Annotated in this window: 46 protein-coding genes, 1 tRNA gene, 1 other RNA gene and 2 pseudogenes (1 of these 50 running past the window's edge); 7 read left to right on the plus strand and 43 right to left on the minus strand. The window is 44.1% G+C overall.

The window, feature by feature from the left end:
- Positions 1-75: 75 nt before the first annotated feature.
- From P5Y91_RS05745 to P5Y91_RS05855, 23 genes and pseudogenes are all read right to left on the minus strand, one after another.
- Positions 76-753, minus strand: coding sequence for a rhomboid family intramembrane serine protease (locus P5Y91_RS05745; RefSeq protein ID WP_049486372.1), 678 nt, complete (start codon positions 751-753; stop codon positions 76-78).
- A complete protein-coding gene (locus P5Y91_RS05750; protein WP_049486373.1) occupies positions 737-1,276 on the minus strand; it encodes a 5-formyltetrahydrofolate cyclo-ligase in 540 nt (179 codons plus the stop codon). The genes P5Y91_RS05745 and P5Y91_RS05750 overlap by 17 nt, the downstream gene beginning before the upstream one ends.
- Positions 1,277-1,385: 109 nt before the next feature.
- Entirely contained in the window at positions 1,386-2,519 is a 1,134-nt protein-coding gene (locus P5Y91_RS05755; protein WP_277839149.1) for an N-acetyldiaminopimelate deacetylase, read from the minus strand.
- A gap of 206 nt (positions 2,520-2,725) precedes the next feature.
- A complete protein-coding gene (dapD, locus tag P5Y91_RS05760) occupies positions 2,726-3,424 on the minus strand; it encodes a 2,3,4,5-tetrahydropyridine-2,6-dicarboxylate N-acetyltransferase (RefSeq protein WP_003016885.1) in 699 nt (232 codons plus the stop codon).
- Between the two features lie 65 nt (positions 3,425-3,489).
- The gene (locus tag P5Y91_RS05765; RefSeq protein WP_277839150.1) at positions 3,490-4,737 is read right to left on the minus strand and encodes a hypothetical protein; all 1,248 of its coding nucleotides are present in this window, start codon (positions 4,735-4,737) and stop codon (positions 3,490-3,492) included.
- Between the two features lie 39 nt (positions 4,738-4,776).
- Complete coding sequence (locus tag P5Y91_RS05770; protein WP_118396328.1) at positions 4,777-5,682, minus strand: hypothetical protein; 906 nt, start codon at positions 5,680-5,682, stop codon at positions 4,777-4,779.
- Between the two features lie 14 nt (positions 5,683-5,696).
- Positions 5,697-6,386: a hypothetical protein gene (locus P5Y91_RS05775; RefSeq protein WP_118396326.1), complete on the minus strand. Its 690-nt coding sequence runs from the start codon at positions 6,384-6,386 to the stop codon at positions 5,697-5,699.
- A 5-nt stretch (positions 6,387-6,391) separates the two neighbouring features.
- Positions 6,392-7,099: a hypothetical protein gene (locus tag P5Y91_RS05780; protein ID WP_118396324.1), complete on the minus strand. Its 708-nt coding sequence runs from the start codon at positions 7,097-7,099 to the stop codon at positions 6,392-6,394.
- A 107-nt stretch (positions 7,100-7,206) separates the two neighbouring features.
- Entirely contained in the window at positions 7,207-8,295 is a 1,089-nt protein-coding gene (locus P5Y91_RS05785; RefSeq protein WP_118396322.1) for a hypothetical protein, read from the minus strand.
- Between the two features lie 276 nt (positions 8,296-8,571).
- Positions 8,572-9,048, minus strand: a pseudogene (locus tag P5Y91_RS05790) (phosphoglucose isomerase-related protein); the annotation flags it as partial.
- Between the two features lie 440 nt (positions 9,049-9,488).
- Positions 9,489-9,860, minus strand: coding sequence for a PTS glucitol/sorbitol transporter subunit IIA (locus P5Y91_RS05795; protein WP_008808177.1), 372 nt, complete (start codon positions 9,858-9,860; stop codon positions 9,489-9,491).
- 98 nt (positions 9,861-9,958) lie between these two features.
- Positions 9,959-10,939, minus strand: coding sequence for a PTS glucitol/sorbitol transporter subunit IIB (gene srlE, locus P5Y91_RS05800; RefSeq protein WP_020992831.1), 981 nt, complete (start codon positions 10,937-10,939; stop codon positions 9,959-9,961).
- 13 nt (positions 10,940-10,952) lie between these two features.
- Positions 10,953-11,498 carry a PTS glucitol/sorbitol transporter subunit IIC gene (gene srlA / locus P5Y91_RS05805; protein WP_001015684.1) on the minus strand — a complete coding sequence of 182 codons (546 nt, stop codon included), beginning with the start codon at positions 11,496-11,498 and terminating at the stop codon, positions 10,953-10,955.
- Positions 11,495-11,992 carry a transcriptional regulator GutM gene (locus P5Y91_RS05810; RefSeq protein WP_001086645.1) on the minus strand — a complete coding sequence of 166 codons (498 nt, stop codon included), beginning with the start codon at positions 11,990-11,992 and terminating at the stop codon, positions 11,495-11,497. The genes srlA and P5Y91_RS05810 overlap by 4 nt, the downstream gene beginning before the upstream one ends.
- The gene (locus P5Y91_RS05815) at positions 11,992-13,818 is read right to left on the minus strand and encodes a BglG family transcription antiterminator (RefSeq protein WP_080981318.1); all 1,827 of its coding nucleotides are present in this window, start codon (positions 13,816-13,818) and stop codon (positions 11,992-11,994) included. Before P5Y91_RS05815 ends, P5Y91_RS05810 begins: the two co-directional genes overlap by 1 nt.
- Positions 13,819-13,880: 62 nt before the next feature.
- Positions 13,881-14,681, minus strand: coding sequence for an SDR family oxidoreductase (locus tag P5Y91_RS05820; RefSeq protein ID WP_001000837.1), 801 nt, complete (start codon positions 14,679-14,681; stop codon positions 13,881-13,883).
- Positions 14,682-14,867: 186 nt separating this feature from the next.
- Positions 14,868-16,217, minus strand: coding sequence for a glucose-6-phosphate isomerase (locus P5Y91_RS05825; RefSeq protein WP_008808173.1), 1,350 nt, complete (start codon positions 16,215-16,217; stop codon positions 14,868-14,870).
- 485 nt (positions 16,218-16,702) lie between these two features.
- Positions 16,703-16,798: signal recognition particle sRNA small type (gene ffs / locus P5Y91_RS05830), an RNA gene on the minus strand.
- A gap of 38 nt (positions 16,799-16,836) precedes the next feature.
- Positions 16,837-17,346, minus strand: coding sequence for a tRNA adenosine(34) deaminase TadA (gene tadA / locus P5Y91_RS05835; protein ID WP_003016809.1), 510 nt, complete (start codon positions 17,344-17,346; stop codon positions 16,837-16,839).
- A 302-nt stretch (positions 17,347-17,648) separates the two neighbouring features.
- Positions 17,649-19,226, minus strand: a complete 1,578-nt coding sequence (locus tag P5Y91_RS05840) for an ATP-binding cassette domain-containing protein (protein ID WP_003012890.1) — start codon at positions 19,224-19,226, stop codon at positions 17,649-17,651.
- 144 nt (positions 19,227-19,370) lie between these two features.
- Entirely contained in the window at positions 19,371-19,649 is a 279-nt protein-coding gene (locus tag P5Y91_RS05845; protein WP_257738351.1) for a hypothetical protein, read from the minus strand.
- A gap of 118 nt (positions 19,650-19,767) precedes the next feature.
- Positions 19,768-20,412, minus strand: coding sequence for an HAD family hydrolase (locus P5Y91_RS05850; RefSeq protein WP_118227768.1), 645 nt, complete (start codon positions 20,410-20,412; stop codon positions 19,768-19,770).
- A gap of 214 nt (positions 20,413-20,626) precedes the next feature.
- On the minus strand, positions 20,627-21,919 hold the full coding sequence (locus P5Y91_RS05855; RefSeq protein WP_118227767.1) for an adenylosuccinate synthase: 1,293 nt from the start codon (positions 21,917-21,919) through the stop codon (positions 20,627-20,629).
- 319 nt (positions 21,920-22,238) lie between these two features.
- Here P5Y91_RS05855 and hslO point away from each other — a divergent pair, with 319 nt between their 5' ends.
- Together hslO and dusB are read left to right on the plus strand one after the other, a co-directional pair.
- Entirely contained in the window at positions 22,239-23,111 is an 873-nt protein-coding gene (gene hslO, locus P5Y91_RS05860; protein WP_014714025.1) for an Hsp33 family molecular chaperone HslO, read from the plus strand.
- Positions 23,098-24,075: a tRNA dihydrouridine synthase DusB gene (dusB, locus tag P5Y91_RS05865; RefSeq protein ID WP_182280156.1), complete on the plus strand. Its 978-nt coding sequence runs from the start codon at positions 23,098-23,100 to the stop codon at positions 24,073-24,075. Before hslO ends, dusB begins: the two co-directional genes overlap by 14 nt.
- 304 nt (positions 24,076-24,379) lie before the next feature.
- Here the strand turns inward: dusB and P5Y91_RS05870 are convergent, their stop codons facing one another.
- The 12 genes and pseudogenes from P5Y91_RS05870 to P5Y91_RS05925 form a co-directional block, all read right to left on the minus strand.
- Positions 24,380-25,066 carry a YoaK family protein gene (locus tag P5Y91_RS05870; RefSeq protein ID WP_118227765.1) on the minus strand — a complete coding sequence of 229 codons (687 nt, stop codon included), beginning with the start codon at positions 25,064-25,066 and terminating at the stop codon, positions 24,380-24,382.
- A 125-nt stretch (positions 25,067-25,191) separates the two neighbouring features.
- Positions 25,192-25,968 carry an NUDIX domain-containing protein gene (locus P5Y91_RS05875; RefSeq protein WP_118227764.1) on the minus strand — a complete coding sequence of 259 codons (777 nt, stop codon included), beginning with the start codon at positions 25,966-25,968 and terminating at the stop codon, positions 25,192-25,194.
- A 24-nt stretch (positions 25,969-25,992) separates the two neighbouring features.
- Positions 25,993-26,184, minus strand: a pseudogene (locus tag P5Y91_RS05880) (hypothetical protein); the annotation flags it as partial.
- Between the two features lie 10 nt (positions 26,185-26,194).
- On the minus strand, positions 26,195-27,256 hold the full coding sequence (locus P5Y91_RS05885) for an AAA family ATPase (protein WP_023919820.1): 1,062 nt from the start codon (positions 27,254-27,256) through the stop codon (positions 26,195-26,197).
- Positions 27,257-27,419: 163 nt separating this feature from the next.
- A complete protein-coding gene (locus P5Y91_RS05890; protein ID WP_049492536.1) occupies positions 27,420-28,145 on the minus strand; it encodes a hypothetical protein in 726 nt (241 codons plus the stop codon).
- Positions 28,146-28,465: 320 nt separating this feature from the next.
- Positions 28,466-28,873, minus strand: coding sequence for a DUF4430 domain-containing protein (locus tag P5Y91_RS05895; protein ID WP_070506050.1), 408 nt, complete (start codon positions 28,871-28,873; stop codon positions 28,466-28,468).
- Entirely contained in the window at positions 28,851-29,339 is a 489-nt protein-coding gene (locus P5Y91_RS05900) for an ECF transporter S component (protein WP_118227762.1), read from the minus strand. The genes P5Y91_RS05895 and P5Y91_RS05900 overlap by 23 nt, the downstream gene beginning before the upstream one ends.
- Before the next feature lie 9 nt (positions 29,340-29,348).
- A complete protein-coding gene (locus P5Y91_RS05905; protein ID WP_031576752.1) occupies positions 29,349-31,778 on the minus strand; it encodes an ATP-dependent Clp protease ATP-binding subunit in 2,430 nt (809 codons plus the stop codon).
- A complete protein-coding gene (locus P5Y91_RS05910; protein WP_118396787.1) occupies positions 31,779-32,243 on the minus strand; it encodes a CtsR family transcriptional regulator in 465 nt (154 codons plus the stop codon).
- A gap of 216 nt (positions 32,244-32,459) precedes the next feature.
- A complete protein-coding gene (locus P5Y91_RS05915) occupies positions 32,460-36,170 on the minus strand; it encodes an alpha-L-fucosidase (RefSeq protein ID WP_277839151.1) in 3,711 nt (1,236 codons plus the stop codon).
- A gap of 103 nt (positions 36,171-36,273) precedes the next feature.
- Complete coding sequence (locus P5Y91_RS05920; RefSeq protein WP_277839152.1) at positions 36,274-43,098, minus strand: Ig-like domain-containing protein; 6,825 nt, start codon at positions 43,096-43,098, stop codon at positions 36,274-36,276.
- 214 nt (positions 43,099-43,312) lie between these two features.
- Positions 43,313-43,834, minus strand: coding sequence for a Dps family protein (locus P5Y91_RS05925; protein WP_118396305.1), 522 nt, complete (start codon positions 43,832-43,834; stop codon positions 43,313-43,315).
- Between the two features lie 154 nt (positions 43,835-43,988).
- Between P5Y91_RS05925 and P5Y91_RS05930 the strand changes: the two genes are divergently transcribed.
- A complete protein-coding gene (locus P5Y91_RS05930) occupies positions 43,989-44,459 on the plus strand; it encodes a COG2426 family protein (protein ID WP_118396303.1) in 471 nt (156 codons plus the stop codon).
- A gap of 329 nt (positions 44,460-44,788) precedes the next feature.
- Here P5Y91_RS05930 and tsf read toward each other — a convergent pair whose 3' ends face one another.
- Together tsf and rpsB are read right to left on the minus strand one after the other, a co-directional pair.
- Positions 44,789-45,829: a translation elongation factor Ts gene (gene tsf, locus P5Y91_RS05935; protein ID WP_003001949.1), complete on the minus strand. Its 1,041-nt coding sequence runs from the start codon at positions 45,827-45,829 to the stop codon at positions 44,789-44,791.
- 83 nt (positions 45,830-45,912) lie between these two features.
- A complete protein-coding gene (gene rpsB / locus P5Y91_RS05940) occupies positions 45,913-46,695 on the minus strand; it encodes a 30S ribosomal protein S2 (RefSeq protein ID WP_003002189.1) in 783 nt (260 codons plus the stop codon).
- A gap of 253 nt (positions 46,696-46,948) precedes the next feature.
- On the opposite strand from rpsB, the gene P5Y91_RS05945 reads away from it, so the two are divergent.
- Together P5Y91_RS05945 and P5Y91_RS05950 are read left to right on the plus strand one after the other, a co-directional pair.
- Positions 46,949-47,019, plus strand: a tRNA-Cys gene (locus P5Y91_RS05945).
- A 145-nt stretch (positions 47,020-47,164) separates the two neighbouring features.
- Complete coding sequence (locus tag P5Y91_RS05950; RefSeq protein WP_277839153.1) at positions 47,165-47,923, plus strand: hypothetical protein; 759 nt, start codon at positions 47,165-47,167, stop codon at positions 47,921-47,923.
- Positions 47,924-48,117: 194 nt separating this feature from the next.
- Here the strand turns inward: P5Y91_RS05950 and nusG are convergent, their stop codons facing one another.
- The 3 genes from nusG to rpmG form a co-directional block, all read right to left on the minus strand.
- The gene (gene nusG / locus P5Y91_RS05955; RefSeq protein WP_003002077.1) at positions 48,118-48,654 is read right to left on the minus strand and encodes a transcription termination/antitermination protein NusG; all 537 of its coding nucleotides are present in this window, start codon (positions 48,652-48,654) and stop codon (positions 48,118-48,120) included.
- A 187-nt stretch (positions 48,655-48,841) separates the two neighbouring features.
- Positions 48,842-49,018 carry a preprotein translocase subunit SecE gene (gene secE / locus P5Y91_RS05960; RefSeq protein ID WP_003002261.1) on the minus strand — a complete coding sequence of 59 codons (177 nt, stop codon included), beginning with the start codon at positions 49,016-49,018 and terminating at the stop codon, positions 48,842-48,844.
- A gap of 9 nt (positions 49,019-49,027) precedes the next feature.
- Entirely contained in the window at positions 49,028-49,180 is a 153-nt protein-coding gene (gene rpmG, locus P5Y91_RS05965; RefSeq protein ID WP_003009043.1) for a 50S ribosomal protein L33, read from the minus strand.
- A 144-nt stretch (positions 49,181-49,324) separates the two neighbouring features.
- Here rpmG and ypfJ point away from each other — a divergent pair, with 144 nt between their 5' ends.
- The gene (gene ypfJ / locus P5Y91_RS05970; protein WP_277839154.1) at positions 49,325-50,239 is read left to right on the plus strand and encodes a KPN_02809 family neutral zinc metallopeptidase; all 915 of its coding nucleotides are present in this window, start codon (positions 49,325-49,327) and stop codon (positions 50,237-50,239) included.
- Positions 50,240-50,732: 493 nt separating this feature from the next.
- Here the strand turns inward: ypfJ and pbp2a are convergent, their stop codons facing one another.
- Positions 50,733-52,967, minus strand: coding sequence for a penicillin-binding protein PBP2A (gene pbp2a, locus P5Y91_RS05975; RefSeq protein WP_277839155.1), 2,235 nt, complete (start codon positions 52,965-52,967; stop codon positions 50,733-50,735).
- A gap of 103 nt (positions 52,968-53,070) precedes the next feature.
- Between pbp2a and P5Y91_RS05980 the strand changes: the two genes are divergently transcribed.
- Positions 53,071-53,934, plus strand: a complete 864-nt coding sequence (locus P5Y91_RS05980; protein WP_214259990.1) for an RluA family pseudouridine synthase — start codon at positions 53,071-53,073, stop codon at positions 53,932-53,934.
- Between the two features lie 193 nt (positions 53,935-54,127).
- Here P5Y91_RS05980 and P5Y91_RS05985 read toward each other — a convergent pair whose 3' ends face one another.
- Complete coding sequence (locus tag P5Y91_RS05985; protein ID WP_277839156.1) at positions 54,128-56,581, minus strand: GBS Bsp-like repeat-containing protein; 2,454 nt, start codon at positions 56,579-56,581, stop codon at positions 54,128-54,130.
- A gap of 138 nt (positions 56,582-56,719) precedes the next feature.
- On the minus strand, positions 56,720-57,671 hold the 3' portion of the coding sequence (locus P5Y91_RS05990) for a GBS Bsp-like repeat-containing protein (RefSeq protein ID WP_277839157.1). It continues 2,522 nt past the right edge of the window; the window shows 952 of its 3,474 coding nt (coding positions 2,523-3,474); the start codon falls outside the window, past its right edge; it ends in the stop codon at positions 56,720-56,722.

Consider the following 57,671-nt stretch of genomic DNA (forward strand, 5'->3'; position numbering starts at 1 on the left):
GCCCTACTCAACTGTGCGGAGGTGGGACGACGAAATCGAATTCTAACGAATTACCGATTTCTGTCCCACTCTCTCTTAAAATAGATTCAAGATTTTACCTAAGAAATAAAGCAAAAGCAAGAGATAAGAGAGGGCTGCACTCATCTGATAGGTTCGGTTCATAAAACGAGCTTCCCCTCTTACTGGAAAGACATAAGCCAACATGACCCCAGCTACTAAGCCACCGATGTGCCCCGCCATACTGATTCCTGGCATGAAGCTAAAGATCAAATTGACCACAATCAAGCTGGTATAGGACTGACTCAAGTGGCGAATATAGGGACTTTGGACAATAAAGCGCAGCGCACCAATGGTCCCAAACAGTCCAAAGAGGGCTGTAGAAGCTCCTGCTGCAATCACATCTGGCGTAAAAATAGCAACAAAGACATTACCCATCATGCCTGATAAGAGATAAAGAGCTAAGAAAGCCTTCGATCCAAAGAGATCTTCTGCCAAACGTCCTAAGTAATAGAGGGTGATCATATTGAGCACAAAATGTTCTAGGCCGATATGAACAAATGTAGCTGTCACTATTCGCCATAACTGGCTAGGATCGACTTTCACAACCTCTCCAATAATACCACCGCTATAGTAAATAGCAGCACCTGTTTGGTAGTCGCCTCCAAATCGGATAAACATGGAAAGAAAGACTGCCGTTGTGACGAGCAACAAGAGGCTGGTCACAGGATAACGACGATCAAAGAGTAACTTCATAGACTAGCACCTCCTGAACTGCCTGATCAAACGTATCTGGCTGGAAATCCTTCTGCTGGATGGAATAAATCGTACTAACCGTTTTTCCAGTAAAATCTGCTAAATAACGATCATAATAGCCACCACCATAGCCAATTCGGTAGCCTTTTGACTGGAAGACCACGCCTGGTACATGGATCAGATCAATCTCTGACTGTTCCACAAGCTTTCCTTTTTCATTGGGCTCCAGCAAACCAAAGCGTGTCTTTTCCAAAATATTAGGATCGTATTCCACAAATTCCATTCGCCCTTGTGGATAGGTACGGGGAACACAGACGCGTTTTCCAAGTTGAAGAGCTGCTTGGATCAAGCTAGCTGTGGAAACTTCATGGTCAAAAGACAGATAGGTCGCAAGGGTCTTTGCCTCCTGAAAAGCTGGCAGCTCCAAGAGGCGCTGAGTCAGCTCTTCATCTGCTTGAGTTTTCACGGATTCTGGCAACTGTTTCATGGCTGCAATGGTTTCTTTTCGTAGTGTTTTCTTCATTCCCTACTCCTTTTGTCTAGCTTTAATTGTATCATTTTTTAGGAAAGATCCGAACAGTTTTTATACAACAAAATAAAAATCCAACTCCAGACGGAGTTGAATCATTCCTTTATTGGTTAGCTTTCATTTTCAAAAATTTACCAATGTTTTCCACAGCAAAGGGAAGGGCTGCTTCATTTGGGCTCATCTTTGGATGGTGCAAGGCATAAGGGGTATCAATTCCCAGCCAGAACATGACACCAGGGACCTTGCTCAAGAGAAAGCCGAAGTCTTCTCCTGTCATCGCAGGCAGAATATCAATCAGGTTCACGTCTTCCTCAGCTGTGAAAAAGTCCATGAGTTCTTTGGCCAATTCTGGTTGGTTTTCCACAGGCAGGTAGCCCCCTTGCTTAAGTTCCAGGTCCAATTTCACATCAAAGGCTGCTGCAACTCCTTCTGCAATGGTTTTGACCCGTTTTTGAGTCAAAAGGTTCATCTCCATGGTCAAGGTCCGAATGGTCCCATGAAGGAAGGCGGTCTCAGCAATCACATTATTGGTGGTTCCTGCATGCATGGAACCAAAGGTCACCACAGCACCTTCAATTGGATCGACATTTCGACTCACGACCGATTGGACTTGGGTAATGAAGTAAGAGGCTGCTACAAGAGCGTCATTGGCCTCATGTGGAAAGGCGGCATGCCCTCCCTTTCCTGTAAAGGTGATCTTGACTTCACAGGTCCCTGCAAAAAGAGTACCCGTATTGGTCGCAATGTCCCCCACCTTCAAATCAGGGCGTACATGCAGACCATAAAATTCATCAGGGAGCCAGTCGCCAAAAGCATTGTCCTTATACATGAGCATTCCACCAGCTTCGTTTTCTTCAGCCGGTTGGAAGAGAAAGAGCAGGTTATTTTTTGGTTGTACTTGGACCAGTTGATCCAAAAGTCCAAGGGCTGTCGTCATGTGCATATCGTGACCACAAGCATGCATCCGTCCTTCATGCTTGGAGGCAAAATCAAGGCCCGTTTGTTCCACAATCGGTAAGCCATCGATATCCGTCCGCCAACCAATAGTTTTTTCAGGAGCAGACCCATGGAGATACACCAGGATCCCGGTCCGCCAAGTCCGTTGCTCTACAAAGTCTTTGCCTTCTGTGATCTCTGCGATTCGCTCTAAGAGGTAGGCTTGGGTTTCAAATTCTTCTAATCCAATTTCAGGGATTTGGTGCAAATCCCGTCTGATTTTGATTAAGTCCAATGTCATCGTTATCTTCTTTCTATTAGAAGAGGCTGGGACAAAAGTCCTAGCCTCTCAATTGTCTTTGAATTGTCGAGCAAGACGCAGTGGTTGAGTGGGCTCTACTACGCTGATTTCATCAGCTTTTACAGCCCTACTCAACTGTGCGGAGGTAGGACGACGAAATCGAATTCTAACGAATTACCGATTTCTGTCCCACTCTCATTTCTATCTTACAAATTGCGCAAAGCGTCTTCCAAGGCTGTTTTTTGTTGTGTTTTTTCGTCAATTTCCTTGATGATGCGAGCTGGGACACCAGCTACAACCACATTTTCAGGGACATCTTGAGTAACGATCGCTCCAGCGGCAACGACTGAACCGTTTCCAACTTGAACTCCTTCAATCACAACAGCATTGGCACCGACCAAGACATTGTCCCCAATCCGAACAGGCTCCGCAGAAGCTGGCTCAATGACTCCCGCAAGAACGGCACCCGCACCGATATGGCTGTTTTTACCAACAGTGGCACGACCACCAAGGATTGCCCCCATATCAATCATGGTTCCTGCACCGATTTCAGCACCGATATTGATGACAGCCCCCATCATGACTACCGCATTGTCTTCAATCGTTACTTGGTCACGGATAATAGCGCCTGGTTCAATACGCGCATTTAGGTAGCGTTTATCCAGTAATGGGACAGCTGAGTTACGGCCATCTTGTTCTACCACATAATCCTTGTTTTCAGTTAAGTTAGCCAGAAGGGGCTCGATATCTTTCCAGTCACCGAACAAAACATTGCCAAGCTTGGTAACAGAAGCAGGAACAGCTGTTGCCAATTCCCCTTCAAAGGTTACTTTCACATTTGTTTTCTTTTCTGCATTTCCAATAAAAGCGATAATTTCTTGTGCAGACATTTTTTGTGCAGTCATGAGATTCTCCATTCATTTCAATTAAAGGTATCCATATTATACCACAATCCTAGTGAGATGGACACCTAAGGCGACGTGGAAGTTGATGTCGCTGAATCTTCTAGACCCTTGATTTCACTGATGGTACGATTGCTTCCAAAGTGAATAATGACTGAGTGCGAATCAGAAAGTTTATAGTAAAAGATTAAGAAGGACTCTGAACTCATCATACTCGACCAAGAAACACGGCTAGGAATTCCGACTGTATTCACAAGATCTGCATAGCTGGTTCCTATTTTAATATTGGCAAAATCCTCTCTATTCAAACTGCCATTTTTATTGGCTAATCGCTCACTGTTTAAGTTCTCAAAATTAAGAGAAGATAGACGGCTACTAATCATATTTGAAAGCAAAACAGATACAGAAGAAGGGGATCCTTCAACCTCATAATCCAAGCTTGTCATGAAAGGACCGACACTACCCTCTTGGTAGGTTTCTTCCCCACTACTAGCCTTGCCCAGTACAGCTACCACATCCTGCGGAGACAGATAAGTTGAAGAGGTACGACCTTGATCCCCCTCACTTAAACCAGGAATCAGGGAAATCGCCTTCTCATAGGTCACTTGAAACTGAAATTCACCTTCCGGTGCAATCAAGGTACTCGTACCACTCTTCAAGGTTTCCTTTCTGGTTCCATAAGACAGGCCAGGACTTCCGTATTCACTAGTAGTAGAAGAAGGATGTTCCTCACTATGGATACCTCCTGAAGCTAGATAGGCAAATAATCCCAGCATGGCCAATAATCCAAAAAAGGCTGCCAGCGAAGACCCTCCACTATGAGAGGAAGGAGAGTAGGTTTTCGCCCTATCCGATTGGGAGTCTAGTACCGTTTGTCTTGGTTCTGAATGCCTGCCTCCCCCTATTGAAGCCAGGTCAGCTTCTGAAATCAAGCGGCTCCCACCCTGGTGCTCTACTTTTTTCTCAGCTGAAGGAGACTGCCCTATTGTATCTTGTGCTGGTGTTTCTGACCTTGCTTCTTCTGTTAGTGGTGTAGCAAGAACGACCTGAGCTGATTCGTCTTCAGGTGTAGCAAATGAGCCTTCCTTTGGATCATACGATTCCTCCTTCACACCAATCGCTGGTTTGTCTTTTCGTTCCTCTTCTTGTTTCACCTCTTCCTGAAAAGCAGGGACTTCTACCACTTCTGGCTCTTTTGCGAGCGTATCTTCTAGCTTCTCAGGACTTCCTTTTTCTAAGGGTGCTTCTTTCGGCTGGCCTTTCGAAAACCGACTCTGGTGCTCATTTCGTAGATGCGACCAGTCTTTATTTCGCATTGTCCTCTCCTTTTATTTAAAATGCTTCGGCTGATTTTTTTACTGTGCTGTAGATGTAGAGGAAGCTGGTGTGGTCGCTACCTCTTTCGATTTGATATCCTTGATGGTTTGCCGGCTATCAAAATGGATTTGAACCGTTTGAGAATCCGATAATCGATAGGTAAAGGAAGGCGCTTCCCCGTAACCTAAAAGCCCAGATACATATATTTCATCCGGAATCCCTACCGTATTGAGTAGGTCTAAATAAGGCATTCCGACCTTGATAGTGGCAAAATCGTCCTTCGTCAAGCTCCCATTCTTATTCGCAAATCGGTCACTTTTTAAGTGTTTCAAACTTAAAAGAGAGATCCTGTAAAAGGCACCTGTTTTTTCAAGAAGAACCTTCCCATCTGCATCCTTTGATTGATAATCTAAGGTCAGCAAAAAGGGACTAGAACTGCTACCACTATACGTTGCTTCCCCACTCCTTGCTTTACCTAATGCTGCAACGACATCTTGTGGATCTACCGTCCCAAAAGAGGTCTTTTTTTCTTCCACTGCAAAATTAGGAATGAGAGACATAGCCTTTTCATAGGTTGGCTGAAATTGAAATTCATTAGCTGAGGCGATATAAGAACTATTTTCACTGGTCAGATATTCCGTTCTGATACCATCACGTGATAAACCATTGATCCCCTCACTCGAAGAAGATGAAGAAGAGCTTTTATTAACTTCGTTTTGAAGCACAAACACAAAAGCCATAAACAAGGCGAACCACCCAAAAAATCGCAAAAGCGAACCAATCCCCTCTTTTGAGGAAGAAGGGGAAGACTCCATCGTATCTGAATGGCTTCTAGTATCCTGATGATTGTCCATCCCTATTGAAGCCAGATCGGCTTCTGAAATCAAGCGGCTTCCACCCTGGTGAGAGGAAGCTGCCTTGATGTCTGTCCGTTGATCGTCCAATGATGTCTCCTTTCTTATACCAACACCAATTTCTTGGCTTTTTTCTTGAATTCCATCACCACTTCTGGCTGCCCTGGCACCTGGTAAGTCGCGCGATAGCCCATTCCGCCATCTGGCATTTCCCCCCAGACCAAGCGTTGAGGATTTCCTAGTTGCTTAATGAGCTGGGCGAATTCTGTACCTTTTTTCTCTTTTTCAGTAGTGATTTCTTTCTCACTGCTTGTCTTCTCTTTTGCGTCCAACAAATTCGTCGCATCCACTGTCGTCAAGCGATACCCCTGGTCTTTTTCCTGTTCAAACCACAAGGTTACACTTTTCTTGCCCTGATCGGTTTGCTTAGCTGCATAAGTCAAGACAAGAACGGTTTTTTCTCCTTGAGCTGTCTTTGTATACTTAACTTTTTGGGCTTTTCCCCATTCCGTCACAACTGTTTCCAAGCGGGTTCCTGGTTGCTGACTCTGCTTGAGACGAACTTTCAAATTCGCCACAGCTTCGATGGTCCATTTAAACTGTTTGATTTCTTGTTCCTTGCTGACCAAATTCTTGTAATCCTTTGGCTGGAAATAAGTCAGTGTTTGGTCCTCCTTGGTATCGGTTCCTTGCTCTTGCACCTGGATGCTTGCAATCGCAAGTAACAATCCTAAAACAAAACACAAAAACGGCAGCAAGAGTTCTTTTCGATTCTTTTTCATCCACTCGATCATCTGCTTCACCCCTTCTTCGTCAAACGATACTGACCACTATGGTCACGTTCAAAGGTTAAAGAGACCAGTCCATCTGTCACCTGATAAGACAGGGCTAGGACTTGCTTGTCCTTTTCAGAGGTCAAACTAAGAGAATTGGGAAGACCTGATTTTTTCAAGACATCTTCTACTGCTGTCCCCTTTTCCTTTTTTCCATCTAGTGTCTGATAGCCTGTAAAATCTGCCAGTTTTAAGTTCTTTTTGCTCTGATAGTGAGCCGACTTGGGCGCAAAGCCTTGAATCGAGCTCAAATAAAAGGTATCATCCTGCTTTTGAAATTCTATGGTATAAGGATGAATCCCCTGCACAGGAGTCCCATAGCCTAGCTGGACTTGCGTTCCAAAAGTCGTATCTTCTTGTGTAAAACTCGCTGCTTTTCCAATTTTTTTGACGAATGCAGATAAAGTCACCCAATTTTTTTGTGTCTTCCCTTCTTCCCTTACAAGCTCCAATGACAACAAGTCTTCTAAAGCCGGCTCTTTGGAAGAAGACGCAACAAATTGCTGGCTGTCTTCTTGCATGCGAGACAAACTCAACAAGCGATCTTTGGGCAAGGTTTTCACTGGATGAATCATAAACACCAAGCAAACACCAACCATAAAAGCCAGCAAAGCACTTGCAGCTTTTTGGAGGATCCGCTTATGATGTTCTATCCACTCTTTCATTTCTTCCATCCTTCATGCTCTTTCTATTCAAACTCTTTCTATTGTATAGAAAATTAGCGTATTTGTCTCGTCTTATCCCAAAAAAGAGGCGCTTGCCTCTTTCTTGTCTGATCCTTTTAGTAGCTGTCTTTACTGCTCAAGAGAAAATCTCCATTTTCTTGGCGAATAAAGGTCAAATCCACGTAGTCCCCATTTTTCTTTTGGAAGTCCATGACCAATTCTATCTCGTCTGAATCATCAGATAAACTCACCGTCAGATTGACTGCATCACCGTATTTTTCTAAAAGCTCTTTGTAAGAGGTCCCTCCAGCACCGGTTTCACTATCTCCAACCTTGAACCCATCTGCAAAGTTATCCTCAACCGTAAGATTTTTCCCAAATTGATTAAATTCAAATTTGACAAGCTGGAATTCTTTCCCTTTCTTAGAGTAAGTCGCTTTTACCTCTTTATTATAAGAGTTATCATCCCAAAATAATTTCAATTCTCCACTTTCAAATTGAACGGAGCTAGCTTTCCCATAAGCTTCAATCATTTCCTCAGGAGTCTCCCCAGCATCACTTCCTGTTAAAAACTGAAGTTGCTCGATATCAGACTGTTTCCAGCTAAAATCAACTTCCGCGTCTTCTGCGGTCAATTGATCCAAATCGATATTGGAAGACGAACCAGACTGGTTACCTGACCAAGAAGTCTGCTTTCTAGATGATGACGTGCTAGGGCTAGCATGACCAATCAAATAGCCACTGACTCCACCGATAAGAAGCCCAACTAAAATCCCAAGGGCAAAACGAATCGCCTTCTTGTCTGCAGTATCCATCGGTCTTCCAACAGGAGAAAGAGGAGCTTGTGGAATAGGTGTCTCAGGAACAGGCACTGTTTGCGGACCAACTGGCTCAGCTGCCATGTTTTGAGGAGCTTGAGGCGCAGGTTGGAATGGAGGAGTCGGTTGGGGAGCAGCAACTACATCTGGATGTTCTCCAACAGTTGCTTCATCCACCTTTGGAAGCTCCACTGCTTCTGAAATAGCTGGCTTGTCTGCCTCTTCTTTCATTGCTTCCGTCTCCGTCACTGAAAGGCCACTAGCTTCTGGAACGACCAAGTCTTCGGCTTCTTCTTTTGGGACAAAGGCTGGCGCAGCCACATCAAATTGAGGCGCACCCTCTACGGGAGTATGTTTCATAAATTGTTCTTGATCTTTCTCGGACATTTCGAATTCTCCTTTTTATTCTTCTCTTCTACTATAACATAAAACCAAGCAAGGACCAACTCCTGTCTTGATAGACTAAAAAAGATCGGAGAGATATCCGACCTTTTAGAAACTTATCTTAAAATTTCTTGCGAAGGGAGACAATAGCAATCAGTTAACCATATGATTGAGAAACATAACTAGATCGTGTTTTTATAATTGATTCCAGGGGACAAAAATATGAGTTTGTTTAGCAAGTAAAAAAACGACCTCTTGCGAGATCGTTTTGTCTATTGATTAAAGACGAGCGTTGAGTTCTGCTCCAAGTTCTTCAAATCCTGGTTTACCAAGAAGGGCAAACATATTTTTCTTGTAGGCTTCAACACCTGGTTGGTCAAATGGGTTGATCGCGTTCAAGTAACCTGAAAGGGCGATGGCCAACTCGAAGAAGTAGATGGCATAACCAAGAGTGAAGGCATCTTGCTCAGGAAGAGTTACGTACATGTTTGGCACGTCACCGTCTGTGTGGGCAAGAAGAACACCGTCAGTTGCTTTTTTGTTTACAAAGTCAACGTCTTTCCCTTGAAGGTAACCAAGTCCATCAAGGTCTTCTTCCAATGTAGGGATGATCACGTTCTTACGTGGTTTGTCCACACGGACAACTGTTTCAAACATGATACGAGTTCCTTCTTGGATAAATTGACCCAATGAGTGCAAGTCTGTTGAGAAGTTTGCTGAAGTTGGGTAAATACCTTTTTGGTCTTTTCCTTCTGTTCAGGCACACCTTATGGATGCATCTGCTGGAAATTCCCTTGCACTGGCTGGCTAGTTTGATTGACTTCAAGCTCTTTGCGCTTGACCTTGACCGTCTTTTTCTGGCATGCTTTTATCCTTATAAATTTTGTTGATTTGTCATATTGCGAAAACATTGAAAAACAATGACAAATTTTACAATATTAAAACATAAATTATTTTCCCTATCAAAAAGGGAGTGGGAAAGAACTTCAAACAAGTTAAAAAGTTCATCTTCCCACCCCCGCACAGTTGATCAGGCAATCTTTGGGGCTTAAAAAGCGAAGGAAGATGCCAATCAACCACCGCGTCATCTATTTTTTCTAATTTAGACCCAGAAGCCTGGACTTTTTGTCCAAGCTCTGAATCAATTTTTTTGACTTTTATGTTTCTAAATTGCTTGATTTTAAATTTTGTTATGGTCAAGCAGTTTCGAAAATCTGAATGGTAGAGTCCTTTTCAATTACTACTGCTTGGTCTGCTGCAACATGGAGAGTGCCCGGCAGGCTGCCCTCTTTTGAACCATCAAAAGAAATCGTGATATGGCCCAGTCCAGTTAAATTTTTTTCTACTACATTTCCTACGGCAGTAATCGAATATTCCTGACTATCTACCACCAGCTTTCCACCTTCTAGTATTGCACCTAGAAGATTTTTGTTATCGATTTTAAAACAATACTCTGCTAAGTCTTCCGGAGCTTCTTCTCCAAACAAAATGAGCATATTGGCATCTTGAATCATATTCTGAGCTTCAGGCCCCACTTGAATTACTTTAGCTTCAAAAATTTTCTTCATCTAATTCCTATTCATCCTTTCTCAAATCTGTCATAAACTTATGCTTATAGATAAGTTTAACATAATAGTTGCTATGTTTACGTGCATCTATCAAAGGTTTACTGATAAAGGCCAATACTAGCTATCCAAGCTACTAGCACCCGCGGAACACCATTGAGAAAGCGTGAATAAAGCACAGAAGGGACACCAACCTCAACTGTTTCAGCCTTGGCTTCAGATAGACCGAGTGCTACAGGAATGAAATCACAACCGTTTTGAGTGTTGATAGCAAATATAGCTGGCAGAGCCATTTGGGGCGGAATATTCCCTTTGCCGATTTCAACTCCAATTAAGGTTCCAATAATCTGACTGATAACAGCTCCGGGGCCTAACAAAGGAGATAGGAATGGCAAGGAACAGATAAAGCCAATCAAAATGAGTCCCCAGATGTTCCCAGCTAGGGGAACCATTAATTTTGCCAGCCAATTTCCAACACCTGAACCTTGAATAACCCCAATCAGCAAGGAAACAAAGGCCATGAAAGGAATGATCGTGTTGAGCATTGTTTGGATGGCTTCACGAGCAGCCTGGTTGAAAGTCGCAACGACCTTCCCAGCGCCCATCCCAATTCTTGCTACAATACTTGTTTCAGCTTTTTGCTCTGTAATTTTTTTACTAGTATCGTAAGTTGGCTTTTCTGTTACCACAGTTGTCGCTTTTTCGTCTTCATTAGCAGCAGAAATTTGATTAAGGCCAACTGCTGACACATAGATTTCCTCGGTTATATATTGAGCTAGAGGCCCACTTTTCCCTGTAGCTACAATATTTATTGTAGGGATCCCCTTTTTAGGATAAATACCACAGCGAAGAGTACCGCCACAATCCACGATTGCTAAAGCAATTTCCTCATCTGGGATAGAAGTTTTAAACCCATTAACAGCTTCCATACCGGTCAAATCAGCAATTTTATCCACAATATCTGGCTTTTCTCCTCCGCCAGTGATATAGATGAATTTATGCTTAGCTTCACTAGGTGTAATGACCAAAGGTCCTCCGAAACCGCCATTTCCTTTAACAACTTTTATACTCTTATATGACATAATTTCACTCTTTCTATAAATCAAATGTTTTACTCAAGGTAACACCTTGCTGTTTTGCTACATAAGCAGTTGTAAAATCGGTCACCCAACCGCCTACAAAGTTCATGACAAGCCCAACAAGCATGTAACGAATGGCTAAGTCCATTTGACTTAAACCTAAAGTTTGAATTCCTGTTGCAATTCCCATCCATACAAACAATTCCCCAGGATTGATATGCGGAAATACACCATTTGAAGTATGGCAGAACTGCATCTGAGCTGCTACAAAACTAGGTTTATAATATTCTGGTAAGAAACGTCCCATACTGATTGCCATCGGATTCCCCAGCATAAAGGCTGAAATGAAAGGTAAAATCATATACCGGCTAACAGGATTTTTGGCAGAAATCTTAGCCAGGGAATTGACCTTCTCTTCTCCCAAGAAAGCGATAAGGGTATTCATTGCAATCAATAGCATTAAGACAAGCGGTACAATATTTGTCATCCAGCTAATAAAGGTTTCTCCACCTAATTGGAAGAGTTTCATAAAACTCTCTGCAAAATTTGTAATGTGATTCATAAGGAACTCCCTTTCTTATTTTTTTTAAATAACTGTTTAATAGATAATTGTAAGTAATTCGCATAAAAGCCGAATCCCAGAAAAGAATCAGATGAACTTGTCTCTTTCTCAATACCTGCCTCATGCCAAAGATAGACTTTTCTAGCATCTTCTATGGCTGATTGCATCAACTTATTTTCTTTTCTCACAAGAGGATTATACTTGTCAAAATAATGGATGTCTTCTCCAACATAATCGTCCATATTTTGAAAACGTGCTAAGATTGTGACTCCTTGCATTTTGCTAGCTTTAAGAACCCGACCGTTTTCATCAACCGCGAACATGACAATCGTACCGGATTTGATTCTTCCGGACTTCCTGCCAATCGCTACGCGCCCCAGTCTTCGGAGCATCGTATAGGTCTTATTGAAGTCTTTGAGTTGCTGCCAGCCGAGGAACATTTGAAATATATAAGCTGCCATGACAAATACAGCGAAAATTATTAGCGAATTCATTAAAATACTCCTTTGCTCTTAGAAAATGATAGAAACTCTGTCTCTGTTTCTACAGCCCTCAAAGCTTCTTTTAGAGAAGGCTCTCCTGCAATTCGAAAAATGTCGTCATACAATTCCAGCAATTCACTCTCCATTTTGCTTTCAATTTCTGAGGGAATGGCGACTAGAAAGATAAATTCAATCCAATCATCTCCTTTTTGATAAGGCTCTTCTAGCTTTCCAAACATTAAAATAGTCTTTGCATAACCCTGGTTAATTGTATGGGGGAAGGCAATTCCTCCACCAAAAATGGTTGATTGTTTTTTCTCCCTATCAATTATCCGATTTCTAAAACCTTCATCAATCATCTGAAGTTTCTCTAACTCTGCAACCATATTTAGCAAGTATTGCTGATAGGTTTTTTGGGGACTCAACCGAAGAAAACGTAAGCTGACTGTTTCTAGATTTTTTTGATGAAAAGCATTGGCCCTCTGCCATTCTTCCCGCAGCCATTGATCATCAAAAAGATGATTAACTTGAATGACTGGAGATTTAGAATCTTTATATTTTAGAGGAACTGTCGTAAAAATCGCGAAATAGTCCTGATTCAAATCCAGATTAAAATCCTCTTCAGAATACTGAGTAATGTCTACATCATTTCCAAGGATTCGTCTGAGTTGCTGAATAATCATCGCAGCAGTTCCTCTTCCTGTTGTGCAAACTACTGCTATCTGCTTGCGAGAACCATTTACAACAGAGTTTTGCTTTCTTAAAATCATTTCAAAATACAAAGCCAGATATCCGATTTCAGATAATTCCAATTCAGAACCAAAAATTGCAGACAGTTCTTCTCCAGCAATTTTCGCCATTTCAAAAGCAAAAGGATATTGAGTTTGAACCTCGCCATGGAATATATCATTAGCTTGCACATGGAAAATCAGTCGATTGATTAAGGGGCCTAGATGAGACTTGATTTCTTCAAATAATTCTTCATCATCAAAGTTAACCAACATTGTTTCTTTGACTTTCTTGACAATCCCTTGAAAAATGTTTGCAAGCTGTTCAGATTGATAAGACGGCTTGCTTAAAGTGTCAATAAAACGGATATTAAACGGAAAACACAAAAAGTCTATTTCAAACTGACTGAGGGAAATCTTATAAGTCATCTCAATATGATAGATTAATTTTTCAACCAAAGGTGTCTCTGTTAAATCATTCCTATAGTAAGGAATAGGGCAACTCAACACCCTAGATGCATAAATACGCTCCACCATAATTGAAATTGTCTTTCGAAGGAGTTCCTTTGTTTCTTTCGGGATTTTATACTCCTGGAGTAGCGTCTCCAGAAAAGAAGATGTTGCCTCGGTGAGTGTCTTTCCTTCAAAGTAAGGGGCCACTTGGTGAATATAGAGCAAGCGCAAATTCAGCTCGGACCCCAAGACCTCCAGCCCACGGTTGGGCTTTCCTGAAATAGTGATAGAGTAACTCTCTGCCAAAGATTTTACTTGTTTTAAATCCTTATTAAGGGTACTTCTACTAACACCTGCCTCCTCAGCCAAGTCGTCAATAAGAAGAGGGGAGGTTGACTTAATTAAACGTTTTAGTAAATAGGCAATTCTTTTACTGGAAGAATTGAAGTCACTCTCCCGTTTTAAACTACCAGATAAAATCCTTTCCAACTCAGTATAGTCATACACCTCTAACATTAACTTATCATCTTGTGAGATAATCTGGATACTCGGAGCCAAAACATCATTTAATTGTTGGATACTCTTTTGCAAGGTTTGCATACTAATATCCAGCTCTGAGCGCATATCTACCAAGGAATAAGTTGGCTGTGAGACCATTTTTTCTAAAATGTTATACCATCGATTTACTATGGTCAACTCTCTTCCTCACCTTCATTTTTTTAACCGCGAGTTTTCCCCCCGGCAATATTTGTAGTGACTCCAGTTATATAGCTAGAACGGTCTGAAATATAGAATGCTACAAGGTCAGCTACTTCCCGTAGTTTACCACTTCGTCCCAAAGGAGTTGTTGAAGTTGAAGCATAACCAGCTCGAATATCTTCTACCGTCTTTCCACGGGTATAAGCAAGAGCTTCCTCATAAGAAAGAGTTCGAAGTCCCGTAGCTTCCATAATTCCTGGAGCAATTCCAACCACACGTACACCATGCTTACCCAGCTCTTTTGCCCATGAACGAGTGTAACTATAGACTGCTGCTTTTGTGGCAGCATAGGCACTTTGTCCTTCAGAACCTTCCAAGCCTGCTTCTGAAGCCATGTTCACAATTACACCTTTTCCATTTTTCACTAAAATACGTCCCACTGCCTGACTAACCAGATACAAACCTTTTTGATTAATCATCGTTACTTTTTCGAACGTCTCATCGTCCAATTCGTAAGGACCTTTAGGATTTTCTGCATCGATTAATAATCTAGGGATATTAATCCCTGCATTATTGACCACTGCATCAATATTGCCAAATCTTTCAACTATTTTGGCAACACCCTCTTCTACTTCAGAGCGAGAAGTTACATCAACTTTTACAAATAATAGATTTGGATGACGCAAATCGTTGTCGCTAAGATCGAAATTCGCTACATTGACACCTAATTCCAGCAATTCTTCAACGATTGCCTTACCGATCCCAGATGACGCGCCAGTCACAAGAACTGTTTTGCCTTTTATGTTTAACCAATCATTCATTTTGATACCTCTCAAATTTTATTTACAAGGCAATTATACAGCGCTTTCATAAAAGAATTAAGACACTCTTTTTTATACTGTTCAAAAAAATAATAAACTAATTATGAGGCTTGTACTAAAAAATCCACAAGAAATGAACTTGTGGATCTCTTTTTATACTCTAAATGAACTCAAGGCATATAAGAATCAAAGGCGTGCATTCAGCTCAGCACCCAGCTCTTCAAAGCCTGGTTTTCCAAGAAGGGCAAACATGTTTTTCTTATAAGCCTCAACTCCAGGCTGGTCAAATGGATTGATACCATTCAGGTAGCCAGAAAGAGCAATAGCCAACTCAAAGAAGTAAATAGTGTAGCCCAAAGTGAACTCATCTTGCTCAGGCAGTGTCACAAACATATTTGGAACTCCACCATCAGTGTGTGCTAACAGCACTCCATCTGTAGCTTTTTTATTGACAAAGTCAACATCTTTTCCTTGCAAGTAGCCAAGACCGTCCAAGTCTTCTGCCAATTCAGGAATCAGCACATTTTTGCGAGGTTTATCTACACGTACAACTGTTTCAAAGAGGATACGGGTACCTTCCTGGATAAATTGTCCCAGAGAGTGCAAGTCTGTTGAGAAGTTGGCTGAAGTTGGGTAAATCCCTTTTTGGTCTTTCCCTTCTGACTCACCAGCCAGTTGCTTCCACCACTCAGAGAAGTATTGTAGAGATGGTTCATAGTTAGCTAGAACTTCTGTCAGATAACCTTTACGGTACAAGATATTGCGTACAACTGCATATTGATATGCTTCATTTTCAGCCAACTTATCAGAAGCATAAGCCTTGCGAGCAGCATTTGCTCCTTCCATTAACTTGCTGATATCAGCCCCTGCAGCTGCGATTGGCAAGAGTCCCACTGCTGTCAATACTGTAAAACGACCACCTACACTATCAGGCACTACAAAAGTATCCCAGCCATTAGCATCTGCTTCAACCTTAACTGCACCTTTAGCGCGGTCTGTAGTTGCATAAATCCGTTTATTTGCTTCTTCCTGACCATACTTCTTAACCAAGAGTTCTTTGAAGACACGGAAAGCAATAGCAGGCTCTGTAGTCGTTCCTGACTTAGAAATAACGTTGACAGAGAAATCTTTGTCTGATACATAGTCTACCAAATCAGCCAAATAGCTTGAAGAAATAGAATTTCCAGCATAGAGGATTTGAGGTGCCTTGCGTTCTTCCTTGCTTTGTAGATTTACAAAAGAATTATTCAAGAAATCAATAGCTGCACGAGCTCCTAAATAGGAACCACCAATACCGATTACGATCAATACCTCACTATCAGATTGGATTTTAGCAGCAGCCTTTTGAATACGAGCAAATTCATCTTTGTCATATTCTTCAGGCAAGTTCAACCAGCCAGTCATTTCTGCCCCAGGACCTGTACCATTTCGCAGAGCAGAATCTGCAGCAGTCACTTGAGGCTGCATATAATCTAGTTCATGTGGTGCTACAAATTTATCTAACACCTTTGAGTAGTCAAATTTAATATGTGACATGTTTATCCTCCAATTGTTCTTTTCTTTTATGATAACGCTTTAAGAAAAAATAAGCAAGTGCTTTCACTATTTTAAAACGTTTACATTTTATATTCTATACTATTTTTCTAAATAAGCTAACCTTAGGACATAACCGAGAGCACTCGTTTGCGTAAGACAACAAATTTTAGGCCTATTGAGAAGAACAATTTTGATTGACAAGAAAACAAATACGCTTCTTAAGATTGGATGTCAGCTGAATTCATTTCAGGTCCGTTCAAACTAGATTCGCTGCTCCAATATTCATCTGCACCTTTTAGGCTTGATTCATTATACTTCGGAACCTAGTTCTCACTTTGTTCGAACTGCGTCAATGCACCTAAGTTCATCCGCGTCCGTTGGACTTGATTCACTAAGGGCTATCATAGGTTTACAGCTTTTTCCCTAGCGGGAAAAACTGCATCCATTGCTCTAGGATTCTTCTGCGTCCCTTGGACTTGACTCATCAAGAGCAATAGAAAAGAGCACACAGTTCACTTCGCTTAGGGCTGCTGGATTCCTCCCCTGACCCGCTTCACGCAGAACTGTTGCTCCGATAGGTATTATATCATAATTTGTTCGATTTGCAAAGGTCCGGTTTTTATTCTTGTGTTTCGGCCTTGGCTGCGAGCTTGGCTTGTTTTTTTCGTTCCCGACCTTGGCGGAAGAAGGTCTGCATGATGGCTGCACATTCTGCTTCCAAGATTCCTGTTTCTACTTCGACTCGGTGATTGAGGCGTTCATCTGCCAAAATGTCGTAGAGACTACCTGCTCCACCGAACTTCTGATTGGTCGCCCCGTAAATCACCTGGGGAATCCGAGCTAGACCAATGGCACCACTACACATGACACAGGGCTCAATCGTGACAAAAAGCGTCGTATCCAGCAGGCGCCAGCTATTTTCACGCTGATTGGCCTCCTCGATCGCCATGATTTCCGCATGCATGACCGCCCGCTGCAGCTCCTCACGCGCATTATGTCCACGCCCGATAATCTGACCATCCTTGACCAAGACACAGCCAATCGGTATTTCATCATTGGCGAGGGCAATCTCCGCCTCCTTCAGGGCTTCCCTCATAAACATCGCTTTTTCCTCTATCGTGTAGTCCATCTCTTCCTTCTTCCTTTTAGTTTCTTTGTTCATTATACCATAGGCAGCTTACGACTCACAAAAAAAGCCGCCGATTGGGCGACTCTTATGGGAGATTATTATGAAAAAGTTTAGGAGGTTTAAACAAAGTTAGGAGGTCTTTGTTTATGCTTCTAGTATAGCTGGCCTATCTTAAATAAAGCTTAAGTTCTCTGAGTATTGATGATTTTGGAAATATCACCACTTAGAATCTCAAAAATATCTGACAAATTGCTGGCTTACTACTATCCGCTTTGTCGCAGAACCAACTATTGTGGCATCGCTCATCCTTTACGTAACTCAAGGATTTGGTCATAGCGCTCTTCTTCATCAATATGATGGGCTATTTCTAGTACCGTGATCGGCAAAGAAAAGATTAGGTCTCTAACCAGACGACTATTTTTTTCGTCCAAAGCTGATGTCACTTCGTCCGCTAATAAAATATCCTTCTCGCGTAAGAGAAAACGAGCCAACTCTAATCTGACACGCTGACCTCCTGAAATGTTTTCACCATTATTATGAATTTCTACATTCAAAATATCCTGAAATTCATCTATTAAGCCAACTCGGTCCAATACCTCCAATAATTCATGGTCCTGAAAAGGCTGACCAAAAGTTAGATTATAGCGGATAGTATCGTTAAACAGGAAGGGATGCTGGCTAATTAAACCGATATTCCCTTGGAAATGACTCGTTATTTGATTTCCATCATACTGAACGAAAATGTCACCCTCATCACATACTTCTTCTCCTAAAATCAAGCGAAAAAGAGTCGTCTTTCCAGACCCGCTCGGTCCTTTGATTAAGACCTTCTGACCTACTGAAATCGTCGCCGTCAAATCAGAAAAAAGCTGACGTTCAGCAAAACTTTTTGAAATATGATTTAAGCGCAACGATTCGAGATTTTCAACAAATTGATCCTTTGTCTCTTCGAAATCAGGTTCTTCCTCGATAATCTTAAACAGGCGGTTCGCAGTCGGCAAGGCACCTTGGAGATTGGCTGCACTGTACATCAGAGTTTGGATCGGTTCTACCAGCATCCCCGCAGCAACATACATAGAGATGAGGCTTGTAATAGAAATAGAATTTCCCTGTAAACTCAAATAAAAGCCTAAAGCAAGAGGAACAACCTGACTAAAAAAGACCATAAATCCATTAAAGAAAAAAATAATATTATGTGTGAAACAAAATCTTTGGATGGCTTTTTGATATTCTCCGTTTAAATCATTCACGCGCTCTTCATTCAGCCTCATGGCCTGATTAATCCGTAAGGTTTGGCTGCCTTGCATACTATCCGAGACAAGCCCATGTAATTTCGTTCTAAGCTTGGACCAGCTGTCTCCCGAATCTTGTAAACGACGATTCATGATGAACTGAGGAATAGGTCTCATAATCGTAAAAATGACAAAAATAAGTCCTAAGAGAAAATTTTGTGAAACAATATAAATGGCTGTAACAAGGGCGACAAATCCCCAACTCACCATAACATTTATATTTTCCAAATAATTATCGCCCACATATTCCATATCTTGAGTTAGCAGACTAACTTTTTCATCATTGGAAAATTTAGGATTCAATATGACTTTCTTAAATAAAAGGGCACGGACACTTTTGTTGATTTCTCTTCGGAATATATTGTGCGAATAGTTTGAAAACAGCATCAGACTATAAATAACAAGATAGACAGACAAACCAAATAAAACAAAATTGAGAATTTTTCCATAAGAAAGGCCGTTTTGATCTAACTTCAAGGCCTTCGTTAAAATCAGAGGTTGCGCCAACACCAAACCACTATTCACAATACGCCCTAAAAAAATAGGAAAAAGATACTTCTTATCAATGTACTTATAAATATTTCTCATAATTATCATCCATCAAAATAGAGGGCTAGCACAACCCTCTTCTCTAATTTATTTAAAATCGTGATTATTTACAATCACAATTATAGTTAAATACTCTAGGTTTAGCATTCATTTTGTCATCGAATTTGTTATTCACTTTAACCTTCACCGAAAATTACAATCTCCATGTGTCAAAATTGTTAGTTCCAATAATTCAGCATCTGTATCGCTTATTTTAGATAGATACTTTTCGACCTCATACTCACTCTCACTTAAATATTTATTTTTATCAAGATAAGCATGAAACTCTTTCCTAATCACATCATTGCTGTCGACTACTCTATTCAATTCATTCGTAAGAAAAAATGAATGATTGGTTTTAGTATTAAAATACAACGTACCATCATCAGTACTATATTTTAATATATATCGTGACAAATTCATATTATCACCTCTTAATCTGTGTGACTTAACCTACAGTAAGTATACACCGATAGAAATATTAAATAAAGCAATATTCAGCAGATTAGAAAAGTTCCAACTTTTAATATTTTGGAAAAGGTTATCCTATAAAAGCTGCAATTTCGCCAACTTCTTGAGCAATATAGGTGGCGCCGGCTTCTTCCAATTCTTCCCTGCTTCCAAAGCCATAAAGGACACCGATAGAATCAAGCTTTTGCGCTTGAGCGCCAAGCACATCGTGCTCCCTGTCTCCAATCATGATGGTATGCGCCAAATCTGTAATCCCATTTTGCTCCAAGGCATACTGGATAACATCGCTTTTTTTACTACGTTTTCTATCCATGGTCGCACCAGCGACAAAGTCAAAATAATCATACAAACCAAAGTGTTTGAGAATTTGAATGGAAAATTCTTCAGGCTTTGACGTAGCTACAATCAACTGTTTGCCAGCCTGCTTGAGAGAAGCCAGCAAGTCAGGAACGCCTAGATAGACCTCATTTTCATAAAGGCCTTTTTCGGAAAAATACTCATGATAGTAGTCAATGGCCTTTAAATATTCTTCCTTAGAAAATCCATAAAAGCGCTCAAAAGACTCCTGCAAGGGCGGACCGATGAAAACTCTCAATGCTTTCTTGTCTGGCACTTGAATCCCATATTTTCCTAAGGCATAGGCCACCGAGTTGGTAATCCCTAGTTCTGAATTGGTCAAGGTGCCGTCTAGGTCAAATAAAATCGTTTGATACATTTTTTCCTCTTTCTGCTTTCAAAAAGAGGCTGGGACAAAAGTCCTAGCCTCTCAATTGTCTTTGGATTGTCGAGCAAGACGCAGTGGTTGAGTGGGCTCTACTACGCTGATTTCATCAGCTTTTACAGCCCTACTCAACTGTGCGGAGGTGGGACGATGAAATCGAATTCTAACGAATGACCGATTTCTGTCCCACTCTCTTATCTTCATTTGCTTATAAACTAGACCAAACACTTTCCAAGATATTGGTTTGCTCGCGACCTGGTCCGACTGAGAAGGTCGAAATGCGGACTCCAACCAGTTCGCTGACACGGCGAACATAATTGCGGGCATTTTCTGGCAGGTCTTCTAGGCTGCGGACACCAGTGATGTCTTCTGACCAACCTGGCAATTCTTCATAGATCGGCTTGCAGCGCTTGAGCTGCTCCAGACTTGCTGGGTAGTAATCGATGCGTTCTCCATCCAAGTCGTAGGCCACACAGATTTTCACTGTATCCAAGCCTGATAGAACGTCGATCGAGTTCAAGCTAAGGTTGGTAATTCCTGAGACACGACGGCTATGGCGCATGACAACTGAGTCAAACCAACCGACACGACGAGGACGACCGGTTGTTGTCCCATACTCATGGCCGACTTCACGGATCCGATCCCCCACTTCATCAAAGAGTTCCGTAGGGAATGGGCCATCTCCAACACGGCTGGTATAGGCTTTACATACACCGACAACCTTGTCGATCTTGCTTGGGCCGACACCTGATCCGATGGTCACTCCACCTGCAACAGGGTTTGAGGAAGTAACAAATGGATAAGTTCCTTGGTCGATATCCAACATAACCCCTTGGGCTCCTTCAAAGAGCACGCGCTTGCCGTTGTCCAAAGCATCGTTCAAGATGACAGAAGTATCCGTTACATATTGCTTGATTTGTTGACCATATTCATAGTATTCTTCGAAGATATCGTCAAATGAAAGAGGCTCTGCATCATAGAGCTTGGTAAATTGACGGTTCTTTTCTTCCAAGTTGATACGAAGACGTTCCGCAAAGACATCACGATCCAAGAGATCCGCAATCCGGATTCCCACACGCGCAGCCTTGTCCATGTAAGCTGGGCCAATCCCTTTAATCGTCGTTCCGATCTTGTTGTCTCCTTTAGATTCTTCTTGGAGACGGTCCAATTCGATATGGTAAGGGAGGATGACATGGGCACGGTCTGAAATGCGTAAACTATCCGTTGTCACACCTTCTTCATGAAGATAAGCCAACTCTTTGACCAATGATTTAGGATTGATCACAACCCCATTCCCAATGACAGAAATCTTTTCAGGGAAGAAGATACCTGAAGGAATCAAGTGCAACTTGAACTTTTTGCCGTCGATCACGATGGTGTGACCGGCATTGTCCCCACCTTGGTAGCGAGCAATGACTTCTGCATTGGCTGATAGGAAGTCAGTAATCTTCCCTTTTCCTTCATCACCCCATTGGGTTCCTACTACAACTACTGATGTCATAATTCTTTTTCATATACCATAGATAGGATGCTATCTATGCCTTTCTTCAAACTAAGGGCAGGAGTCTCACCTGCAAGTTTGTCTTACACTCTATTATAAGCAATTTTTGATGTTTTTTCAAGATCCACTCAGCTATCGTTTATTTTTCTCCTTCCTTTTTAAACTAACTTCTCTATGAAACTCGTCTTTTACTTGGAAATTGCTTCTTTCTAGAAATAACGTTCGGAATTTTCTTTTCTTCTTGCCCTTCTTCTGAAACGACTGATTTTCGGAATTCTCCTTGTCCCCACTTTGCTTGATTTGTGCTAAAATAGTAGGTATGGACAAAATTATTAAAACTATCTCAGAAAGCGGCGCTTTTCGTGCCTATGTACTAGACAGTACAGAAACCGTACGAACAGCCCAAGAAAAACATCATACACAAGCTAGCTCCACGGTCGCACTTGGCCGTACCCTCATTGCCAGTCAAATCTTAGCAGCAAACGAGAAAGGAGATACTAAAATTACGGTCAAGGTCCTTGGGACTAGCTCACTCGGAGCCATCATCACCGTGGCAGATACCAAGGGAAATGTTAAGGGCTACGTGCAAAATCCTGGAGTGGATATCAAGAAGACGGCAACTGGTGAAGTCCTGGTGGGACCATTTGTCGGAAACGGAGAATTCCTGGTCATCACTGACTATGGTACGGGAAATCCTTATAACTCCATGACCCCTCTTGTCACCGGTGAAATCGGAGAAGACCTGGCCTTTTATCTGACGGAAAGCCAACAAACACCTTCTGCAGTTGGACTCAATGTCCTGTTGGATGACGAAGACAAGGTCAAGGTGGCTGGTGGTTTCTTGCTCCAGGTTTTGCCAAATGCCAAGGAAGAAGAAATCGCGCGCTTTGAAAAACGCATCCAAGAAATGCCTGCCATCTCCACACTTTTGGAATCTGAAGACCATATTGAAGCTCTTCTTGCCGCTATCTATGGGGATGAACCTTTCAAACGTCTCTCTGAAGAAGAACTTCGCTTCCAGTGCGACTGTAGCCGTGAGCGTTTCTTGAACGCTTTAGCAAGTCTGCCAGCTAGTGATCTAAAAGAGATGAAAGATGAAGATCACGGTGCAGAGATTACCTGCCAATTCTGCCAAACACACTACCACTTTGACGAAAATGACTTGGAGGAACTCATTCGTGACAAATCTTAATACGCCATTTATGATCGGGGATGTCGAAATCCCTAACCGTACCGTCCTAGCCCCAATGGCCGGAGTGACCAACTCAGCTTTCCGGACCATTGCCAAAGAACTGGGGGCAGGGCTCGTTGTGATGGAAATGGTCTCTGACAAGGGAATCCAGTACAACAATGAAAAGACGCTTCACATGCTCCATATCGATGAAGGAGAAAATCCTGTATCGATCCAACTCTTTGGAAGTGACGAAGATAGCCTCGCACGCGCAGCTGAATTTATCCAAGAAAAAACCAAGACCGATATCGTTGATATCAACATGGGTTGCCCGGTGAATAAAATCGTCAAGAACGAGGCTGGTGCGATGTGGCTCAAGGATCCAGACAAGATCTACTCCATCATCAATAAGGTTCAATCTGTCCTTGATATCCCCCTCACTGTTAAAATGCGGACGGGTTGGTCGGATCCTTCCCTAGCAGTTGAGAATGCGCTCGCTGCTGAAGCTGCAGGTGTCTCTGCCCTTGCCATGCATGGACGGACTCGGGAGCAAATGTATACGGGTCATGCGGACCTTGAGACCCTTCACAAGGTTGCACAGGCCCTGACCAAGATTCCTTTCATCGCAAATGGAGATATCCGTACGGTTCAAGACGCCAAACAACGGATCGAAGAAGTCGGTGCTGATGCGGTCATGATTGGTCGCGCTGCTATGGGGAATCCTTATCTCTTCAACCAAATCAACCACTACTTTGAAACAGGAGAAATCCTGCCTGATTTGACTTTTGAAGACAAGATGAAGATCGCTTACGAACACTTGAAACGCTTGATCGATCTCAAAGGTGAGCACATTGCCGTTCGTGAATTCCGTGGCCTCGCCCCTCACTACCTCCGTGGTACCTCAGGCGCAGCCAAACTCCGTGGCGCCATCTCGCAAGCTAGCACTCTGGCTGAGATTGAAGAACTCTTACAATTAAAAGCATAGAAACAAAAAAAGCAGGACCTCATGTGAGGTCCTGTACTATTTTTTAATAAGTTAAGCAATTCGGCAAAGAAATATAAATATGTTTTAATTTTTTGAGCGAATCAAAAAATTACCGAAACTTTCCGCTGTGAGAAAAGTGCCTGAAACACGATTTTTTCAGGCACTCGGGAGTTTTGAGACCTTAGGCTCAAAACTAAGTCATGGAACTTCTTCGAAGTTCGCTGACGTCCGTACTCACCTAAGGAAAGTTTCTAAGATGGCTTTGTCATTAATCTAAAACAGGACCTCACACGGGGTCCTGTTTCTATAGATTGTCTGTTTGCAGGCCGAGTTGTTTGACTCTGGCGGTGTAGTAGGTCATGATCAAAAAGAGGTTGGCTGTGATCAGCCAGATGGCCCATTGGTGAATGAAATGCATGAGGATGGCTACGCTAATAGCTCCTGCAACAAAGCTCCCAACGACAATCCCGTAATTCATGGCCTGACGCCGATACTCGTCCAAATCTCCCTTTCCTCGAGTGATTCGGTACAAGGCCGTCAGCATCTTGCGGTAATTGCCGGAAGTCATAAAGATCACATAAGGGTGATTTTCGATGAGGCTCCCTGTAAAGGTCAACATCATCATCCCTGTCCCAAAAGCAATAAAGGGAACTTCTACAGGTGGTATGACAGACACCAAGGGAATCAGGAGTGTCACCACAAACAAAGGAATTAACATCTTGGTCCGCCAAAAGGCTGTCTTGCGATACTCTTTGATATGGAGGGCAACCACAAAGCCGAGCGAGAAAAATAAAATAGATGAAAAACGCATGATGGTATTTTCGACACGGGGATCGTGCCAATCAGCGATGAGAAGCAGTAGGTTCCCCGTTTGGGTCGCGACCAAACTCCGGTAGTGCATGTGGCAAAAGACATCGAGGCCCCCTCCGATAAAACCAAGTAGAGCCCCCATCAGTCGTGTATTTTGTGGTAAAATTATTTTTTCTTCCATAGTCTTGTCTCTTTTGATCTCAATTATGTTTATTATACCACTTTGCACACAAGTGGAGCAGGAAAAATCAGAAAAAGCCCTTCCGTTACTAAAAGGGAGGGCTGGTAGAATGAACCTCGCTCGATCTACTGTTTTAGGCGATAGGTCTTGCGTGGTTTTTTCTTAGGTACCCGCTTGACACCCACTTCTTCCACGAATTCTCCGAATTTTACGAGGAAGTTATTGCTAACGATGGGACGTCCAGGATTGATCAGATTGACCAACTCAGTTGCTTCATAAACGGTGAAAGGCTCCTCTAACAGATAGAGGAAGGTTGGATTCCAGTCCAGACGCCCCTGAATCCGCTTGATCGATTCTTGAATAATCTGGTAGTGGTCAAAGGCAAAATCAGAAGCAGCTAAGGGTTCTCCATCAAGCAAACACTGGGACTGTTTGAAATCGACATCGAGAAAAACGACTTCCTTGGCATCGTCACCTGCATGGGCTAAGTCTACTGCTTCTGCTGGCAGATAGACCAGATGGGCAATGGTAATGACCCAGCCTCTGGGGTCCCGCCCAGGGGTGGAAACGGTCAGGAGCTGCTCCACCTTATTCACTGGCAGATCGAGCCCAACTTCTTCTTTGACTTCTCGGATACAGGCATGAGTCGCATCTTCATCCTTGTTCACAAAGCCCCCCACCAAGGCGAGGCGGTGTTGATAAGGGTGGGCCTTGCGGCGAATAGCTAAGAGCTTGAGCTTGCCTTCAACAAAACAGTAAGCTACCATGTCCGCTGTGACACTTGGAGTTTCATAAGTCGGCAGGTCTTGCTCCTTGTACCACTTGAGAAAGTCTGCTTCACTAGCGGCCGTCTCAAAATACTCTTTCTCCGTCATTCCTGCTGGAATTGAGAGACTTGCCATCTAAGCCACCTCCTTCTTGAGGGCTTTGGTCCATTCTAAGAAGAAGGGAACGCTGGAAAGAAGCAGGAGATAGATCCATTGAAAGGCTGTGCGTCCTACAAAAAGGTCCTTCCACAGGAGTTTCATAATATTGACAAAGCCTTGTTTTTTCGCTTCTTGGTTAACATTTTTAAAGTCTTGGATAAAGGTTGTGAATTTTTCAGATAGGTTTTTCATAAGCTGCTCCTTAGTCGGCTTGGTAAATGGCATCGATCACCTTCTTGGCTTCTTCGTAGTTGCCGAGGTAGTCTGATGCGAGGAAAGTGGTCGGAATGTTTCCTAGGTATTGCTGGCGCAATTGGTCTAGGTAATTTGAAAAGCTGGTGCGGATCTCTTCGTCAGCCATGGTCATATCTCGGAAACCATCATTGACATAAGAGCCGATCGGCTGTACAAAGAGTATCAAATCCCATTTTTCTTTGGACAAAATACTGACAAAGAGGTTGTCAAAGGTATCGGTCATACTGGTATCCTGGCCTTCAACTTCCATGTAGTAGTCGTAATAACCCTTGGTTACCAGGGAATTGGTATCGGCGATGACCAGGCCTCGATTGGCACTACTATCGATGAGCTTAGAGGTTTGATCATACTGTCCTAAGAGTAGGTAATAGTAATCTTTTGGCGTGAGCTCATCATCTCGAACATTGTTTTTGATCTGGTATTCACGGGCATACTCAAGACTAACAGGTGCATCGTAAAAGCGAGCCAAGTCCTTTGCAAGGGTCGTTTTCCCGTTGCTGGCGCTCCCCATGATCAAAACTTTTTTTGTGAACTGGCGACGGAAGGGCTGGGCGATGTATTTCCAGTATTTGCTTGGATTTTCCCGGATCATGGTAGCAGAGATCCCGAAGCGACGCTCTTCTAAGTGAACTTCAAACCCTCTAGCTTCCAACTCTTCCTTATAGGCTTTCTCCCCTACATAAAAGATCAACTCTTCTGTCTCTGTTTGATACTGGATGGTGTCTAGGGCTGTTTGTAACCAAGGCTCCCAGCCCAAGGGATAACGAGGAAGTTCTGTCTCATCTAGCTTATAGACTTGGGTCAACTCATCATTAGAGAAGGCTTCGCGGATATAACGGAAGCGTTTTTGTAAAGTCAACCCGACTTCTTCGCCACGATCTCCTTCATAACCAGATACGATGACACGAACGCGATCACACTGACGCTTGGCCCGCTGGATCAAGTCAATATGCCCTTGATGAAGAGGCGCAAAGGTTCCAAAAACCAGGGCAATTCTTTCTTTTTTCATATGAACTCCTTTTTATAATTTTTTATAAATATGTTTTCTTTATGTTTTTATTATAAACTATATTTTCTATCTGTCAATAGTTTTTTATAAAAAAATATATTTTTCTTCAAATTAACAAAAAAGATCTGAAAAGAGAAGCTTCTCCTTTCAGATCTTTCGAATTTTATTCACGAGTGAGGGAGTGGCTGACACCGTCTTTCAGAACCGTCACACTAGATACAGAGCCATCTTTTCCAACTACGATATCTAGACTCGCTGCAGACCCATCGCCTGCTGAGAGATTAGCATGGTAATGACCATCATCCAAGGTATAGTTATAAGCACTGATACCATAGGCTACGGGTTGGCCACCAGGCAGTTGGATGGTCACTTGACCACCTTGGCCAATAGTAACTCCAGTGTCGCGTTTGTCAGACCAATTCCCTGCTGCTGCAGAGAAATCCCCTGCTGCTACAGAATAGACTCCCTTGTATTGGGCATTCTCAGTGGCAGAAGCTTGCTTCTTAGCATGGGCATGACCGTCTTCTAGACTTGGCAATTTTGCTTTCGCTGGTGTTGCTGGAGTGGCTACTTCTTTTGTTTCTTTTGTTACGGGTGCTGCTGGTGTCGCTTCTTTAGCTGGAGCAGGTGTTTGACTAGCTGCTGCTTGGTTATTTTTGCTACCAACAGTATGACTTTCTTCTGATTTGCTATCAGAGGATGAAGAGGCAATTGGATCTTTACTAGTGATCACTTTTTTCTTAGAAGAAGAACTTGTTTGTTTAACCTGACTGGTCTTTGAACTGCTTGCTTCTGAAGTTTTTTCTTCTTTATTCCCGCCACAAGCTCCTAGGAAAAGACTAGCTGTAAGAGCTAGAGCTGCTAGGGAAATGATTTTTTTGTTTTTCATAACAGAACCTCTTTTTTGTAACATTTGTAATATTTTGTAATATTATTGTAACACTGTTATATGAGGCTGTCAATAGTTTCTCAAATATTTTTCTAATTAGAAAGAAGTTTTAAATAAGCTCCTAAACTTTAGCAAAAAAGAGGCTGGAACAAAAGTCCTAGCCTCTCAATTATTTTTGGATTGTCGAGCAAGACGCAGTGGTTGAGTGGGCTCTACTACGCTGACTTCATCAGCTTTTACAGCCCTACTCAACTGTGCGGAGGTGGGACGACGAAATCGAATTCTAACGAATTACCGATTTCTGTCCCACTCTCTTCTCATTATTTATACACTTCTTGATAGAATTCGATCTTGTCTCCTTTTTTAACGGTGGTTTCAGCAGCACCTTTTGGAGCCATTTCGCCATTGATCTTGTACATCCAGTAAAGGCCTTTGGCTTCGTCTTGGCTGTGACCGTCAATCGAGGTGATCATGCCATTTTTTTCTTCAATCTTGTAGTTGGCTTTGAGCACTTTCATGAGGTTGCTCTCTTCTGCTACTTTCAAGGTTTTCGATTGCACTTTTTGACCTTCTGGCGTCACACTAATCGTAATCGAAATTTCGTTTTTCTTGGCAACTTCTGCGCTAGAAGCAGTTGTTTGATTGTTTGTGCTATGAGACGGAGCGCAACTCGCTAAAAGAAGAGCTGCAAGTAAGGTCATCAAGCTAGAAATGGTTTTTTTCAACATAAAATCTCCTAAAGATTTGATAGATAATGGGATAGAAAATGATCGTCGACAGAGCATGGGCAAGGTTAAAACTAAAACCATTGACCAAAGCATAGGTCCACCAAGGAATATGGTACATCAAGGCATAAACACTATCGATCAAGACCCCATAAGCAAAGGACAGTAAGCCCACAAAAAGGATCTGAAGGACAAAGGGCAACCACTTGTAACTGATGCGCCAAATGAGCATCAAACAGCCAAAGGCGACAATCTGAAAGAACACAATCAAGCTCATCCCCAGGAAAAAGGCGGAGACAAACATGGTGATCATCATCACAAGAAAAGCAAAGCTATACCCTTCAAATATCACCAAGAGAAAGAAGATAGCAGAAATAGGTTGGACATTTGGGAAAGGGGCAAAAGCCTGACGTAGAGCGACACAAAGGGCCGCCAAAAGCGAAATACGGGTTAATCGCTGAAGCGTCATGACGTCCTCCTAGACAATCTCGAACTTGATCGTTCCGGCTGTCGTTCCAACCTTGATGGTTTGACCTTCTTGGGCTTGGCCTTTCAGCAATAGCTCTGCTAGTTGATCTTCCACTTCGGTCTGCAAGACACGACGGAGTGGCCGAGCTCCCATTTCTGGATCGTAGCCTTTGGTTGCTAGCAACTTGAGCGCTGAAGGCTGGAATTTGAGGGTCATGCCTTGTTCGGCCAAGGTCGCAATGAGCGGTTTGACCATGACTTTCACCACCTGCTGCATGTCCTCGCTTGAGAGACTATGGAAGACTACCTTTTCATCAATCCGGTTGATAAACTCTGGACGATAGGTCTTCTTCAACTCTTCAAACATGCGTTTTTCCATATTAGCTTGATCAAAGCGGATATCTTTGGCACCAAAGCCAACTGTCTTATCATCCCGAAGGGCTGTTGCTCCCAGGTTTGAGGTCATGATGATAATGGTATTGGAGAAGTCAATCTTCCGGCCTTTACTATCGGTTAAGACTCCGTCATCCAAGACTTGCAAAAGGACATTGAAAATATCTGGATGGGCTTTTTCCACCTCATCAAATAAGAGGACCGAATACGGTTTGTTGCGGACTTTCTCGGTCAACTCGCCTCCTTCTTCGTAGCCCACATAGCCTGGAGGGGCACCGTTGAGGCGGCTCGCTGCGAATTTTTCCATATACTCACTCATATCAAAACGGATGAGGGCCGATTCATCATCAAACAGAACTTCCGCCAAAGCTTTGGCTAGCTCTGTTTTTCCGACACCGGTAGGTCCCAGGAACATGAAAGAACCGATCGGACGCTTGTTGCTACGGATACCTGATTGATTGCGTCGAATAGCCCGACTGATACTCGAAACGGCTTGGTCTTGACCAATCACGCGCTTGTGCAATTCTGTTTCTAAGTTGAGGTACTTCTTGGCATCGGTTTGAGTCAGTTTTTGAGTTGGAATACCAGATAATTGGCTCAAGGTCACTAAGACATCTTGGTCAGTGACTTCTTTTTTGTAGACAATGGGAGCGGCCTCTACTTCTAAGAGTTGGGCTGCTTTCTTCCACTTGCCGTCCATCAAGGCCCGATCCAAGGCGGTCAACTCTTCTTTTACGTGACCGTTGGAATCGCGGTTTTGTACAGTAGCTGCCGCTTCATCCAAGAGATCAATGGCTGAATCTGGCAATTGACGGCTGGTCAAATAGCGGTGGGCATATTTGACAGCTGTTTCGATCGCTTCATCGGTAATGGTCACATGATGGTGGTCCTGGTAGGTTTCTTTCAAGCCTTGGAGAATTTGGATGCTATCTGCAACACTTGGCTCTTCAATGGTGACTTTCGCAAAACGCCGAGAGAGGGCTGCATCTTTTTCGATATGCTTTTGGTACTCATCTTGAGTCGTGGCCCCAACTGTACGCAAGGTTCCCCGTGCCAGGGCTGGTTTTAGAATATTGGCTGCGTCTAAGGTCGAATCAATGCCGGATCCTGACCCCATAATGGTATGCAGTTCATCGATAAAGAGAATCACGTGACCGTCTTCTTCGATGTCCTGGATGATATTGTTCATCCGTTCTTCGAAGTCCCCACGGAAGCGCGTCCCAGCAACGACATTCATGAGATCCAATTCCAGAACACGCATTTGCGCGATTTCAGCTGGAACATTGCCACTAGCGACACGCTGGGCCAGACCTAATGCAAGGGCGGTTTTTCCGACCCCTGCTTCTCCCACCAATACAGGATTGTTCTTCGTCTTGCGGCTGAGGATTTGGATCATGCGTGAAATCTCTGCATCCCGACCAATCACAGGCTCGAGCTGGCCTGCACGCGCCATTTCTGTCAAATCACGGGTATAATCTTCAAGACCTCCACTGGTGCTTGGTGGCATGCCCATCATATTTCCCATGGTTTGTCGGTTAGGGTTTTGGGCCCGATAGAGACTCCGGATGGCTTTGATATCATTCTTGTCCCAGCCTGCTTTGTCTTCTAAATTCTTGCGAAGGGAGGCAATAGGAACTCCCTTGTCTTGCTCTGTAAAGGCAAAGCCGGCAAACTCCATGACTTGGCTCGCCAAGGTCCCACGGTCTGCTAGAAGAGAGAGGAGCACATGCTCTGTTCCCAAGGTCTTGGCATGAAGGACCTGGGCAATCTCTCTTGCGTGTTTCATAATGGCTTCCATCCGATAAGAAAATGGGAAGATTTCATACCGATTGTCGCTTTGAAAAGCTTGGCCTGTAATATGCTCCGCTGCATCCTGAAACTCATCGATCTGCATAGGATAATCGTTCAGTACAGAACCTGCCACGCTATAGGGATTATTGGCCATAGCCGTCAGGAGATGCCAAGTATCTAAGGTATGCCCCTGATAGTGGCCTGCTAGTATTTGGGCCGCTTCTATACTTTCTAACAGTGCTGTTGAATAGTTCATCTAGTCGGTATTTCCTTTTCTATCTACTTGTTGAATGATTTTTTTCAACATCGTTGCTCGTAGGATGAGAGAATCTCGACCTAGGACCTCATCGGAGGTTGTCGCAAGCAAGAGCTGAGTCTCACGTTTTGTCAATAATTTTTCTTCATAGAGCATCTGGAGGATATCATTGAAGACCTGCTGGCTGATGGTCTCTCCAATATTGGCTGCCAAGTCTTGGAGCATCTGATGGTGATCTGAAAACTGGACCTTGCCAATACGGATATAGCCCCCACCACCGCGCTTGCTCTCTACAATATAGCCTCGGCTCTCGGTAAAGCGAGTCTTGATAACATAATTAATCTGACTGGGTACGACCTGAAAGACATCGGCTAACTCACTTCTTTTGAGCTCTGCCATGCCAGCTTGAGCTAGCAAGGCCTTGATATAAGCTTCAATGCTATCAGATGTGTTCTTATTTGCCATGATGCTCCTTTCTGGCTTGTTTTTTTCTAGATGGATGCTCTGTTCTTGGCCCATAAATAATGGCCTTGGAGTGTTCCTTCTCATCATTGACCTTATTTGACTATTATACAATTTTTACGGCTGTAAATAAAGCAAAGACTCCATGGAAATAGGAATCTCTTAAGAAGGCAAAACAAAAGAGGCTAGTGAGAACTAACCTCTTATGCGAAGAAGGGGCTACTCTTTGCGACGAGCAAATTTCGCGCCTCCGCCCAAGAATCCTAGACCAAGAAGGCCTAACCAAGCAAACAATCCACTTTCTTTTGTACCGGTTTGAGGAAGTTTTCCTTCCGATTGTAGAGAAGGACTTTTAACCACTTCTTTTTCCGGATGGTCTAAAGTCGAAACAGAAACTGCTTCTGGGGTTTTCGGTTGCAAGAGAACAGGTCTTCCTTTTTCTTTTTTGTCTTCAGCTTGAGAAAGAGTCATAACTTCTGGTTGCACCTTACTTGGGGTGACAGGAGTGGTTGGAGTCGGCATATCAGCTATCAACGGACTTTTTTCCGCTTCCTTCGTTCCGACTTCTGTGATCTGGTCCTGGGCCTCCACTTCGACAAAGGCATCGACTTCTGTCCGAATTTCTTTGCCTTCTTCTTGTCGAACCTCGATCAATTTCAACCGGCGTCCGACCTTTCCTGCTTGAAGGATCCGGCTTTCGCCCTTGGCCAAGTCCTTGTTCTCACGTGTTTGACTCTCAAATGGAATCTCCTCCGCTTCGATGAGAAGTTCTGGCTTTTCAAGAATCAAATCCCGAATACCTTCTTCTGGCCGTGTCTGCGTCAGGGGTTCATAATTGTGAGCATCTTCTAAGATGGTTTCAAGGGCTTCGACTTGATTAGCTGCAGCAACCAAATCTGGTCGCTCTTGATCCAACAACTGAGTCAAGTCCGTCAATTGTCCTTGAACCGTCGGTTTGAGGTCTGCTTTCAAGCGATCGAGAGAAGTAGCCTTGATCTTTTCTACTCCTTCTCTGATGATCTGTTGCAGCTCTTCTTGACTGAGCAGCTGACTATCTTTCCCTGAGAGGACAAATCGGTCCACCTGGATGGCTCTAGATGACTGAGGATCATTGAGGGCTGGATCCAGATGCAGGCGTAGCTGGTGGTAGCCTTTTGCTAGGCCTTGTAGATTGACCAAACTCTGGTCGAGCTTGCGTTGATCTCCGTAGCCACTGAAATAATGATCGCCTTCGATCTCATAATCATGGCCCCGACCTTCTTCGAAGGCCATTTCTTTTCCATCCAGGGTGACGCTGTAGAGCCCATGACTTGGATCAACCACTCCTTGGACCTCCACGCCGGTGCCCTTAAAGGTAATGGTCACTTCAATATGTTTCTTGCCTTCCTCATCGGTCACTTGGTTAAAGCTAGACCAAGATTCTGTGCCATTTGAGAAGTTTGGATTGTCTGTCTCGTGCTGCCAACCCTCACTGTAATGCAGTTTTGGATCTTGATCATCCACTTCTTTGCGATTTTCTGGCAACTGGTCTTCATTCATCACTTGGACTGTCAGTTCTGGAATAAAGCCGACCAGGCTTCCTTGATCCGGATGGAGCAATTTGACCTTAAAGTCATAGACGTCGGTCGCTTTTCCTGCAAAATCAAGGGTTGGAACTTGGACTGTTTTTTCTGTCTCGCCATCTGCGAACTCAAGGGTGACGTTGGTATCTTTGTAGACCTTGCCATGAACCCCTGTTCCTGGTTCTGTGATCAATTTGAGACTGGCACTTCCTTTAGAGCCACCTTTTCTCTTGACAACGACTTGCGCTGGGTCGCCTTTCTTAACAGCTAGGGTTGGCTGAGCAAACTCAAAGAGCCCCTTTTCTTGATTATTGAGGGCATAAATCCCTTCCGTTGCGATCGCATCTCCCTTGCTATTGACCAAGGTCAAGGTGTGAGATCCTGCTGCCAAGTCCGGTGTTTCATAGACCTTTTGGCTGCGTTTGCGGCTTGGGCTTTGGGTATTGACGGTAGCTAGCTTTTGGCCATCGACATAGACATCCATTTCCCCATGACCAGGGTCGACAGTTGCGACCACATAGGCCTTGGTGCCTTCAAACTGATAGGTCACCGAAGCCCCCTTTTCCTTGGTCCACATAGAAGTGCCTCGGACGCCTTCTCCCTCTTCATTCCACTGACCATTGGCCCGCTCAGCAGTCCGGTCGGAATGATAAGTCAAACCAAGCGGATAGCCATCGGTTTCTTCAATGCTGGCTGGTGTCTTATAGACAGAGACACCGTTCAAGATTGGAGTGGCTTGGGCATCAGTGATGGACACCCGGATATAGCGACTATCAACTGGTTGCCCTTTGATCAAACGGCGGTATCCTACGGTTGAGCCAGCCCCATATGGAACCCATTGGCCATTCACAGCCACATCAATGGTGAAACCAGAAATCCGTTGGCCTTTCTCGATCGTTTCTTTGAGCTCTACCACATCAAAATGCTGTTCTTTTCCAAGATCGAGAACAAAAGATCCGGTCTTGGCATCATCAGCCGGAGCCCAACTGGTCTTTTCATCTCCATCTGTCAAATGGCTGGCCTTGTAGAGAGAATTGCGTCGTGTCGAGTCAGCTTCTACCAAAGCTCCTGCCGCATAGTTCACACTGTAGAGTTGGTCCAAGGTCTGACGGAATTCTTTCAAACGGGCCACATCGGCATCCGCAAATTTTCCGTCTTGATTGGGTGGAATATTGAGCAGAAGCGGGGTTCCACGGCCGACCGATTTGAAGTAAATGTCCATCAATTCGCGCAAGGACTTAGGCTCTTGATTGTCATGGTAGAACCAGCCGGAGCGAATAGAGACATCGGCTTCTCCCACTGAGTATTGCTTCCCTTCCGGATCCCCGTGATTGAGATAGCTATTGGATGGATTGTTGCGAATCTTATCTGGATTGACCTTTTGCCAAACCGGATCTCCGGCAACCCCCTTTTCATTTCCGATCCAACGAACATTGGTCGGCTCAGCTGAGAAGATAGCAATATCCCCTTGGGCCTTGCGAATGGCTTCAAACCACTTGTCAAAGGTATAGGTGACTTTTTGAGCCCCATCGCCACGCGCTCCATCCATCCAGACTTCTACGAACTTACCCTTGTTCCCATATTTTGGATCTTCAAGGATTTCCTTAAGCTGGTTGAGATAGTATTCATTGTATTTGTCCTCTGTATCCACATGGTAGAGCGGGCTGTGAGCATCCCAAGGAGAGAGATAGACCCCCATGTCCATATCATACTTGCTGGCAGAAGCAGAAACCTCGGCTAGGACATCGCCTTTTCCATCTTTCCAACCACTTTTGGCAATGGTATGGTCAGTGTATTTGGATGGGTACAAGAGGAAGCCATCGTGGTGCTTGACGACCATGATCGTCCGTTTAAAGCCAGCATCCTTCAGGGTTTTGATCCATTGATCGGTATCCAGATGCTCTGGATAGAAATAATAAGGATCTTCTTGTCCATCTCCCCACTCACGATCGTAGTAAGTATTCATCCCAAAGTGGATGAAAGCTGCTAGTTCTTCGCGGTGGTATTGCATCTGAGCCTTGCTTGGAAGTGGTCCGTAATCCGCAATCTCAGTCTCCTCATCTAGAGAAGTGGCTGGTTGAGTGGCTTCTGTCCCTTGACTGGCTGTGCGATTTTCTTTCTCGCTAGTAGTTGCTGAGGGCTGCTCTGATTCTTCTTGGTGCTCGTTCACAGTTTTCTCCTCCTTTCCTTGGTGATCGACATCGCTTGTGTCGACCCGTTCTTCACGTGGTTCACTATTCTCAGCTTGTTCCTCTGCGTAACTGGTAGTAGCTCCTAAAAAACAAGTCGCTACGACTACCGAGCAGACGCCTACTGAGAGTTTACGAATGCCAAATCGATTTCTCTGATCAACTAATCTTTTTCCCATATTCTATTCCTTTATGTCACCAGGTAAAGAGGGTGGGGCTTCCCCATCCTCCTTCTTTTTACCTGTGAACTTTTCACCGCTTTTTGCTAGTTTCTCTAGCTGTTTAATTGGCCTTTTTGGCTCTTTTTTTCTGATCGTCCAGTACAGCACTAGCAAGGCCTGCCGCTAGGATTCCAGCAACGAGGCTTGCGACGCTTTCTTCCGTTCCTGTATTTGGTAATCTACCTTCGGAAACTGGAGCAGCTGAAACTGCTGGTGTTTGAGTTTCTTTCTCGACTTCCTTCACTACTGCATCTATCCCTTCCTGGCGCACCGCTTTGACCTCAAGAGATGCTTGAGGAGTTGCGATAGCTACTGGTCCTTCTGAAACATGAGGGCGCTCTGGGTTCGGAAGCGGTTGTGGTTCTGGCTGCGGTTGCGGCTGTGGCTGTGGCTCTGGTTGTGGCTCTGGTTGTGGAGTGTCTGGAAGTACCTCTTTCGTGCCTACCTCTGTAATTTCTGCCACTGGATCTAGTTCTACAAAGGCATCCAGTTCCTTCCGGCTTTCCACACCATTTTCTTGAGAAACTTCCACCAAGCGCAATTTGCGACCTTTTTGGCCTTCTTGAACCACACGTTTCTCACCTTTTGGAAGTTCCGCATTTGGACGTTCTAAGCGTTCAAAGTCCATCTCTTCTGGCTCAATCACCAACTCTGGTTTGGTATGAACCAGATTCTTGACCCCTTCTTCAGGAATGGCTGAGCCTGTAGGTGCTTTTGCGGAGAGAGAAAGTTGATATACTTTTTCGAGCTTGCCATCTTCTGAGACAACCTTGACAAGAACTGGAGCATTGACACTTTTAGCATCCACGACCGTAACGGCTGTTCCATTCTTGCCTTGTGCTGAAACGATTGGACGTTCTCCCTCATACTCTAGATGATAATCTGTCACATCTGGTTTAAAGCCTTCTAGGTCTTTGCCATTCACTTGGATCGTGACATCAGTTGTTGCCTGGGCCTCTTCTGTTGGAGCATAGGCACTCAATTCAACGATTCCAATTCCTTTAAGATGTTCATCACGGACCATTCTTAAACGGATGGCTTTGGTTCTGGTTTCATTGAAGCTGAGGTTAGAGATATAGCCAGCTTCAAAGTCATAATCCACGCTATAAGGAATTTCTTCCCAGTTTGAGGCTTGGTTAAATGGATGATCTGGAAGATTCTTCAGATTGCCATAATCATCCGGAACATCAAAGTCTGGACCAATGTAGCGTTCAAGAACGGTTTTCGTTGGCAGACCTGTTTCCTGATCTGCAAAGAAGTCGACCGCTACTTTATTGACCAAACGCTCTGTTACTTGACCATTTTTCTTGAAGATGAGACCAGCAAATACTTCAGTTTGATCCGGTTCTCTCTTCCAGTTGGTCCAGCGATAGTATTCGTTGTAGCCACCATCGTTGATGTAATCGATATAGTCGATTTGATTTGGATCGAGATCATTGGTTTCACTAGCAAATGCTCTTGTATCTTCTGCATTGTAGTCACGGTTCACAGAGAGGTTTTCTCCTGTCTTTTCTGATACCCGGACGGTCAGCTGAGCTGTCAGATCATAGCCGAGGACTTTTCCTTCCAGCGTGAAGCTGCCTTCATGAGAAAGCGCATCAGCTGGTACAGCCTGCCAGTCCACCGTCAGTTCCTTGCGTTCATAACCTGTGTCCCCTTTAAAGTAGACACCTACTGTAGATGGTAGAACTAGATCTTGACCGACTTTCACAAAACGGCTACCTGCTTCTACTGCTACTGGAGCAGCTTGTTTCAGTTTTTCTGCATCACTTGTGAGATGGAGGCGGTATTCTTGTAAGATAGTACCATCTTCCGCTTTATGGATGACGCGGATTGGCTCACCTTCGTGGACGCTTGGAACAACCGTTGCAAGGCCGTGATGGCTGGCTGTCGCTTCCACTTGTGGATAAGCCCGATCACGCGCATCGATGTAGTAATCGGTCACACTTGGGTTGACACCTGGCAATACATCGCCATTGACGCGAATGGTCAACTGGCTCTTTTCTTCTGCCGCAATCTTATTGGCAAAGATCTGAATCTCTGAAATAGAGCTTCCACGCTTGCCTTTTGGCGTCTTCATACGGATACGAACGGCATAGGTGTCGACTTTATCAAAACTGAAATGATTCATCTTACCAGCTGCTACCGGTTCTTCAACGGTTAGGTTGCTGACTTCTTTCCAGTTAGCTGGATTGTTAAATGGATGGTCTGTTTCGTCTTTGACACGATTTGGATTGCTTGGAACTGTTGGGATTTGTTCCCCTGTATAGTACTCAATCACATACTCACTTGGAGCCCCAACGCCGTGGTCTTCATGGAAACCAACATGGAGGTTGTCCACTGCTCGCTTGGTCAAGATACCAGAATCCCCAAACAAGATACCAACAGAATCTTCCGCATTGTCACGGCCCCAGTTGGTCCAACGGTTAGCTGGAGCATCGGTAAAGGAGATGACCTTGTCATTGACCTTAGCAACTGGATCTGCATCGTTAGAGTCACTTGCAAAAGCGAGTGGCAAGACTGAGCCTGTCCATTGTTCTGCTACGTTGGCACCCTTGACTGTGTTTGCGGAAACACGAATATGAAGACGGGTTGGAAGATTGGTTCCTTCTACACGACCGGAGAGGACAACTTCTCCTTCTTTAGCCAAGAGTTGCGGATCGACCGCATCCCAGGCCACCTTGGCAGCATAGGTCTTGCCATTGGAGTGATAAGTCCGCACGCTTTCTGGAAGGGCTGGTTTTTCACCAACTGGCGTTGTCGTGCTGACTTCTTCTACAGCGATAATGCCTTCAACGGTGACTTGAGCTTGGGCTTCTTTTTCCACACCCTCTACATGACCTGTGACTGTAAAGCTATGGTAATCCTTGACTTGATCTGCTGTCACGGCATCCCAGGTCACACGTTTTTCTTTAGGGAATCCCTTGTCATACTCGACCAAGACGGTCTCTGGAAGAGCTGGCAAAACGTTTCGATCCGTACTAATCCGTACAGGACGCACCTTCACAACTGTCTTTTCTTCTGGATTTGGCGTGATGGTAAAGGTGACTTCTCCCGTTTGTCCTTGGTAGTTGGCTTCTAAATGAACCAATCCTGCTTCTCGCAATTCCAAACCTTTATTGGTTGCGACGGCTTTTCCTTGGCTACCAGCTCTTGTTTTCACATCGATTTGATCTGCTTTGAGACTTGCCTGGCTACCATCTTGGTAATGGGCAATGACTTCAAGTGGTACCGTTTGGTCTTCCTTGAGTTCCTGTCCTTCTGGCAGACGCAATTCTAAACGCTGGATCTGTGGACTTTCTTCTTGGAATTGGACCACATAGGTCTGTACAGCTCCTGTATCCTTAGCAGTCACAAAGATTTGAGCCTTCAAACCATTTTCGCGATTAGCTTGTAGGACCGTCACTTGAGCATTTTCTGCACTTGCTGTGACTTGACCAGGCTCTTGCCCATAAGCCAGCGGACGGAAAATAGTATGGTTGCCACTACCAAATTTTGGAAGAGCTACTCCATCTAGCTGAACCGTTGGTTTCTTAGCCTTGCCTACATCTCCTCCTGCAACCACTAGTGTCGCTTGGACCGTTTCCCCATTGCCTAGGAGTCCTGTCGCCTTCAAGCGTGCTCCTGGTGTGGACAACTGATCTTCTTGACCAGCTTCCAAGGTCCATTGATCGACCTCATAGTGAGCAGTGGTCCCATCGGTAAAGACTAATTGCACAGCCTTATCCACTGTCGTTAGATCTGCTCCCTGTGGGATTTGTTTGATGACTGGAAGGACTTGTTCCACGCCGATCACATCGACCAGAGCTTCGACCGTGCGTCCTTGAACATGACCTGTCACACGGACTTGTCCAGCACGGCTATAGTCTGTCGCATCCCATTCAACGGCTTCTTCTTGGGCCTTGCCATCACTATAGACTACATTGACCTTACTTGGCAAGGTTGGTTTTTCTCCTAGATAAGCACTTTGTCGAACAGGTTCCACACCTAATACAGTGCGTTCTGCTTGGTCCTTCTTACCAGTAAAGAGGCTGACTTGGTCTGATTGCAAGCGATCTGAGTCTGCATACAGAGTAAAGACTCCCGCCTGCTCAGTTGATTTGACAATCACAACCCCTTTGCCGTTAAAGGCCCGACGTTGCCATGAGCCATCTTCCTGCGCTTTGTAGCGTTCACGGCTGGCTTGTTCCCCATTATCGACACCGACAATTTGGCCTTGTCCATGCAAATGGAAATGCACCAAATTATTGGCAGTTGGCACGACACGACCTTCTTCATCGACGATTTCGTAGGTAATATAGGTCAAATCCTTGCCGTCCGCTGCAATCGCGTGTTCTTCTTTTAACAAACGAACACCCGCAGCCTTGCCGGCTGTTTCGACTTGATCTTTCGCGATCACTTCTCCTGCTTCGTTGCGCGCAATAGCTTCCACTTTACCTGGTACATAAGGGACCAACCACTCTAGATAGAGCTCATCCGGATTTGCCCCTTCTTGGTAGGTCCGGCCATCTGCTGTGGTCTTCTTGGTAAAGGTCTTGACTCCTTGTGATTCCCCATTGACAATCAATTCCACACTGTGAGCATTGGAGAAGGTCCGAACAGGAATCCGTCCTTCTTCATCCATGACACGATTGGCTAATTCTGGATTGTCCCAGTTCCAATGTGGCAAGAGATGGACCATTGGATGTTTCTCAGCTGACACCCATTGACTTTGGTAGAGATAAAAATCATTCTTTGGAAGGCCGGCAGTATCGACAATACCGAAATAAGAACTTTTTACAGGTGTGTCATTTTGGTTGTGCCATGGTGTTGGCTCGCCGATATAGTCCGTACCGGTCCAGATAAATTGTCCTGCATAGCCGGCATGATCACGGTCAAAGGTCCAAGAGGCGGTCGCTGTCCGACCCCAACCAACCCGGTCATTTCCGTAGTCTGATTGTTCATAATGGCGGTCTTCTTGGTTGCTGCCGACCCATTCTCTTTCAGGATGATAGTATGAACCCCGTGTCCGCGTTGCAGAAGAGGTTTCAGAACCATAAATGAGCCAATTTGGATGTTTCGCCCGTAAGCTTTCATAGTTGGCTTCTGAATAGTTAAATCCAACCGCATCGAGCTCTGCTGCTACTTTTTCATGGCCTCCTGAGCCATCGCCAAAGCGGAATTTATCAGCTCCCATGGTGACATAGCGGGTTGCATCCACGTCCTTGATAGTCTTGACCAACCGACGAACGGTTGCGACAGATTTGTCTGAACCATCTGCTTCACCGACTTCGTTACCGATTGACCACATGACAATGGCTGGATTGTTCTTGTCCCGCTCTACCATGGTCCGTAGATCGTAATCTGACCAAGTATCGCCTTTCCGAGCTTCTGGGTGAGTGGCATCCTTTTCAAAGAAACGACCGTAATCGTATTGCTTCTTGCCACCATACCAGGTATCAAAGGCTTCTTCTTGGACCATCAAGCCCAACTCAGCCGCAATTTTCAAGGTTTGTTCACTGGCTGGGTTGTGAGTCGTCCGGATGGCATTGACTCCCATGTCCTTCATCTGTTTGAGACGACGGTATTCAGCCTTGTAATTTTCCTCAGCTCCAAGAGCCCCGTGGTCATGGTGAAGAGATACCCCGTGGAATTTCGTCGCCACCCCATTGAGGAAGAAGCCACCTTCTGGCGTCCAGTTGAGATAGCGATAACCAAAGCGTTCCTTTTGCACATCTACCAACTGCGAATCCCGATAGACACGTGTATACAAGGTATAGAGAGCTGGATGATCCGTTTTCACATCCCAGAGGGTTGGTTTTTCAACATGCAAGGTTTGAGAAAGGTTGATCTCTTGACCTGCTAAAACAGCTTGTGCTTCACTGCGCGTTTTTTCGCTCACCACTTGGCCATTTTGATCGACAATTTCATATTCCGCATAAATACTATGAGCTTGGTCATCCTGGTTGACAATGCGGCTCTTCACCACTGTATCCACTGCCCCACCTTGCTGTTTTTCCAACTGAGGGGTCGTAATCGTAGTCCCATACTGCGCTAAATGAACCTTGTCCGTTACACTCAGCTTAACATCCCGGTAAATCCCACTACCAGAATACCACCGGCTACTTGGTTGTTGATTGACCACATGAACGGCGATGGTATTTTCACTTCCATCTGCGTTCAAATAAGGGGTAATATCATAAGAAAAGGCATTGTAGCCATTTGGGTAATGACCGACAAATTGTCCATTTACATAGACTTTGGAATCCATGTAAACCCCGCCAAATTCCAAGCGGACCTTCTTATCTAAATCTTTGTCATCCAAACGGAAGGTCTTACGATACCAAGCATCCCCACCGTTTAATTGACCCCCTTCATTTTGAGCAGGAGAGTTGTGATCAAAATCAAAGAAAATAGACCAGTCATGAGGAAGATCTAATTTTTTCCAATCCTTGACATCCACTTGACGCCCTTCTGCACCAGGAGCCGCATTCAATTTAAAATACCAATCTTTATTAAAATCACGTTCTCGATCTTGCACAATATCCTCCGCTACACGATTTTGATCTGGAGCAGCTGTTGCTTCCGTTCCTGTAGCACGCTCAGATGAAGTAGAAACGGGTTGACCATCGTCTTGAGACGCTGGTTTTTCCTCAGCTCTGGTAGGGGTAATGACAGCTGGAGCTTCCGAAACTCTTGCAACAGCTTCAGGAACTTCCGTTCCTGAATTTTCCGTCACAACACTTGGTGTCTCAATCGAAGTCGGTTCACTTTCGAGGGCTGGCTTTTCTTCCGCATGGACCCTTGAAAGACCCAAGGCAGAAATCCCAATCACAACAGAACAAGCTCCAACTGAGAGCTTACGAATACTAAAAACAGGACGCTTTTCAAAAAAAGACTTTCCCATAAAAACCTCCTCTTAGGACTAACAATTAAATTTGTAAGCGCTTTCTTATACCTGCGAACGCTTACAGAAAATCACATATTAACTATACCAAAAAAATAGGAGCGATAGGCCTCGATTTCGCTCCAACTATAGTTAGATTAAGAATTCCTTTAATTAGTGGAAATCTCCTACGAACCAAAAAAATAGAAGCCAAAGGCTTCTATTTTTTATGATCTTATAATCCTGGTTCTTGACCAAGTTCAGCAGCCACCATCCAAATATTCTTTTCAAGTTCTGCTTTAGCCCCAACAAAGATATCGTTGGTTACATCGTCGCCTTCAGCATCGGTAACATCCAAAGCTTTTTGGTAAAGGCCATCAAGGTAATGGAAGATTTCAAGAACACGTGTCAAGCTTTCTTCTACATTTTTCGTAAATGCTCCACGGCGTTCTTCAATATTGCTGTGTTCCAAAAATTCAGTCATGCTAGAATAAGGAGTGCCACCTAGAGTGATCAAGCGTTCGCTCACTTCATCCAAGGTTGCATCCAAGCTGTCCATGTATTCATCCATTTTTGGATGCCAAACCATAAAGCCACGTCCACGCATATACCAGTGTACTTGGTGAAGGGCAATGTGAGCGACGTAGAGATCTGCTACGACTTGGTTCAAGAGGGCTTTTGTTTCTGGAAGAGTTTCTTTATTAGAAGGTGCAAAAGTTGCTACATCAGTAGCTGCTTCATGTTTCATAGTTGTCATATCGTTTCTCCTTTTTATAATGATTCTAATTAACTATGTCTTTATTATATGCTTCCTCCACCAGAAAGTCAAGATAAAAGATTAAAAAAGATCATAGTTGTCAATTGAGAAAAGATACGATAGAATGAAGAAGACTAATCGAAAGGCTTGACTAATGAAATATATCTTTACCTTCCTGATCTCCATGGTGCCCCTTGTTGAATTGCGCGGGGCCATCCCTTTTGCCATTGCAAATGGTATTCCCTTATGGACAGCGCTCCTGATCGGAGTGATCGGAAATCTTCTCCCTGTCCCTCTGATCTTCTTTTTCGCCCGCCATATTCTTACTTGGGGGGCAAAAAAACCAATTATCGGAGGCTTTTTTAGCTGGTGTCTCAATAAGGGTCATAGAGGCGGACAGAAATTAGAAAAAGCTGCAGGTGACAAGGGTATCTTCTGGGCCTTGTTGCTCTTTGTGGGAATTCCTCTTCCCGGAACTGGTGCCTGGACTGGAGCCCTTGCAGCTTCTATCCTCGACTGGGACTTCAAACGCAGTAGCCTCGCAGTCATGCTCGGAATAATCCTAGCCGGCCTCATCATGGGAACCCTGTCCCTGCTCCTAGGAATCGATACCTTCGCACATTAAGCAAATGAATGAGCCCATGATATCAATTCACATAATATCTTCTCTGAATCTTTCCTTAGGTGAGTACGGACGTCAGCGAACTTCTATGAAGTTCCATGACTTAGTTTTGAACCTAAAGTTTCAAAACTCCCGAGTGCTTGAAACTTCATTGTTTCAAGCACTTTTCTCACGGCGGAAAGTTTCAGAAAGTATTTGGATGAATCTTCGGTAACGTCTGTTATTTTTTGAAAACAAAGTTTGTTTAATATTATAAAACAGCTTAAACAATGATATAAGATATTTTCCACACAAAAAAGAGGTTTCCTTCGAAACCTCTTATTTTTTTATTCTTAGTTGTTAAGAGCTGCTGCCATTGTAGCTGCAACTTCTGCTTCAAAGTCATTTGAAGCTTTTTCAATACCTTCACCAACTTCAAAACGAACGAATTCGATAACTGAAGCATTTACTGATTCAAGGTAAGCTTCAACTGTCTTGCTGTCATCCATGATGTAGACTTGTGCAAGAAGAGTGTAGGCTTGGTCAACTTTTGTGTTGTCCAAGAAGAAGCGATCCATTTTACCTGGGATGATTTTATCCCAGATTTTTTCTGGTTTACCTTCAGCCGCCAATTCAGCTTTGATATCTTCTTCAGCTTGAGCAACCACTTCGTCAGTCAATTGAGCTTTAGAACCAAATTTCAAGTGTGGAAGAGCTGGTTTACCAACCATTGCACGGCTTTCGTTATCTTGGTCGATGACGTGGTTCAATTGTGCCAATTCATCTTTCACGAATTGTTCATCCAATTCTTTGTATGAAAGAACAGTTGGTTTCATTGCAGCGATGTGCATTGAGATTTGTTTAGCAAGTGCTTCGTCTCCACCTTCGATCACAGAGATAACACCGATACGTCCACCGTTGTGTTGGTAAGCACCGAAGTGTTGTGCATCTGTTTTTTCAAGCAAAGCAAAACGACGGAATGAAATTTTTTCACCGATTGTAGCTGTTGCAGATACGTATGCAGCTTCAAGAGTTTCACCTGAAGGCATTGTCAAAGCAAGAGCTTCTTCGTTGTTAGCTGGTTTACCTTCAGCGATCACTTTCGCTGTTGCGTTTACCAATTCAACGAATTGAGCGTTTTTCGCAACGAAGTCAGTTTCAGCATTTACTTCAACTACTGCTGCAACGTTACCATTGACATAAACACCAGTCAAACCTTCAGCGGCAACACGGTCAGCTTTCTTAGCTGCTTTAGCCATACCTTTTTCGCGAAGCAATTCGATCGCTTTTTCGATATCACCTTCAACTTCAACCAATGCCTTTTTAGCGTCCATGACACCGGCACCAGATTTTTCACGCAATTCTTTTACAAGCTTAGCTGTAATTTCTGCCATTTTTGTTCTCCTATATTTTTTTAATAAAATAAGAGGGTCGGGCTGAGCCCTGCCCTCTTAGGTTCGTTACTTATTGAATGAAATTAAGCGTTGTCGCCTTCTACAACTTCAACGATTTCTTCGATTGAATCAGCTTGACCTTCAGTAGCTGCCAATTCAGCTTCTACTGTAGCAACACTGTCTTCACCTTGACGTCCTTCGATAACAGCGTCAGCCATTTTCGCAGTGATCAATTTAACAGCGCGGATAGCGTCATCGTTCGCTGGGATGATAACATCGATATCATCTGGGTCAGTGTTTGTGTCGACCATCGCTACAACTGGGATACCCAATTTCTTAGCTTCTTTAACAGCGATTTGTTCTTTATGTGGATCCACAACGTACATTACGTCTGGGATACGAGGCATGTCTTCGATACCGCCCAAGAATTTTTCAAGACGAGCGCGTTGTTTGTTCAACAATGCAACTTCTTTCTTAGGAAGAACTTCAAAAGTTCCATCTTCTTCCATGCGTTTGATTTCTTTCAAACGAGCGATACGTTTTTGGATTGTTCCCCAGTTAGTAAGAGTTCCACCCAACCAACGGTGGTTGATGAAGTATTGACCTGCACGAACAGCTTCTTCTGCAACAGCATCAGCAGCTTGTTTCTTAGTACCTACGAACAAGATCACTGCATCGTTTGCAGCTGCATCACGCATGAAGTCGTATGCTTGGTCTGCATATTTTACAGTTTGTTGCAAGTCGATAACGTGGATTCCGTTACGTTCTGTGAAGATGTACTTAGCCATCTTAGGGTTCCAGCGACGAGTTTGGTGACCGAAGTGTACACCAGCCTCAAGAAGTTGTTTCATTGAAATTACTGCCATGAGTAGTTTCTCCTTTTTTGTTTTTTTCTCCTCTCTCAGACGTCAACTTGCAGCACGACCACAAGGGCAACGGTGCCACAATGGATCCGAGATGAGTATTTGCTGTCTTAGACAACTCTATAAGTATAGCAGAAATCACTAGAATTCGCAAGCTATTTGAGAGAATTTTTCAGCATTCCCCATCTGCAATGATTTGAAGCAAAAAGTTTTTCTTGACCTATCTTTATTTTTAGGTTACAATATTATATGTTATGGCGGTATAGCCAAGTGGTAAGGCACGGCTCTGCAAAAGCTTGATCGTCGGTTCAAATCCGTCTACCGCCTTGATAATAAAATTTTTTATCATCTTTTATCTTTTAAAAATTCCCCTAGCAATAGGGGGTTTTTTTTGTTGCCATTTGCTCCATTCCTTGATTATTGATATAATAAAACCTCGCCTGATCGGCGAAGCACATTAGAAAGGGTATTTATGAAAAACATTCGTTTCTTTACGATCGGCCTTCTTTCACTAGTGACACTAGCCGCTTGCTCACCTGCCAATTCTGCGCAACCAGCAAAAACAGCTTCTAGTTCTAGAAAACCGATCAAACAATCTTCTACCAAAACATCATCTAGTAAATCGTCAAGCACTTCTTCAGACAGCAGTAGCTCAGATGATTTTTCAGGTCGCTTCAGCTTGGATCCAGATGATGGCGCATCTCTCCAATATGTGCCAGGAGCTGCATCCATTCCTGAGATCGAAAAGCTCAAGAACCTCCACCCTACCACCGGTTTTGTATTGAGAACCGAAGATGGACAAGAGGTTGGTGGGCCAAAAGAAAGAAGCAGTTACGATGACGTAGTTGCAGCCTTTGGTCAACCCGTAAGTAGCACAGACAGTGCGAATCCTGGTGATGGAGTCAATGTTTGGGCAACAGACAATGGCGATATCATGGCTTTCTTCCACAATAATGTGTTAACAGATATCACCTTCCGACTAAGAGGAGGCGATGCCAACCACCAGTCTACCGGCAGCATTTCCAAATCCGATACACCAAAAACGGCCCTCGAACGTCTCGGAAAACCCTATGCCATTATGCGTTCAGAAAATGGGACCAGCTATGTCTATAAAGATAGCAACGGAGATGAATCTAGCTTCTCTACACAAGGAAATAAGATCTTCAATGTTACGTCTACTGCAGAAACCAAGCAGTTAAAAAAGATCACTGGCCTGGATAAAAATCAATAACAAGCAATCAAAAGAGGCTGGGACAAAAGTCCTAGCCTCTCAATTATTTTTGGATTGTCAAGCAAGACGCAGTGGTTGAGTGGGCTCTACTACACTGATTTCATCAGCTTTTACAGCCCTACTCAACTGTGCGGAGGTGGGACGACGAAATCGAATTCTAACGAATTACCGATTTCTGTCCCACTCTCTCTTTCTTACAATTCAGCAATTTGGTTCAAATTCACTTCTGCAACTGTATCGTTACCGAACATAGAAATGACCATTTTCACCTTGTTGTTATCAATTTCAGTGATCTTACCAGTATAGTCTGTGAAGGCACCGTCGATGATACGAACTGTATCGCCCACCTTGACATCCAAGTCAAACTCTTGAACGGTTTGACCCATAGAGAGCAAGATGCTGCGGATTTCTTCTTCCAACAATGGAGTTGGTTTTGAACGGTTCCCGTGGGATCCGACGAAACCAGTAACGTTCGGTGTATTCCGAACGACAAACCAAGCTTCATCTGTCATGACCATTTCTACCAAGACATAACCTGGGAAGCGGTTTTCTTCGATTTCTTTTGTTTTACCATTTTTCTCAACTTGTACGGTTTGAGTTGGAATCTCTACGCGCAAGATGTTTTCTAACATATTGTAAGTTTGCGCACGTTGCAAAAGATTCTCTTTTACCTTGTTTTCATATCCTGAGTAGGTTTGTAGTACAAACCAGCCTTTATCAAAACTGTCCATTTGGGCATCCTTTCTTTCTGTTTAGCCTGCTCGAGCTTTTGTGAACATACTAAAAAAAGCCTCTTGGCTTTCCTTTTCCTAGCTTCATTATACCACATTTTGCAGGAATGCAAAGAGGTTTGCTGATTTATTTTTAAGAAAAGACTATAAAAAGTGGGACCCTGGGGATCCCACCTGGCTTCTTTTCTTAAAAGAAATTGATCATGTGCAATAGGCCACGTGCAATGACTTTGTCGAACAAATAAATCAATGCAACAAAGAAAGCGGTGTACTCAATCACTGAGATAAAGTTTTTCCATCTTTCCTTGCGATTTGGCCAAGTTGTATCTTTTAGTAAGACGAAAATATCTTTAATGAATTTCACAACTCTCTCCTATCGTGTTTCTTTATGGATGGTATACTTGCTGCAATGCTTGCAGAATTTATTGACTTCTAGACGTGTTGGTTTTGGCGTCCCACTCAACTTAATGGAGTAATTGCGTGACCCACAAACCGTACACGCTAGACTTGCTTTTTTTAATGCCATAACGCCTCCGTTCACCCCATTATAGCAAGTTTTCCACGTTTTGACAAGAACAGAAAATCTCCTGTCAAGAAAAAAACAAATCTAAAGCGTTATCACTCTGGTTTTCTCCTCATTTTTGGTAAAATAAAACAAAAGGAGACGAATATGAAAAGCGATAACCTAAAAGAAAGTAGAAATATCGAAGACCGCAGGGGGCAAAGCTACTCCCAGTCTTCAGGCAACAGTAACCTTGGCGGAGGCATTTTACAGATCTTACTATCGCCGGGGAGCTTCAAAAGTAAGATCGTCCTCATCCTTCTTCTGGTTCTTCTAGGAGGTGGTGGCGCTAGTCTTGGGGGTCTCTTTGGAAATGGGACTTCTTCTCAACCTTACCAATCCACCCAAGTCACGCGCACCAACAAGACCCATGTCGACGATGCAGATGCCGAGTTCGTCAGCAAGGTCCTTGGAACAACAGAAGATCATTGGCACAAGGTCTTTCAAGCTGAAGGACGTACTTACCATGAGCCCAAACTAGTCTTCTATACCGGACGGACACAGACAGGCTGTGGGGTTGGTCATGCATCGGCTGGTCCTTTCTACTGTCCAACCGACAAGAAGATTTATTTGGATATGAGCTTCTACAAGGAATTAACAACCAAATACAAGGCTAGCGGGGACTTTGCTATGGCCTACGTGATCGCTCACGAAGTCGGCCACCACGTACAAAACGAGCTGGGAATCCTTGGCAAATACCATCGGATGCAACAAGGCCTTTCTGAAAAGGAACGAAATGCTATCAGTGTCCGCATCGAGCTACAAGCCGATTACCTAGCCGGTGTCTGGGCCCGCTCCATTCAAGACCGAAACCTTTTGGATATCGGCGATATCGAAGAAGCCATGAATGCAGCTCATGCGGTCGGTGACGACACACTCCAGGAGCAAGCCTACGGCTACTCGGTGCCAGATAGCTTTACCCACGGAACCTCGGAACAACGCATGCGTTGGTTCAAACGGGGCTACCAGTACGGGGATCTCCAACACGGCGATACCTTTAGCTTGTCAGATAGTGAACTCTAAACAAAGGTCTATTCAGAAATCCTTCTGAATAGACCTTTTTAGAATATAGACAAATTGCATTTTACATAAAACAATCTAAGTAACGTTGAAAAATTAAAATAATTAATACTATTAGGATCATTTCAACAGAAACTTTCCGCTGTGAGAAAAGTGCTAGAAACACTATTGTTTCTAGCACTCGGGAGTTTTGGGAGTAAAACAGTTCGGGGAACTGTTTTAGCATGAGCCTAAAATTTGAAAAGCGAATGGGTTCAAAACGAATTGAACACGGGCTGCGGATCGTGTCAAAAAGATAAGTCTTCCTAGAATCTAAAGATTCTGCGTCAAACTTCCTATTTTGACTTTATCCGCCACGCCCTTTGTATCTTAATATAGTCATGGAACTTCTTCGAAGTTCGCTGACGTCCGTACTCACCTAAGGAAAGTTTCTAAGAAGACTTTGTCTTCAATCTGCAAAAAACGATTCAGAAATTCTTCTGAATCGCTTTTTTGTTTAGAAACCAAGCCAGCCTTTGAAGGTATCCCAAGCGTTTTTCGCTTTTCCTGGGATATCGGCCTCGTCGATTGCTTTCTTCGCATTATCGACCATATTCGACGCCTTTTCTTTGACATCCTCAAAGAAACCTTTGTCTTCTTTGCTGTCTGTTTCTGTCGTTTCTTCTCCGACTGGCGCAATGCCGTTTTCAGCATAAGAGTTCTTCACCGAGTCAAACTGGGTACCGTCTGTATAAGGCAGAACACTGTTGGCAACATTGCGGAAGATCTCTGACGCCGTTCCAGCACTACTGTCCGTCAGGTAGTGATTTTCATCGGTCGTTGGGAAACCAAGCCACTGACTGATGACCACATCTGGCGTGTAGCCGATCACCCATTGGTCTCCAGAGAGGTCCTTGTTAAAGCTGGTCTCTGTCGTACCGGTTTTCCCTGCCATGGTATAGCCATAAGGCGCAGCGTTCACCCCTGTACCATTACTAAAGGTACCAAGCATCATATTAGTCATCTTATCTGTCGTTGACCCACTAAGCACTCGGGTTGATTTCTGGCTGTGGCTCTTGACCACTTGACCACTTGCATTTTCGATCTTGGTAATGAGGTGAGCATCATTCATGACCCCGCCGTTAGCAAAGGTACCATAGGCCTGGGCCATCTGCATCGGATTGGTTGTCACACCAGCTCCCAAGGCAACTGCAAGCGATTTTTCTACCTTGTCCATGTTGAGCCCGAATTTTTTCCCGTATTCAAAGACCGTATCGAGACCCAAATCATTAGCGGTCGCTACGGCTGGAAGGTTAAGGGACTCTGCCAAGGCCTGGTACATCGGTACCGTTGGGCTAGACTGGATTCCCGCGTAGTTATTGACCTCATAGTTTCCATATTGGGTGGTACTATTATCCAACTCCTTATTGGTCGACCAACCCTCAGCAACGGCTGGGCTATAGACGACTAAAGGTTTGATGGTTGATCCTGGACTACGGGCAGCCTGGGTAGCGTAGTTATAGGTACGGAAACCTGGATTTTGATCGCTTCCGACACGCCCTACGAGAGCCCGAACCCCTCCGGTCTTAGGATCAAGGGCGACACTACCAGATTCCGCGCGCGTGCCGTCTTCCGCTACTGGGAAGAGGGCCGTATTGTCATAGATCACCTGCATGCTTGCTTGGTAATTTTGATCCAGCTCAGTGTAGATCCGGTAGCCATTTTTGACAATATCTTCTTCGGTCAGGCCGTATTCATTGACTGCCTCATTGATCACCGCATCAAAATAGGATGGGTAGCGATAGTCCTCTGACTTGCCTTCATAGGCATCGACCAGCTGACCATGGATATCCACAGCCGCTGACTGATCAGCTGTTTTCTGGTCAATATAGCCAGCTGCCACCATATTTTGGAGGACCGTATTGCGGCGATTGGTCGCATTCTCTACCGAATAGAGCGGGTTATAGATCTCAGGTCCCTTGAGCATACCTGCGAGAACCGCAGACTGATCCAGGCTTAATTGACTGGCTGAAACCCCAAAATACTTCTTGGATGCATCCTCAATTCCCCAAACTCCATTTCCAAAATAGGCATTGTTGAGGTACATGGTGAGGATCTCTTTTTTACTGTATTTCTTATTGATTTCAAGCGCCAGGAAGAATTCTTTAGCCTTACGCTCCACCGTCTGGTCCTGAGACAGGTAAGCATTCTTGGCTAGCTGCTGGGTGATGGTCGACCCACCACCTGAGCGACCCAGGGTCAAAATCGCTAAGAAGAAGCGACCATAATTGATCCCGCTATTCTTGTAAAAGCTCCGGTCCTCTGTTGCGACCACGGCATTTTGCAGATTCTCACTAATGGCATCGAGTTCGACGTAGGTTCCTTTTTGCCCGGTCAAACTTCCAGCCTGGTCCCCATTCTTATCATAGATAATGGTGGTCGCCTTCAGTGCATTCTGCAAATCCTTGACGTTGGTCGTCTTAGCAAGATAGAAGAGATAGCCCCCTGTCAAGAGACTAAAGCCTAGTCCAATGATCAGGAGAATCTTAGTCAAATGGAATCGGCGCCAAAAACGACGGAAGGGGTGCTGAGAGAGAGGCTTGCTTCTGTGCTTGCCTGAGCGACTATAAGTTGGCTCCACTGTCTCTTCCGGCAATTCCGTGTTGGGCACTTCTTCTGCCACCGCTTTGGGCGGATGATCCTTTCTAAAAAAAGTGATCAGGTTTTCAAATAATTCTTTTATTCTATTCATACCTGTTATTGTAACACCTTATCCTTGTCCTAGCAAGAAAAGATAGCTCCTCGCTATTTCTCATTTAGTTTTCTTTAAGCTTAGATTTTGCTACAATAGGGTCATGAACTATCAATTTACCATTCCAGAATCCTTTCCCCAAATGACTGTGAAAGAGCTCCTTGAAGACTACTTCCTCATCCCCCGTAAGATCCGGCATTTTTTACGAGTCAAAAAACACGTCTTGGTGAATAGAGAGACCATCAACTGGCAAAGCCCCGTTCAAAAAGGAGACCAGATCCAGCTGACCTTTGACGCAGACGATTACCCTGAAAAAGAGCTCCTTGAAGGAGACCCCAGTCTCGTCGAAGAACTCTATCAGGATGAGCACGTCATCATCGTCAATAAGCCCGAAGGCATGAAAACCCATGCCAACGAACCGATGGAAATTGCTCTTCTCAACCATGTTTCCAGCTATGTTGGATCCACCTGCTACGTCGTGCACCGGTTAGATAAGGAAACCAGCGGAGCGATTCTATTTGCCAAGAATCCTTTTATTCTGCCTATACTCAACCGAATTTTGGAAGATAAAAAAATCCAACGCGAGTACTGGGCCTTGATCCAAGGAAATTTAGCGCAAAAGACCATCATCTACAAGGATAAAATCGGACGTGATCGCCACGATCGGCGCAAGCGCCTGGTCGATCCACGCAAGGGACAGTACGCAGAAACCCAGGTGACGCAACTGAAAAAAATCGGGCGAAACAGCCTGGTCAAATGCCAGCTCAAGACGGGGCGTACCCATCAGATCCGGGTTCATCTCTCCCATCATGGGCACCCGATTGTCGGGGATCCTCTCTATAACCCTGAACGCAGAGAGCGACTCATGCTCCATGCCCATCGCTTGACCTTCACCAATCCATTAACGCTTGAAACCATACAAGTTGAGGCGCCTTCCAAGAGTTTTGAAGAAGGGTTGGGAGACTAAAAAAGAAGCCACAAAAAGAGGCTGGACAAAAACTGTTCAGCCTTTTATATTTGATAGAAATAACTGTATGACGCAGTGGTTGATTGGCATCTTTGTTCTCTTTTTAAGCTCCAAAGATGACCTAATCAACTGTGCGGGGGTGGGAAGACGAACTCTTTTTTACTAGTCGGAGTTCTTTCCCACTCCCTTTTTATTATTGATAGCGAGGGGTTGCAAATCCACGGATATTGCCATGTCCGATCCGATAGGTATTGCGACGGACTTGGTTGTTGGAGTTTCCTTCAATGGTATGAATGATCCCATTTGAGACGCTCTCAACAATTCCGATGTGATCCGCAAAACCATTATTTTGCTGGCTATTTTGATCCCAGTTAAAGGTGATAATGTCCCCTGCTTTTGGTGTAGTGGTCCCATCTTCATTCCAAATGCCCAAACGTTTGAAGATCTGAATGTGACGTTCGACTCCACATTCACGACCAATCAAACCACTCAAGCCCTCACGCTGGAAGACCGTTGTGACAAAGATATCACACCAATCATCGGTCGTCTTCACTGCATAACCTACAGGAAGTGGTTTGACACTGTTGTAATCATTGACCAATTGATGGTGAGCTGCAGTTCCGCCACGAACACCAACTAAACTAGCTGCTGCCCGTAAGACACGGTCCCGTTGCCCATTCGTTACACGAGGACTAAAAGCAGTTTGATCTACTGTCGCACGGGGATGAAGGGCTGTTTGACCAAGGTTAAAGCCTTCAACGCCACCATCGACATAATCCACATAGACGTGAGTGGTATAGTTACCTGATTGGTACTGGTGATTGGCTGCAGAGACCTGCACTTCTGTATGCATTCCAGAAGGTGCTGTTGAATACCAGAAAAGATTTTCTTGGTGCGCTTGAGACCAGGCTGCGACACGGATGTTCTTAATCCGACGGCCCTGAGGCGCTTGATCCACCGTTACCGTATAGGTTCCAGCACCAGAATTGACATTCTTGATCCCTGTTTGTGTCTTCGTCTGAGCATTTCGGAATTCAACTTCTGTAGTCGTTGAACCGACACCCACACGAGAACCATCATTTTGGATATAGTAAAGGTGAATATGGTACTTACCAGTAGAGTTTTTATGATCGCTCGCTTTGACCGATACCTTGTAGTCTCCATTTGATTGACGAGTCGCTTCATACCAGCGAATATCGTCTTGGCCATCCTTATCAGACCAAGTTGGGACTTGCACAGTCCGCACACCTTTAGGGCTATAGACATCCTTGATGATGACATCAAAGGTACCCGCATCCTTGTTGTTGTTTTGGATTAAGAGACTAGCAGTTGGACGTGATTGATTTTTGAAATCAATAAAGTCTTTCTTGACAAACTTGTTTTGTCCTTTGGCATCCACATAGAAGACTTGCGCTTCATACTGACCATCAGCGTTTTCGTGGTCACTAGCTTTGGCTGTTACAGTATATGAACCGTCTACCTGGCGAGTTGGAGTGTACCAGATGATGTCTTTCATCCCATTGGCATGAGACCAGAATGGAATCTTCACTTCTTTATAACCATCGAAACCTTGAAGGTTCTTAGCTGTAATAGTGAAAGTACCGTCTTTTTCTGATTTTGTAATGGTCAGATCGGCTGATGGTTTAGGAGCTGTGTAGTCAATAAAGGCTTTCTTGACAAACTTGTTTTGTCCGTTAGCATCCACATAGAAAACTTGCGCTTCGTATTTGCCATCAGCATTTTCGTGGTCACTGGCTTTGGCTGTTACAGTATATGAACCATCTGCTTGACGACTTGGAGTGTACCAGATGATATCTTTCATCCCATTGGCATGAGACCAGAATGGAATCTTCACTTCCTTGTAGCTATCGAAGCCTTGAAGGTTCTTAGCCGTAATGGTAAAGGTGCCGTCTGACTCTGATTTCGTAATGGTTAGATCAGCAGATGGTTTAGGAGCTGTGTAGTCAATAAAGGCTTTCTTGACAAACTTGTTTTGGCCTTTGGCATCCACATAGAAGACTTGCGCTTCGTACTTGCCATCCGCGTTTTCGTGGTCACTGGCTTTGGCTGTTACGGTATAAGAACCATCTGCTTGACGATTTGGAGTGTACCAGATGATGTCTTTCATCCCATTGGCATAAGACCAGAATGGAATCTTCACTTCTTCATAACCATCCAAGCCTTGAAGATTCTTAGCCGTAATGGTAAAGGTGCCGTCTGACTCTGATTTTGCAATAGTCAAATCTGCGGAAACCGGAGATTCCTGTTGAGGAACACTCTCATTTCTTGCTGCTACCACTCGTGCGCGTGCGCCATATGGTGCACGACTAGCTACCACAGCTGGTGCTGGTTGCTCTGATACAACCTTGTCGCTAGTGCCCTTGTCAGAAGACTGGTTATTGCTAAGAGTCGGTGTGACAGGTGCTGCCTCTGTTGCAACGGTATTTTCTGTCTGAATACCTTTCTCAACTCCCACTTCTTCGCTCGCGGTATTCTGTGCTTCTGATGAAGTTGTTGTTGCAACGATAGCTGATGTATTTTCTGGTGTTTGATCAGACGCATGTTGCTCATCGGCTTTGACTTGTTGTGTCGAAAAAGCCAACAAAACGGCTGTCCCAGCATAAAAAATAAGATCTTTCTTTTTCATGTATCTTCCTTACAATTTTTTATACGGTTGTACCCACATAGTAGTATTATAGCACAAACCGCCGGATCAAGAAACAATATCATGAGAAGAATCCTATTTTTAAAGAAAACAGAAGGCCAGATTGGCCTTCTGATTAGCTTATGCAAAAATTGAGAAGAAAGGTGCTCCAAGCTTGTTATCCATCGGGTCCTTACTCTTAATAGAGTGAAGATAATTGATGGAGTACCAGCCGTTGTTGCCGCTATTATATGGATCGCGAACATAGGTTCTTCCATTGTCATAACCATGCAAGACCAATTCATGAGTATAAGGATCACTAGTAAATTGGCTATTACCTACTGCAGCAAGTACATGCTTGCCAGCCATGAGGGCTTCTGCAATGCCTCCAGCTCCATTAATCAATTGGCTCTTCAAGCCCCAGTTACGAGTGGCAGCTACAATCCCATCAGAATCTGTTCCTGCTTCACCTTTGTTGAATGAATCCGTATTGTTGTAGAGATAATCAGCTACTGTTGTTGGCAAAATAGTTTTACCTAGGATATCTGTAAAGGTCATAGCAAGAGAGGTTGGCACACAACCTGACTGATCGACATTGCTCACACCGTAATATTTCCCAGCCCAACGAGGATCCCGTTGAGAATAATAGGTTGTCTGTGGATTCACCTTTTGATTTCGTGGAGACAAGGATGTCTGACCGAGGTTAAAGCCTTCAACTCCCCCATCTTTGTAGTCTACATAGACGTGAGTGGTATAGTTGCCCGCTTCATTACCGTGATTATTGGCAGAGACAGTGATCTCTGTGTGCATACCTGTCGGCGTTGCGGAATACCAGTAAAGATTTTCTTGATGCGCTTTAGACCAAGCTGCGACACGAATATTCTTAATCTGACGTCCCTGAGGTGCTTGATCTACAGCTACTGTATAAGTCCCGTTCGTTGCATTAACATTCTTAATAGAAGCTTGCGTCTTGGTCATGGCATTTCTAACTTCTACGTCTGTTGTTGTGGTACCAATACCAATCCGAGATCCATCATTTTGAATGTAATAGAGGTGAACATGGTACTTACCAGTAGAGTTCTTGTGATCGCTC

This window comes from Streptococcus taoyuanensis (assembly GCF_029589235.1).
GTDB lineage: Bacteria > Bacillota > Bacilli > Lactobacillales > Streptococcaceae > Streptococcus > Streptococcus taoyuanensis.

Bases quoted from the DNA above. Each gene is read 5' to 3' on its own strand.
- P5Y91_RS05910 (WP_118396787.1), bottom strand. From the start codon at position 32,243: ATGGCAAATAAGAACACATCTGATAGCATTGAAGCTTATATCAAGGCC.
- P5Y91_RS05905 (WP_031576752.1), bottom strand. From the start codon at position 31,778: ATGAACTATTCAACAGCACTGTTAGAAAGTATAGAAGCGGCCCAAATA.
- P5Y91_RS05810 (WP_001086645.1), bottom strand. From the start codon at position 11,992: ATGAATTCGCTAATAATTTTCGCTGTATTTGTCATGGCAGCTTATATA.
- P5Y91_RS05765 (WP_277839150.1), bottom strand. From the start codon at position 4,737: ATGCGAAATAAAGACTGGTCGCATCTACGAAATGAGCACCAGAGTCGG.
- hslO (WP_014714025.1), top strand. From the start codon at position 22,239: ATGGACAAAATTATTAAAACTATCTCAGAAAGCGGCGCTTTTCGTGCC.
- P5Y91_RS05785 (WP_118396322.1), bottom strand. From the start codon at position 8,295: ATGTCCGAGAAAGATCAAGAACAATTTATGAAACATACTCCCGTAGAG.
- P5Y91_RS05950 (WP_277839153.1), top strand. From the start codon at position 47,165: ATGAAAAACATTCGTTTCTTTACGATCGGCCTTCTTTCACTAGTGACA.
- P5Y91_RS05870 (WP_118227765.1), bottom strand. From the start codon at position 25,066: ATGGAAGAAAAAATAATTTTACCACAAAATACACGACTGATGGGGGCT.
- P5Y91_RS05775 (WP_118396326.1), bottom strand. From the start codon at position 6,386: ATGATCGAGTGGATGAAAAAGAATCGAAAAGAACTCTTGCTGCCGTTT.
- P5Y91_RS05900 (WP_118227762.1), bottom strand. From the start codon at position 29,339: ATGACGCTTCAGCGATTAACCCGTATTTCGCTTTTGGCGGCCCTTTGT.
- P5Y91_RS05850 (WP_118227768.1), bottom strand. From the start codon at position 20,412: ATGTATCAAACGATTTTATTTGACCTAGACGGCACCTTGACCAATTCA.
- P5Y91_RS05925 (WP_118396305.1), bottom strand. From the start codon at position 43,834: ATGACAACTATGAAACATGAAGCAGCTACTGATGTAGCAACTTTTGCA.
- P5Y91_RS05815 (WP_080981318.1), bottom strand. From the start codon at position 13,818: ATGGTCTCACAGCCAACTTATTCCTTGGTAGATATGCGCTCAGAGCTG.
- P5Y91_RS05755 (WP_277839149.1), bottom strand. From the start codon at position 2,519: ATGACATTGGACTTAATCAAAATCAGACGGGATTTGCACCAAATCCCT.
- P5Y91_RS05915 (WP_277839151.1), bottom strand. From the start codon at position 36,170: ATGGGAAAAAGATTAGTTGATCAGAGAAATCGATTTGGCATTCGTAAA.
- P5Y91_RS05885 (WP_023919820.1), bottom strand. From the start codon at position 27,256: ATGAAAAAAGAAAGAATTGCCCTGGTTTTTGGAACCTTTGCGCCTCTT.
- pbp2a (WP_277839155.1), bottom strand. From the start codon at position 52,967: ATGAATAGAATAAAAGAATTATTTGAAAACCTGATCACTTTTTTTAGA.
- P5Y91_RS05825 (WP_008808173.1), bottom strand. From the start codon at position 16,217: ATGTCACATATTAAATTTGACTACTCAAAGGTGTTAGATAAATTTGTA.
- P5Y91_RS05750 (WP_049486373.1), bottom strand. From the start codon at position 1,276: ATGAAGAAAACACTACGAAAAGAAACCATTGCAGCCATGAAACAGTTG.
- P5Y91_RS05890 (WP_049492536.1), bottom strand. From the start codon at position 28,145: ATGAAAAACAAAAAAATCATTTCCCTAGCAGCTCTAGCTCTTACAGCT.
- P5Y91_RS05795 (WP_008808177.1), bottom strand. From the start codon at position 9,860: ATGAAGAAAATTTTTGAAGCTAAAGTAATTCAAGTGGGGCCTGAAGCT.
- rpmG (WP_003009043.1), bottom strand. From the start codon at position 49,180: ATGGCATTAAAAAAAGCAAGTCTAGCGTGTACGGTTTGTGGGTCACGC.
- dapD (WP_003016885.1), bottom strand. From the start codon at position 3,424: ATGACTGCACAAAAAATGTCTGCACAAGAAATTATCGCTTTTATTGGA.
- P5Y91_RS05780 (WP_118396324.1), bottom strand. From the start codon at position 7,099: ATGGAAGAAATGAAAGAGTGGATAGAACATCATAAGCGGATCCTCCAA.
- rpsB (WP_003002189.1), bottom strand. From the start codon at position 46,695: ATGGCAGTAATTTCAATGAAACAACTTCTTGAGGCTGGTGTACACTTC.
- P5Y91_RS05920 (WP_277839152.1), bottom strand. From the start codon at position 43,098: ATGGGAAAGTCTTTTTTTGAAAAGCGTCCTGTTTTTAGTATTCGTAAG.
- srlE (WP_020992831.1), bottom strand. From the start codon at position 10,939: ATGTCATATAAGAGTATAAAAGTTGTTAAAGGAAATGGCGGTTTCGGA.
- P5Y91_RS05840 (WP_003012890.1), bottom strand. From the start codon at position 19,226: ATGAGAAATATTTATAAGTACATTGATAAGAAGTATCTTTTTCCTATT.
- P5Y91_RS05855 (WP_118227767.1), bottom strand. From the start codon at position 21,919: ATGACATCAGTAGTTGTAGTAGGAACCCAATGGGGTGATGAAGGAAAA.
- P5Y91_RS05820 (WP_001000837.1), bottom strand. From the start codon at position 14,681: ATGAATGATTGGTTAAACATAAAAGGCAAAACAGTTCTTGTGACTGGC.
- tsf (WP_003001949.1), bottom strand. From the start codon at position 45,829: ATGGCAGAAATTACAGCTAAGCTTGTAAAAGAATTGCGTGAAAAATCT.
- P5Y91_RS05895 (WP_070506050.1), bottom strand. From the start codon at position 28,873: ATGTTGAAAAAAACCATTTCTAGCTTGATGACCTTACTTGCAGCTCTT.
- P5Y91_RS05985 (WP_277839156.1), bottom strand. From the start codon at position 56,581: ATGAAAAAGAAAGATCTTATTTTTTATGCTGGGACAGCCGTTTTGTTG.
- P5Y91_RS05745 (WP_049486372.1), bottom strand. From the start codon at position 753: ATGAAGTTACTCTTTGATCGTCGTTATCCTGTGACCAGCCTCTTGTTG.
- ypfJ (WP_277839154.1), top strand. From the start codon at position 49,325: ATGAAAAGCGATAACCTAAAAGAAAGTAGAAATATCGAAGACCGCAGG.
- P5Y91_RS05930 (WP_118396303.1), top strand. From the start codon at position 43,989: ATGAAATATATCTTTACCTTCCTGATCTCCATGGTGCCCCTTGTTGAA.
- P5Y91_RS05875 (WP_118227764.1), bottom strand. From the start codon at position 25,968: ATGGCAAGTCTCTCAATTCCAGCAGGAATGACGGAGAAAGAGTATTTT.
- tadA (WP_003016809.1), bottom strand. From the start codon at position 17,346: ATGGACTACACGATAGAGGAAAAAGCGATGTTTATGAGGGAAGCCCTG.
- P5Y91_RS05980 (WP_214259990.1), top strand. From the start codon at position 53,071: ATGAACTATCAATTTACCATTCCAGAATCCTTTCCCCAAATGACTGTG.
- srlA (WP_001015684.1), bottom strand. From the start codon at position 11,498: ATGAATCACATTACAAATTTTGCAGAGAGTTTTATGAAACTCTTCCAA.
- nusG (WP_003002077.1), bottom strand. From the start codon at position 48,654: ATGGACAGTTTTGATAAAGGCTGGTTTGTACTACAAACCTACTCAGGA.
- P5Y91_RS05845 (WP_257738351.1), bottom strand. From the start codon at position 19,649: ATGAATTTGTCACGATATATATTAAAATATAGTACTGATGATGGTACG.